Below are 45442 nucleotides of genomic sequence, written 5' to 3'. Positions count from 1 at the left end.
AGCTCGACGAAAGGATTCGCGTTACCAGACACGGATATATCCGTAACGCTCCCTTGCATCGGCCATCGACCGGGGAGGAGCCCGGACCACCGGCCCGCTCCCAGTCCCCAACCCCACTCCCATCAGGCAAAACACGCCTGACGGCCCGTCATACACTGGGTGATCTCGACGTCTCGGCTCCTGCGCCTGCCCCAGGACTTCAGTAACGATGGGGCTCCCCCGACCGGGGGACCGTGAACTTTCACCCGCCTTGACGGACACCACCCACGCGGGTCAGGCCGCGAGAAAGGTCTCGAAGCCGTCGACTCGGCTCGCCCGTGAGAACCAAACGGTCGTGATCGAGGACGTCACCGTCCGCAGAGACGGGAGCCTTCACGGACGGGGCGGTCGTCGCTGAAGCAGAAGCGCTGGCGGAAAACCGCGCGGAATCCTCCGTCCTTGAGGCGGGGAAGAAATCAGGAGGTTCGTTCCACGCCCGCCATCACCGCAGGCCTCCGGCTCGGCGATGAAGCAGGCCACGCAACATCGTCTATCGCGAGCCACGGCGCGACGGCCACGGCCGTGGGCGTGAGCCCGGTGAACGCCTTGACCTCGCGGTGGAGGTGGGACTGGTCGACGTAGCCGCTCGCGGCGGCAACGCCGGCGGCGGCTTGACCCGCCGCGAGAAGGTGGGCCGCGTGGTCGAACCGCACCAGCCTGGCGGCGCGTTTGGGTGTGATACCGAGGTGGGACCGGAAGCGGGCCGACAGGCGCTTGCGGCTCCAGCCGACCTCGTCCGCCAGGCGGTCGACCCTCACCCGCCCCCGGCTGGTGAGGGTCCGCCGACAGGTGTAGGCGACCTCCGGGTCGGTCGGCCGGCAAGTGCCCAGCCGTCGGCCGAGGATTTTCACCGCGATCGCGAACCGCTCATCCCACGACGCGGCGGCACGCAGCCTGTCCTCGGCTCGCCCGGCGTCGTGACCCCAGACATCCTCGAGGGAAACCACCGTCCCGCTGAGCTCGGTCGACGCGCCGAACACCGCAGCGGCCGCTACCGGCTCCAGCCGGATCTGGAGACACCCCACGTTCAGGGCGGTGCTGCGCCGGAACGCCGAGTACATCACCGAGCGGAGCGCGCCCGAGCGTCTCGCGGTTCTCGAAAAGCCCGTGCTGGTTGTACATATGTCTTTGTGGCGTTGACGATGCTGACTTCCTGAATTTCCAGGACCAGATGGGCAGCGGCCCGATGCGTTCGGGAGCCGGTAGGCCCCTCCCCGTCGCCCTGGAGGAGGCCGACGAAGTAACCCTCGCGGCCGGTTGGTGTCCCGGCATGACCACTGAGAACCGCCGCGACCCGCCTGCCGCTGCGACAACGGCAGGCACCGAGCTCGTCAAGCCCGGCTACATGATCCGGCCGGACACGGTCACGTCGGACTCGCTGATCTGGTGGCGTGTCCCGAACGAGTGGGCATGGTCGGCGAAGGCAGCGACGTTCGCCGACCTGCAAGCCCATGGAATCTGACGTTGGCCGAATGACTTCCGGACCTCGCTTGTGGAAAGCGGCTCGGGATGGGCTAGCGTGCGATCCTTCCTGACCAGAGCGGGGTGTCTGTGCTTTACGGAAGATCTGCGGAAATCAGCGCACTCGACGAGGTGATCGCGCGGGCCCGCGACGGCTCCGGCGGCGCGGTGGTGCTGCGGGGCGAGGCGGGTGTGGGCAAGACCGCTCTGCTCGACGCGGCGGCCGCGCGCGGTGGCGCGATGCGGGTCTTGCGGACCACTGGCGTCGAGTCCGAGTCCGACCTCGCGTTCGCGGCACTGCACCAGGTGCTGTGGCCGGTGACCGGCGCGCTCGACGCGTTGCCCGAGCCGCAGCGCGTCGCCGTGCGCGCGGCTCTGGGGCTGGCCGACGGCGGCGCCGGCGATCGGTTCCTGCTGAATGCGGGCGTGCTCTCCCTGCTGGCCGAGGCCGCCACGCCGGACGGACTGATCTGCGTGGTCGACGACTTCCAGTGGATCGACCGCGCCTCGGCCGATGCGCTGCTGTTCGCCGCCAGGCGGTTGCGGACGGAACGGATCGTGATGCTGTTCGCCGTGCGCGGGGACGCTCCTGTCAAGGGCGTGCCGTTGACGGTGGACGTGCGTGGTCTGCCCGAATCCGCCGCGGCCGAGTTGCTGGAGTCCCGCCACGGTGTGCTGCCCGCCCATGTGGAACGGGAGCTCGTCACGCTGACCGGCGCGAACCCGCTCGCCCTGGGCGAGATCACCGCCCGTCTGACGCGCGCTCAGCTCGACGGGCGGGAGCCGCTGCCCGACCCGTTGCCCGGTGGCGCCCGGCTCTTCGGCGACCGGGTATCCGGGTTGTCCGCCCCTGCCCGGCTGGTCGCACTGGTCGCCGCCGTCGAGGCTGACATCGAGCTGGTCCTCCGCGCCACCGACCGACTGCTTGACGAGCAACGAATACGGCCCGCCGCGAACGCGGCCCGATCGGCTTCATCCGGGCCCCGGGCGGGGGCCGCGGCTGGACAAGTCGCGTTGGCCGAGCTGGAGGAGACCGGGCTGGCCGAGGTGTCGGGCACGAGCGTGCGCTTCCGTCATCCGCTCATCCGATCCGCGATCCACGACGCGGCCGCCCCCGCCGAGGTGCGCCGTGTGCACGCCGTCCTGGCGGAGTTGACCGCGGACGACCGTCGCGCCTGGCACCTGGCCGGGGCCACCCTGGGGCAGGACGAGCAGGTCGCCGCCGGGCTGGTGGCCGCCGCGGAGCGGGCGCGTGACCGCGGCGGGTACGGCGCCGCAGCAACGGCCCTGGCCAGGGCCGCCGAGCTGACCCCCGAGCCGCGCGCCCGTGCCGTCCGTCTGAAGGACGCCGCGGTCGCGGCCTGGCTCGGCGGCCGCCCGGGACAGGCGGAGTCACTGCTGGCCGAGGCGCGTGAAAAGGCCGGCGAGGACGCCACCCTCGCCATGGAAATCACTCAGCTCCGGGGCCGGTTCGAGCTGAACTCGGGCAGCGCCGCCGAAGCCGTACGGATCCTGGCGGCGGGCGACAGCCTGGACATGCTCGCCGATGCCTCGGAGGCGGCCTCGTACGTCGGCGACACGGCGACCATCGTCGAACTCGGCCGGAGGGCGGTGGCGTACCCCGAGGGTTTCCTGCGGGACACGGTGGCCGGGATCGGCCTGACGCTGGACGGCGACGCCGCCGGACCGGGCTTGCTGCGGAGGGCGCTGGCGCGGGCAGACGGGTTGGAGGACGCGGCCAAGTACCTGTGGGCTGCGGCCGCGGCCAGCTACCTGGGCGAGTCCGACCTGGCCACCGAGATGGTCAGCCGGGCTGGGCGGGTGGCCAGGGTGTCGGGGATGACCGGACAACTGCCTGTCGTGCTGGAGTTCGTGGCGACGGCCGAGCGTATCGCCGGGCGGCTGGCGCGCAGCCGGGCCGTTTCCGAGGAGGGCCTGGAGCTGGCCCGTGAGGCCGGGTACGAGAACACGGTGGCCGCGCACCTGGCCAACCTGGCGGTACTGGCGGCGCTTCGCGGCGAGGAGGAGCCCTGCGAACGACAGGCTCGCGAGGCGCTGGCCATCGCCATTCCGCATCGGGTTGGGCTGCGGGCAGGAGTGGCCGCGTACGCGCTGGCGATGCTCGACCTGTGCCTGGGTCGCTACGCGGCGGCACACGACCGTTTCACGGCCATCGCCGTGGCGGGACCGGGCGCCGGACATCCGACCGTGGTGGGGCGGACCGCGCCGGACCGCGTCGAGGCCGCCGTGGGCGCGGGTGACGAGGCGGGCGCGCGGGCGGCGTTGGTCGCGTACGAGCGATGGTCGACGCACGCCGCGACGCCCGAGTCGCACGCCCTGCTGGCCCGTTGCCGGGGCCTGGTCAACTCGTCAGAGGACGCCTTTGGCGAGGCGCTGCGGCTGCACACCAACCCGTTCGAGGCGGCCAGGACAGCACTGCTGTTGGGCGAGCGCCTGCGCCGCGCGCAGCGGCCCGGCGAGGCGCGGGCGCATCTACGGATGGCGTGGGAGACGTTCGAGCAGGCGGGCGCACAGCCGTGGGCTCGGCGCGCGCAGGGCGAGTTGCGGGCCGCGGGCGAGAGCGGGCAGACCTCTCCCGTGGCCGTGCTCGACGCGCTGACCCCGCAGGAACTGCGCATCGCGGGTCTGGTCGCCGACGGATTGTCGAGCAAACAGATCGCCGCCCAGCTCTTCCTGAGTCCGCGCACGGTCGAGTACCACCTGTACAAGATCTATCCGAAGCTGGGCATCGGGTCCCGTACGGAACTGGCGCGGCTAGTAGTTCTACAGAAGGCGCCTGTAGCCGAAGACGACATGCTGTGAGGCATGCGAAACGTGAACATCTGGAGTGAAGAGTTCGGCGCCGAGACGGACACGCCGATCCTGTTGATCATGGGCTCGATGTCGCAGGGCATCCTGTGGCCGGACGAGTTCGTCGGCCGTCTGACCGCCGGAGGTCGCCGGGTGATCCGGTACGACCACCGTGACACCGGCATGTCGGGCACCGTCGACTTCGAGGCAGAGCCGTACACCTGGGAGGACATCAAGAACGACGTGTACCGCGTGATGGACGCCCACGGCCTGGAGAGCGCGCATCTGGTCTGCCACTCGGCGGGCGGGCTGCTCGGCCAGTTCATCGCCGTGGAGCGGCCGGAGCGGGTGCGCTCGCTGACCGTCATCGGCTCCTCTCCGCTAGGCGGTGGCGAAGGCCAGGTGATCATGCGGGCCCTGATGGGGCAGCCGCAGTCCGAGGGGAGCCTGCCGGAGCCGACGCCGGAGTTCGTGGCCTTCTACCGCGCATTGATGGCCGCCCCGCCGCCGGAGGACCGGCGCGTGCGGATCGACGGCATGATTGCCGAGCAGCGCCTGCTGCACGGCACCGGCTTGGCGTTCGACGAGGACGCGGCGCGGCGCCTGCAGGAACGGATCTACGACCGGGCCCGCGACCTGTCGGCGGTGGCCAACCACCGGTTGGCCGCGATGGCCAAGCCCGACTTCGAGCCGGTGGGCGTGCTGCACCAGGTGAAGGCGCCCACACTGGTCATCGAGGGCAGCCACGAGCCGGCCAAGCCGGGTCACAGTGCGATCATCGCCGAGCAGATCCCAGGGGCGCGGCTGATGATCGTGGCGGGCATGGGGCACACGTTGCCGCCCGAGGTGCACGAGGAACTGGCTGCCGCCATCCTCGTGCACACGGCCGAGTGAGGACGCCGCGGGCCACCATCGGCCGGCCGGCCGAGGCCGGGGCCGTCCATCGGGGCGCCCCGGCCCGGATCCGTACGTTGGTCGTCGGCAACGTAGTTGTCCACAAGCCGCCCGCATGAACGTCGTCGGCGACGACGGCGTTCATGCGGCCAGTGGGGCCGTTGCCGTGGCGGGCGGCTCTCACGTCTTCGTGCCTCGGGGTCACCCATGGTGGTCGCAGCGACGATGGAATTTCGCGCGGTACTCCCTCGGCCGCTCGCCCGTGTGCCTGGCAAAGATGTCGCTGAAGGCCCCGGGGTCGCGGTACCCGACGTCGGCGGCGATGCTCGCGACGGTCTTGTCGGTCGTCTCCAGCAGGTGTCCGGCCCGACGCACCCGGGCCGTCTGCAGGTACGCGAGTGGCGTCTCACCGGCTTCGTCGCGGAAACGACGGAGCATGGTTCTCGTGCTCACATGGAACTCCTGGGCGAGGGCCGGCAGGTCATAGCGAGCACTGAGATTCTGGTCGAGCCACCGCTTGACGCTGAGCGAGAACTCCCTGCCCACCGTGGGTATGAGACCCGAGTCGACGTAGGGAGCCTGGGTGGAACGTGCGTCATCGACAAGCGCGATACGTGCGGTGCTACGGGCGACGCGGGGGCCGTCGTGCTCGCGGATGAACTGGAGCGCGAAGTCGTACATGGCACTGAAGGCCGCTGTGGTCGTCACGCCCCCGTCGGTCACGACCAGGCTCTCCGGGCGGAGGCGCACGTCGGTGTACCGGCGGGCGAACCGATCCGCGAACAACCAGGACGTGGTCGCCGCGCGCCCGCTGAGCAGCCCGGCTTCAGCGACGAGGAAGGCGCCCACGCAGATCGACACAACGGCGGTCCCCGAGGCCGCCTGTGATCGAATCGACGCTACCTCCGGTCCGAGGTTTGCGAGTGTCGCGTCGAGATCGAGGGTGGGCGAAAGTTCGAAGCCCGGCACGATCAGGACGTCCACCGGGCGAACCGCCGAGACATCGAGGACCGAGCCGCCGGACGCGACCACACGCCGTCGGGGTGAGACGACCGACGCCTCGTAGGCCGGTTGCACCGACCCTTGCGCCGCGGCGACGTGCGTCGCCATTGCCAGGAGGTCGGGGACTCCGAACACCTCCGATGCGAAGCAGCCAGGGTAGGCCAGTACACCAACTCGCAGCGGACTCATGAGGCCCTCCGGCGCCTTCGAACGGGTGGCGATATTACCCGGATACATGGCGATGCCGCCGCTTCTCAGGAGGGCGGCCACTCATCATCATCTCGATCATGACAATCATGAGAGGGCAAAGAGACTCCCTGGACGACTTCTCGCGGAGAGCCGTCAGCGTCGATGACGTCGACAAGATCGTGTACGTTGCCGGGTCAGGACCGGCAGTCATCCTCATGCCCGAGATGCCGGGTATCAGCCCCGACGTCGCACGGTTCGCGCGTTGGGTGTGTGATGCCGGCTTCTCCGTGTACCTGCCCTCTCTTTTCGGTGTCGACGGCGCCTATCCGCTCGCCGAAACAGGAGAGGCCGTCGTTCGACGCGCATGCGTCAGCGCCGAGTTCCGAGCGTTTGCCGGTGGCGGCACCAGTCCCGTCGTCGCATGGCTCCGCGGCCTCGCTCGCCTGGCGCACGCCGAGCGTGGCGGGCCCGGTGTCGGCGCCGTCGGTCTGTGTTTCACCGGCAACTTCGCCTTGACCATGGCGCTCGAACCCGCTGTCATCGCACCAGTGCTCAACCATCCGTCGCTTCCACTCGACGACCCCGGCGGTCTGGAGATCAGCGAGAAGGACGCTGCTGCCGTGGCTGAACGCGTGGCGCGAGACCGGTTGAAGGTTCTCGCCTACCGCTTCGACAACGACAAGTGGTGCACCGGGCAGCGGTTCGCTGCTTACCGAGCGCTGCTCGGGGACGCCTTCGACGGCCGCGTACTCAAAGCGGAGACGGCGAACACGAGCCCTCCGCCCTTCTTCCGTGATGTCGTCGGTTGTGCCCACAGCGTCGTCACGGCACATCTCGTCGACCAGGACGGTCACCCCACCATGCAGGCCCGGAACGAGATCATCGCCTTCCTGGCCGAGAGGCTCGGGACGCGGGCCGAATGAGCCCTTGGCGCTCCGGCGCCTGGCGACGCGCCGGAGCGCGGGCTGGTCAGAGCCGGATCGGCAAGGGCGCACAGCAATGCCCAACGCCGTGCGAGGCCGCGGTCACGCACTGGCCGACCGTGTCGTGCCGCGCGGACCAGCGATCAACCTGGTCAGCACCTGTCGATCCCCAGTGGGTCAGGAGTCGCCCTCTGCCGCCCACATGGGAGCCCCCGCAGCGCGTCACACCTGCTGGGCGTCCAGGGCGGCTGCTTCCAGGTCGGCGATGCTGCCCGACATGATCGTCCGTACGTGCTCGGTGATGTGCTCCGCCGGCCAGTCCCACCAGGCCACCGCCAGCAGTCGGGCGATGTCCTGGTCGTTGTAGCGGGTGCGGATGAGGCGGGCCGGGTTACCGCCGACGATGCCGTAGTCGGGAACGTCGCTGGTCACCACTGCACCCGAGCCGATGATTGCGCCGTGCCCGATCCGTACGCCGGGCATGACCGTCGTGTTGTGGCCGAACCAGACGTCGTTGCCGACTACGGTGTCCCCTCGGTTCGGCAGCCCGGTGAGCAGGTCGAAGTGTTCTGACCACGAGCCGCCCATGGTGGGGAAGGGGAAGGTCGAGGGGCCGTCCATCCGGTGGTTGGCACCGTTCATGATGAACCGCACTCCCGTGCCCAGCGCACAGAACCTGCCGATGATCAGCTTCTCCGGCCCGTAGTGGTAGAGCACATTGCGGGTCTCGAACGCGGTCGCGTCGTCGGGGTCGTCGTAGTAGGAGTACTCCCCGACCTCGATCAGCGGAGACTTCACCAGCGGTTTGAGCAGTACCACCCGCGGCTGCTCAGGCATCGGATGAAGGATCGTCGGGTCGGCAGGCACGGGCATGGAAAGCGTTTCCTCATCGGTTGCTGGTCCGTATCCGCTTCATGATCGCAGGACCGCGCCGTCTCATGACATCGATTTACCGCCAGACTAGGCCAGTTGTTCGATCACGGTGGACTTGGTGTTCGTTGATCGACTCGGCGCGTTTGACGCTCCTGCCGACTCCGCGAACCGTGCGGCCGGTGTCTGCTCGGCGTACCGCGGGTGTTCGCGCCGGCCGCCTCAGCTGTAACGGCTACCGCGCTGCGTGGCTCTCCGAGCCGTTGGTCCGCAGAACGAAGTCGCGGACCGCATCACTGAAGGGCGCGGGTTCTTCGATGTGGCCCAGGTGACCGCTGTTCTCCAGGATGACCAGCCGGGAGTCGGGGATCAGTCGGTGCAGTTCCTTGGACCAGCGCGGTCCGCAGATCACGTCGTGCCGACCTACGATCACCAGGGCCGGTACGTCCAGTCCCTTGAGCGCGGCACGATCGTCGATGAGGTCCGGCGAGAGGTCCTCGTCCATTCCGGAGATGTACGCGGCCTGGATCGTGTTCCGGATCGGGGCGAACCGCTCTTCGTCGGCCCAGTAGTTCGCGAAGTAGGACGGCAGCGCTCCTCGGGCGACGGCGACGGTCGACTCGTCGTCGGAGATGCTGGACATCGCGCCGAACGCGGCGAGCACGTCGGCGAGTCCGGGGTGACCGGCGTACTTCGCCGCGAACTCCCGCAGCTTGCGGCCCGCCTCCTCGCCGTGCTTGGGTCCGGTGACCGGGGCGCCCTCGTACAGGACGACACCCGCCAGCCGCTCCGTGCGGTACAGGGCGTGGTAGGCCGCGACGAACGCACCGTGGGAGTGGCCCAGAAGGTGCACTTCGGGCACGCCGAGGTGGTTGATCAGCACTTCGAGGAAGCGGCTGTAGCGGTCCCGGGTGTAGCCGTGCGGGTGGGAGGGGAGGCGGCCGGAGTCGCCGGTGCCGATGGGCTCCACGTAGACCATGGTCAGGTGCTGTTCCAGGAGCGGCATGCGCATGTACTCCCAGAAGATGCCGGGTCCGCCGGAGTGGACCACACAGACCGGGCCACCGCCGTACACGTGGTAGCGCTGAGTGATGCCTCCGACCTCGAAGGAATGAGCGCCGGGGGAGAGGGGGCCGTCGGGACACCTGGGGGCGGCAGCGGGATTTGCGGCAGTGCTCATGTTGCTCTCCGTGTGGTGAGAAGGTTTCACTGTTTCACTGGCACCGTCATGGCACGGCGGGCGGCCTGAAAGTTCGGTTCGTTCCCGGCCGGCCGGGCCGCGGCGCCAGTGCCCTGGTCTCTCCCCCGTAGCGGGGAGCCCGTCATCCTGCGTGCTGATGTGCGGGTGTCTCCGCGTGAGCACGATGGAACTCGTGCTGAAGATCGACGCGCTGCCCGATGTGCCACGCTGGGCCGTCCTCGCCGCCCATATGGTGCCACTTGTCACCCTGCCGTCCGGCCTCTGGCGGATCGCCGAGGTTGCCGGGTTCCCGGTGGCCGACCAGTCAGGCCGGAATGGTCACGAGATGGTGGTGGCCGTGTCACTGACCTTGACAACCGAAGGTCTCGCCCTGCTCACACTCGGGTTGGTGCGGCCCTGGGGTGAGGTCGTGCCCCGCTGGCTCCCACTCGTAGGCGGACGGCGAGTGCGTACGCTCGCGGCGGTGATGCCGGCGCTGCTCGGGGCGGCGCTGCTGTGCACGCTGGTGGGCTGGTTCACCTGCACCCAGGCGGCAGACCTGATGGATCGTGTCACGCAGACGCGGGCCCAGCGGGTGCTTCTCGTGGTTTGCTACTCGCCACTGCTGGCCTGGGCGCCCCTCCTGGCGGCCACGACGGTCGCGTACTACAGACGTAGGACGCGACCGACGCCCGGCGCAGTCACAAGTGGTCCACGTCGATGACGGCCTGAGCGAAGGCCGTCGGCGCCTCCTGCGGGACGTTGTGGCCGATGTCGGGCAGTGTGCGGTGCTCGTACTTGCCGGTGAACTTGTCGGGGTAGCCGGACACGTTGCCGGGCGTCGTGAACGGGTCCCTCTCGGGGTTGATGGTGATGGTGGGCACCGTGATGGTCGGTGCGGTGGCCAGCTTGTCCTCGTAGCGATCGTAGCGGCGTTCGCCCTCGGTCAGGCCCAGCCGCCAGCGGTAGTTGTGGATGACGTCGCCTTGGTGGCCCGTACCTCCGACCTGGACTCCGACCAGCCGGTCCGCGCGCTCTTCCCCCGCTACATCGAGGCGGAGTCTGCCCGGGTCGGCTGCGGCACCAGCGGGTACGAGCGGGTGTGTCGCCAGGCGATTCTTGAACATCGGCGCCCGCAGTGGACAGCGACTTCCGGTCGCTGTCCCGACAGGCTGCACCGCCGTCAGGGCGCGGCCCCCCGCCGTCGTGGTGATGCCCGGCTTCTCGGCAGGTGTACGTTCAGGCGAGTCCTGCCATGAGTTCGGCGAAAGCGAGAGTGGAGGCACGGGAGTTGCACAGCCGATCCAGCCGTGCCAGCGCCAGTTTGCGGCGGAAGGGGCCCGTGCGGGAGTCGTCGCCGGCGTCGTGGAGCATCTCGGTCATCCAGCGTGAGAACTCCTGATAGTTCCATGTGCGGTGCAGGCAGGTGCGAGAGTAGGAATTCAGTCCTGACTCGTCTCCGTGTGCGATGAAGTCGCGTACGGCACGGGCGAACATCTCGGCGTCGTACAGGGCGAGGTTCATTCCCTTGCCACCCACGGGGGACACCACGTGGGCCGCGTCGCCGACCAGGTACAGCCTGCCGTAACGCATCGGCTCATGGACGACGCTCCGCAGCGGAAAGACAACCTTCTCGTTGATCGGGCCCGCCACCAGGCCGTCCTCGTCCAACCGGGTCTGCAGTTGCTGCCATACCCGGTCGTCCGGCCAGTCGTCCGCCTGGTCGCTGGACGGGCACTGCAGGTAGAAGCGGCTGGCGAGCGGACCGCGCGCGAAGTGTCCGGCGAAGCCATGGCGGCTTATCGCCATCAGCGGGTGGGGCGGGGGCGGTACTTCGGCGAGCACGGTCAACCAGGAGATGCCGTGATCGAACGGATAGGCGGTCAGTTCACCGTGGGGCACGGTGGCTCGGCTGACGCCGTGGTCGCCGTCGCACCCGGCCACGAAATCGCATGCGATCTCGTGCATGGTCCCGTCCGTACCACGGTAGCGGACAGTCGGACGCTGACCGGTGAGCTCGTCCAAGGTCACCTCGGACGATTCGAAGCGCAGGTCGCCGCCGTTGTCGAGGAACGTATCGATCAGGTTGGCAACGAGTACCTGTTGAGGGCACAGCAACGACTGAGGGCCACCGTCGTCGACGCTGAACCGCAGCAGGCGGTGCTGACCGTCCACCCGGACCTCCAGGATGTCGTCGGAGGGAGCACCGCCGAGGACACGAGCATCCAGCCCCCACTCCTGGAACATGCGCACGGCGCGTGTCTCGACGATGCCGGCGCGCTGCCGCTGCTCCGTGTATCCACGGCTCTGCCGTTCCAGCACCACGCATGGGATTCCGGCGCCGTGGAGCATGTTGGCCACGGTCAGGCCAGCCGGCCCCGCCCCCACGACCACTACACAGGTCGCCTCCTGTACCGGCTGCGTCACATCGGCTCCTCTGCCCGGTCAGCCCGTGAAAGGCCACCAACTTACGGTATTTAGAAGGTAGTTACCAGGGTGGCTGCCGTGCTGCGGTGCGTTCTCGGTTCCCTTGGCAAGGAGGCAACGGCGTCGCGCTCGGCCCCGAACCGACGGTGCCGCCCCGAGTTTTGAGACACGCTTTACGCGACGTGTGCAACTGCGTCCCGAGCCCGGCTGTCTGACAGGAAGTCGGGCCTGTCAGGGCCGAAAAGCGAGAGAGCGGGGCAGGTTGTGGGACGGCGCAAGGGCGGCATAAGGGTTGCACTCGTCACGGGTGCGGTGCTGGTGGGCGCGACTGCCTGCGGGGGCGGGGGAGGGAGTGACCAGGCGAGCGGGGACGACACGAAGCCGTCGGGCAACCCGGGTACGAGCGCCTCCGCTTCACCGACGAAGCCCGCGGGCCCGCCGATGCTGCTGGAGACGATCACCCCGCAGACGGGAACCACCGTCGGCGTGGCCATGCCGATATCGGTGGTCTTCACGAATCCGGTGGCGCCAAAGGCACGGGCCACGGTGGAGAAGCACATGAAGGTGAGCGCCTCGCAGCCGGTGGCGGGCGCCTGGCACTGGTTCGGTGACAAGCGCGCCGACTGGCGACCGAAGACGTACTGGCCCGCCGGCACGAAGGTGAAGATCGATGCCGACATGAAGGGCGTCAGCAACGGCAACGGACGCTACGGCGTACGCGGTTACACGCACACCTTCACCATCGGCGACGACGTGCGTGCGGATGTCTCGGTGACCGGCCACACCATGAAGGTGACCCGGAACGGCAAGATGGTGCGCACCTTGTCGATCAACGCGGGCAGCGCTCAGTACCCGACGTGGAACGGCACGATGGCCGTCATCGACAAGCAGGAGAAGGTCCATATGACCTCCTGCAGTGTTGGCATAAGCTGTGACAAGGGCAACCCCAACTTCTACGACCTGACGCTGCCCTGGGACGTACACCTCACCCAGTCCGGCACGTACGTGCACTACTCGACCGGTGACCCTTCCCCGGGGAGCGGCAGCGCGCGCGGCTCCCACGGCTGCGTCCACCTGTCCCTGTCGGACGCCAAGTGGTTCTACGGCCAGGTCAAGCAGGGCGACCCCGTCACCATCACGGGCTCCCCCCGCGCCAAGGCCCCGGCCGACAACGGCTACGCCGACTTCAACCTGGGATGGGACCAGTGGCTCGCGGGCAGCACGTCCGGAGAAGGGACTACCGCAGTGCTGTGATGCGTTGCGGTGACGGCGTCAGTCAGCACCCGATGATGCTGAGCCGAGGCCACCGTCATGGTCGACCTTCGGGCTGATCGGAAATGGCAGGCCTCCGGCACACCCTTCTCGCCCAACCGCCGCTCGAGTCGGGGCGGTTACCGCTCAGGGGGTTGCAAGGCGGTCGAGCAGGGAGCGGAGGATGGCATCGGCGTGCACGCAGCCCCCGGGCATGGGCAAGGTGCCGGACATCGGCGGCCCAACTGCGCAGTGTCCGGTCCGGGTCCGGGTCGGAGGCGCCGAGGCCAGGCCGGTCGATGCTGATCAGACGGATCCCTGCGTCCTCGACCAGGTCGCTGCCGAAGCCGAGTCATCTGCTGGTTGCCGCGCCCGGGCACAGCAGCACGGCCGTACCTTCCTCGGGCCCCCACTCTGCCCAGGCCAGACGCCGTCCGTCGGGAAGCAGGGTGTGCCCGAGCCGTGCGGGATCCGCCACGCCGTAGTTCATGACCTTCATCCTCCATGAGGAAGGCCCGGAGGGCCCAACGGTTTTTGTGCCGTCGCGGGCTGGGTCCGGGCCACGACTCAACGGCATGCGATCCCATCAGTCCCAAGGCGTTTCTACACCTTCTCGACACGTGTGGTGTCGGACGTGAGCACCTCGTCCGCCTCGCCTCGGGGAAGAAGGGGGGGCACGGTTCTGCCGTGCTCGTCGACGAGCAGCGAGTGGGCTTCGCCGGGGGAGAAGGTATGGCGTTCGCCCCACTGCCGGAGAGCGACGATCAGCGTGAACAGATCCCGTCCCGTTTCGGTGAGCACATAGATCCGCCGTTTGCCGGAAGCGGCGGTGTCCTGGGCGAGGATGCCCAGCTCGACCAGCCGGCGCAGCCGGTCGGTGAGGATGTTGCGGGCGATCCCGAGGCGCCGGTGGAAGTCGCTGAACGCGGAAGCGCCGTCCATGGCATCCCGGATGATCAGAAGACTCCAGCGATCACCGACGAGGTCGAGTGTGCGTGCCACCGGGCAGGTGGGATCAGTCCAGCCCGAGGAGGGCTTCGGTGTCTGTGCTGGCGTCGGCATCGGAGCTCCTAAGGAGTTGCGTATCGAAACCATTCTGGCCTACGGTTCAATCAGTTGCAATGTGCTACCGATTGGAGCTGTCGTGCCCGGAACCCTGACCGGAGGCCGAAGACTTCTGCTGGTGGTGGTGTGTGCGGTCGCCGTGGCGAACGTCTATGCCGTACAACCCGTACTGGCGGACATCGGCTCCGGACTGGGGGTGCGGCCGAGCGCCCTGGGGTGGTTGGTCGCGGTCGCGCAGGGCGGCTACCTGTTCGGCCTGATCGTGCTCGTCCCGCTGGGCGATGTGCTGAACCGGCGCCGCCTCATCGCCGGTCATCTGGCGCTGACCGCCGTCGGGACCGGCATCGTCTCCGTCTCGCACATCTGGGCGGTCGGGCTTGCCGGGCTCGGTGTCGCGGGTCTGTTCGCGGTCGTCGTGCAGACCACAGTCGCCTACACGGCAGCCATATCGCCGCCGCACGAGCGGGGGCGCAACATCGGTGTGGTCACCTCTGGTGTGACGGTGGGCATTCTTGGCGCCCGGGCGGCCGCAGGAGCGCTCACCGACTTGTGGGGTTGGAGGAGTGTCTACGTCACCCTGGCCGCGGTCTCCAACGTCCTTGCCCTGCTCGTCCTGGTCGCGCTTCCTCCCGACGCCCGGCGCGAGGGCGTCCCAGCCCGTTACGGACAGCTGATCCGCTCGATGGTCCGGCTCGCCCTGCGGGATCGACTGCTCCTGAGCCGGTCGGTGATCGCGTTCTTCCTGTTCGCATCGTTCGGGACTCTCTGGAGCGGCATCACGCTCCCGCTCGAAGCCGCCCCCTGGCATCTGAGTCCCGCGCAGGTGGGCCTCTTCGGGTTCGCCGGCCTCGCAGGAGCGCTCGGCGCCGGCCGAGCCGGGCGCTGGGCGGATCGAGGCCGCGCGAGCTCGGTGACCGGCTGGTCGCTGTTGGCCCTTGCCGCCTCATGGCTGCTCATCGGACAGACAGGACGTTCACTGTGGCTGCTGGGGGCCGGTGTGCTCCTGCTGGACTTCGCCGTGCAGGCCGTCCACGTCAGCAACCAGCACCTCCTCACCGGGGCGCATCCCGACCGGACCAGCAGCGCCATCGGCGCGTACATGGCCTTCTATTCTCTTGGCTCAGCCCTCGGCGCGGTCACGACGACCTGGGCCTACACGAACGCAGGCTGGCGAGCCGTCAGCCTTCTCGGCGCCTCCTATGCCGCGGTCGCATTCACCGCCTGGGTACTCTCCGTGCGCCTCGCCCCAGCGCGACCGACACGACTGCCGGAGGGAAGCGACGATGCGCCTCCCCGATTCTGCGGCCGGGCTTGATCTGCTCGAGAACGCCGAGGGTGGCACGGCTTCTCGCCGTTCGTCGAGCTGACATGCGCAGGTGCCGCAGACCGGGTCTGCGGTCAGATGCTGTGCCCGTCACCGAAGTCGGGAGGATGGCGGGGAGTCCACCACTCCAGAAGTCCCCACACCCCGAGGGAGAGTGCGGCCAGGGCGGTGAGTACCGCAACCCACGGCCGACCCACCCAGCGGCTGGTCAACGCCCAGGTCAGAAGCGGAACAAGAGCAACGCCGAGCAGGGTGAGCGGGAGATCGACGACGAGCAGCGCGACTGTGGAGCCTCCGGCCAACAGTGGTGTCTCGGGTCGGGGCACCGCGTCGAAGGCGGCATTGCTTACAAGGTCCCTCAGGTCCTGTAACGGCTCGTCATGCGCGCGCCCAGGACACCCCTGACGGTCGCACCCCGGTTGCGCACTCGACCTCAGGCCTCGAAACTGAGCATGCTCATATCTTGGGTGACCGTGGCTCGCAGTTCCCTCACCAGCGCCCGCACGACAGAGGATCCGGCCAGTTCTGAGGTGGTGACGTAGCCGACCTGGCGTGTCGGGCGGTTGGGGCCGAGATCGCTGATCTCGACCGAGTTCGGTGCTCCGGCCACGGAGAGCGCGGGCATGATCGCCATTCCGTGACCTCCGCTCACCAAGGAGAGCACCGCTCCGTCGTCCTCGGCCTCGACGGTCGCCTTCGGGATCCAGTCCTGTGCAGCCCACCAGGCGCGGGTGTACGAGCCACAGTTTTCGGCCCAGTCGACCAGCGGCAGCGAACGCGGGGCGGCGTGTCCCGCCACGTGCACCAGGGCATACGGCTCCTCGAAGAGTCCGCTCGCGACCAGACCCGGTGGTGGAGGCACAGAGCCGCCCAGCGTGGCCAGGGCGATATCAGCTTTCCCGTCGGCCACTTCACCAGCGGTACCGCGCCCGACTTCGCGTACGATCCGCACCTGCGGCTCGATCCCGGGATGCCGGACACGCAGCCGTTGAAGGACCGGCGGCAGCAGATGGAGAGCCGCACTGCGGAAGGCCGCGATCCGCAGCGGCCCCTCCGCCGCGTCGGACCCGGCCGCACCGCGCGCCTCAACGGTCAGGACGTCCAGCAGGCGCAGGATGCGGCGGGCGTGTGCGACGGCCTTCTCCCCGGCAGGCGTCGGGCGGGCACCGGTGCGGCCGCGTTCGAAGAGCACGGCACCGATCTTGCGCTCGCTGCCACGCACCGAGTGGGAGACCGCGGACTGAGTCAGACCGAGTACCTCGGCCGCGGATGAGAAGCCGCCGGTGTCCGCGACCGTCACCAGGACGCGCAGTTCGTGCGGGGCGAGATCGGAGTCGGTCGTGCGGGCCACGGGGCGCTCACCTCAAGGTATGAGAACTGCTCATGGAACGGGGTGTCGCATGAGCCCAACCCACTGCTCACCAGGGGCATTCCCGTCCTACGGTCAGGCCATGAACGAGACCGCTCTCACCGTGCACCAGACTGCCCGACCTCACGGCTTTCCCACCGCCGAGCACTTCGCCTTCGTTGAGTCCACGCTTCCCGCCCCCGTGGTCGGTAGCGCGCTGGTGGAAAACCTCTACTGGTCCGTCGACCCCTATCACCGCGAGATGATGGACGACGTGCCCGGCGGCTTCGCGCTCGACGCACCGCTTGAGGGCCGTACCATCGGGCGGGTCATAGCCTCGCGCACGCCCCGACTGACCGAGGGCGAAATCGTGTTCCACCGGCAGGGCTGGCGCACGCACGCAGTGGTCACGCCCCATGAGATCCGGCGGCTGCCGCGCTTCGACGGGGTACCACTGACCGCGTACTTGAGCATTCTCGGTGGCACCGGCCTGACCGCCTATGTGGGCCTGACCCGGATCGCCCGGCTCCAGGAGGGCGACGACCTGTTCGTGTCGGCGGCCGCAGGCGGGGTCGGCACGGCGACCGGACGGTTCGCCCGACTGCTCGGCGCCGGACGGCTCCTGGGCAGCGCGGGCTCGGCATCGAAGGCCGACCATCTCAGGCGGGAGGTCGGCTACGACGCCGTCTTCGACTACCACGACGGGCCCGCCGCCGACCTGCTCGGCAAGATCGCACCGGACGGCATCGACGTGTTCGTCGACAACGTCGGCGGCGAGCAGTTGGCCGCGGCAGTGGGAGCGCTGCGCGAGTTCGGGCGCATCGTCCGCATCGGCACGATCAGCCAGTACAACACCCCTGACGCGCCACCTCTGAGCCTCAACCACGCGGACATCGTGGAGAAGAGCATCCGCATGGAGGGCTTCCTGGTCAGCAACTACCGTGACGTCCAAGAGGAACTGTACGAATTCGCCGTACCGCATCTTCAGAGCGGCCGGCTGGCTCTGGACGAGACGGTTGTCGACGGGTTCGAGCGCATCGTGGACGCGTTTCTGGGAATGCTGCGCGGTCAGAACACCGGAAAGATCATTGTACGAGCTCGCACGCAATGACGGCCCGGATGCCGCGCAAACGCAGAGGGCCGCCAGGGCTGATGCGTTCTCATTCGGGGCGACGTGCTGATTGCGGGTGTCTGAGGCGGGACGGGCGGGTCGTCCGGGCCGGAGATGGCAAACGTGGCCTCTGATGATCAAGGTTCTCGAATGGATGGGCCTGGCCGTCGAGGGCAAGACCGTACGGCGGCAGCTGCAGTGGCGACCAGAAAGCCGTTCACCTCCTGGCCGCCGTCCTGCGCGAGTCCCAGGCAGTGATCTCCCGGCGGGATCAAACCTCAGAAGATCTGCACCCTCTTCAGATTACAGGAAAGCAGCATCCCACGTTCAGCACGTTCGACTTGCCTCGCGAAGTGGGAGGGCCAAGACTCGGTGTTGAGCGTGCGCATCACGCCTGGTCATAGATGTCTTTGGGTGACGCTACACCAGGACAAAGTGATGGCTCGCACTCCTCCGGCCTGCAGGAACGTGAACCTCCGGCTGTACTGCCAGTCAACTGATCGGGAACTCGAATGCAAGCCCCTCAAAGAAGGGTAAGGGCGTCAGAAAGTGAACAAGAAAAGAACCGCTAGGGTGGTCGCTGGTGCGGCATTTGCTTTGATAGGCGTGTCAGCCACCGTCTCGCCAGGAACAGCAGCCACCAAGGATGTCGGTACAGAGAAGCTGTACCTGACGGTCACTGGAACCGCGCAGTACGGGTATCCGTTCAAATCAAAGAAGCCGGGGGACGAATTCGGCGGTAGCGGGAAAGCCAGTGAGAGGAACAACAGAGTAGGCGACGGAAATTTCTCGTACTACTGCAAAATCACTGCGGTCGGCACCGCTCCCAACACGTTCACCAACATCTGTCACGCCGCGCTGGACCTGCCCAAAAAAGGCCAGATCATGCTGGAGGCGCTGGTCACCCCAAAGGCTGGCACTTCGGGTTTCCGGATGGCGGTCACGGGTGGAACAGGCGACTACGAATTTGTAAGGGGTCATGCCGACTTCACTGAAACACCACGACCCGCGAAAATCGTCGTCTCTCTGGTCCATCCAACAAAGACGCCGTCGGTAGCGCCCGGCGTGGCAACACCTCACTGACAACTCAGATGGCGTGTCGGGTGGCAGGGTTACGGCTATAGCCGTCGCTTTGTCTTTGTGGTGCTTGGGTGGAGGAGTCCGACTCGGATGTGAGCGGTTCGCGAGCGGTGGCTCTGGCCTCCGTTCTCAGGCCGGCCGCCGTCGGCTGCCGAGTGCAGTTCCTCGACGACTTCCACGGCCGCCCAGGCGTTCAACAGTCTGAACCTGATCGGCGGTTGGCCCGTCACCGGGATCTCCAGTTCGCCGTGGCTCGACGCCTTCACGGACCGCACCTGCGACCAGGCGAACTCCCCGCCCTGCCCGTACGGCGGCGTGTGGACCAGCCCGGCGCGCGTGACGACGAGCCGACCTCGATCGAACTGGACGCTTCCCTCGGCACGCAGCGTCTCGTCAAGGTCGACCTGGATGGCCGGAATGATCCGGTTGTCGATCGCCTCGAACAGCCGGGCCATCCGCCGCACGTGCAGCAAAGTGATCGGCCCGGCGGCCCCCGCGATCCAGATCATGCCCTGCTCGTAGGTGCGGGTGGCCCGGGGCTGGCCGGAACCCAGTCGCTCGTCCCGGTAGCTCTCACGGGGACCCGCTCCGCGTCGGACGTCGGCCGGGTGAGGCGCAGCACTGCCGGGGCCCAGGGACCGTTTGGTGGGACCGGGGGCCAGCGGAAGCGTCCGAGTGCTGTCGGGACAGCCCGTCCTGATCTTGTCCGGACGCTGTCCGACCCCTGTCCGTGCGGCCATCGACAGACTCGGATTCACGCTGGGCCGGGCCCGAACACAACCCCCGGGGACGGTGGGAGCAGTGGCGCGCTGTGGGGGCGGCGGAGGGCAGTGCAGTTGCACGGTGAAGGCCGGCCCGAACACGGCGGTGAGCTTCTCGGGTTCGGCGGCCTTTACCAGGCCCTCATTCGCATCGCCGCCGACGCGGCGGCCTTCCGGCCGGGTTTGGTCATGGAGCGGATCAGCTTCACCATCCTCCTCGACAGCGCCCGAGACCAGGTGCGATGCTGCGACGGGGCGGGGAAGCGGGGGAGCGGTAGCGTTACGGCATGACGTCAGCCCCGCCCCGGTTCCCCGCGTATCCGATCCGTGGCGTGCGCGTGCTGCATCAAAGGCAGAACTGCGCGCCACAGTTCGCCATGATCGTGGTGGATTTCGAACCCGCGGTGGAGGGCTTCGCCTTCGAGGTGGCCGAGGGGCTGACGGTGGAGTATGAACCCGCTGAGGACCTGCCGCGCTTCTTCGCCGCAGTTGCTGAGGGCATCAAGGAGCAGTTGAACCTGCCCGAGCACGGTGTCGCAGCCGCCATCAAGGTTGTTCTGCGGCAGGCTCATGCCGAGAGGATCGGCTCCCATGAACTGGCGTTCAGGATTGCGGGCTATCTCGCCGCCCGCAAGGCTTTGGAGCACACACGGCCGGTGCCGCGCGTCTGAAGATCGCCCGCTGCCACGGCGTCCGGCGGCGTACCTTCCTCCCGTACGGCAGCAGGGCTTTGCCGACGAGGCCCGTGGTGACAAGTAGCGTGTCGCCGCATTTGCGGCACTTGAAGCAGCATCGGTCGTCCAACTCCATGAAGCCGACCCCGACACAAGTCGGTTGGGCCGCCTTCCTGTACTGCGAACCACAGTGATCGGAACTTGCGGCTGACACACAGGGGCTCATGAGGCGTCGCTGGAAGCAGGTTTTTGAAAAAGGTTTGCGGGTGGGGTCGCGGTTGGATAGAAGTTACGGCGGAACCCCTGCCGCGAGGGTGGGGGGGCCACGACAGTGAGAGGAGGGATAAGCCCATGATCCCCATGATCACCGCGCTTGTGTCCTCCCGGGGTGCGGACCGCCTCTGACCTCGGAGCGGACGGGCGCCTTCCCCGGAGCGTGCCTTGACCGTGAAAACGAACGACCTGACCATGCGTCCGATCACCGGACGCGAAGAACTCGGCCTCTTCTCTCAGCTGCCTTACGTTCTCAATGAGGAATTGGCCGACGACCTTGCCGCCGACCGCCGACGTCCGGAATGGATGTGGGTTGCTTTGCGCGGTGACCGTCTGCTGGCGAGGGCGGCCTGGTGGAGCCGAGCGGGCAGTGACGTGCCACTCATCCTGGATATCCTCGACATCGACGACAGCACCTCGACTCCCGATCGCGTGGGCACCGGGGTGCGGCTTCTGCACACCGCGATGGCCGCCACCCTCCCGAACGGGTCGCACCCCCCTGAATACAGCCGTTTCATCCCCCCGGACTGGCGTGAGAACGCGGTGACCAGGCAAGTTGTCGAGGGTCGCATGACGGTGCTGGAGCGGGCCGGTGCTCGGTTCTTCGTCGAACGACTGCGTTTGGAATGGCGTCCGGAATCGCCAGTTCCGGTGCCCAGCAGGCGCCTCGTGTTCCGGCCGGTGCACGATGGGCAGGAACTCATGTCGCTGATGGCTTCAGTTCTGGACGGGACGCTGGACGCACACGGGCGTGACGACCTGACCCGGATGTCCGCCCAAGAAGCGGCCGTCAAGCACTACGAGGGCGAACGAGCGCGCTACAGCAGCCCGCGAACCTGGTGGCGCATCGCAACCCTGCCCAATGGAGAGCCAGTGGGGTTCGTCATCCCAGCCCACAACGGCTACAACCCCATCATCGCCTATGTTGCGGTCCTTCCCGCGCACCGCGGTAACGGCTACATCGACGAAATTCTCGCCGAGGGCACCCGCGTCCTTGCCGAGCAGGACGTCCCCCGCATTCGCGCGTCCACGGACCTTGGCAACGTCCCGATGGCGAGCGCCTTCCGGCGCGCTGGGTACGTCAACTTCGAACGCGAGATCAATATGACCTGGAGCTGAACGAGGCGCGGGGGTTCCCGCACATGGTGCCCCCGCCCACTGGCCCGGCGGTCAAAAAGTGAACTGCTTTGTCCGTAGCCGGTCCTCGTCTGCCCGAGCTGCGGCCGCATCGCACCCGGCGCCCCCTTCCCGCCTGACCAGCCTGCCGCGCGAGCAACGCATGGGCTCTGCCTCAGCGGGTCGAGTGGACTATTGCCCCACCCGGCCGTCGAGGCATTCGCGCAGCAGGTCGGCGTGGCCGCAGTGGCGGGCGTACTCCTCGATGCGGTGAACCCACAGTTCCCGGACCGAGTCGCCGTCTTTACCCACCCGCGTGCCCAGATCCGCATACTCGGCAAACGCCGCATCCGTTGCCGCCTGTTCGCGGGCCAGATCGGCGAAAGCGCCCTCGACCAACGCCTGTTCCGCGACGGCTCCGTCGAAGTCGGTGTCGCGCGCTCCGTACAACTTCGGTGCCGGCTCTCCTGACGCGATCCAGTTGCGCCAGTCCCGCTCCACCTCGGCAAGATGGCGGACCAAGCCCAGCAAGGACATCGTCGACGGCGGTACCGAACGGCGCGCCATCTGCTCCGGATTCAACCCCTCGCACTTCATCTGCAGGGTCAGTCGATAGCCGCGCAGGAAGTCCTGCAGCGTCGCCAACTCACCGTCCGGGCTGACTCCGTCGAGGTGGCGGGGATCCTCGTCTGGGTCCGCCCACATATCGGGGTAGACGTTGGCCTGGGTCCATCGCTCGGGTATGTCGCTCATCGTGGGCATGATTGTGAGCGGCGGTCCGACAGGCAAGTGATTATTCAGGTGCGGCAGGCGACGCCGGTGCGGGCGGTCGTCGAGGCACCCGACAGCTCTCACGGTGCTTTGTGTCTGCTCCACGACGCTCTGGCCGCCGAAACACCTGCGGCTACCAGGAGGTCATCAGGCGGGCCCACGCCCGCGGCCTGAAGACCTACGGTGGCACGCTGGTGCCCTTCATGGGCTCCAACAGGTTCGGCGGCGACTACGGCACCGCCTACGGCGAACAACAGCGCCAGGCCGTCAACCAGTGGATCCGCACCAGCGGTGCCTTCGACGGAGTCATCGACTTCGACAAGGCCGTCCGCGACCCCGCAAACCCCGCGTACATGCTCCCGGCCTACGACTCGGGCGACCACCTGCACCCGGGCGACCTGGGCTACAAGGTGATGGCCGACGCCATCGACCTCGGCATGATCCTGACCAAGTAACGCCGGCGCGGACCTGCTCCCCTGCACCCCGGAAACACTCGACCGCCTGCTCGGCACCGACGACCGGCGGACCAATCCCGCCGCGATGACGGACCCGGCCCAGCCTGTAGGGCAGTCGGCCGAGGCGAGGGAACTGCGGCTGCCGGCCGAGGCGTGCAGCGGAATCGCCACTCCCGGTCTGGACACACGTCCCAGCCCGGACGCCCTTACTTCAGATCGGCGAGGAGGCCATCCAGGGCCCTTGCGAGGGCTGCCGCGTTGCCCGGATCGAACCAGGTGGTGCGGATGCGCTCGTTGTTCCCTTCGGGCGTCTCATGATCGGCGGCGAGTTGGTGCAGAGGACGGGTCTCGTCGCTCAGGGAGCGGCCGACGTGCTGGAAGAGGCCGCGCACATACCGGTCGGCGTCGTCGGAGGCGATGCCATGGCCGGTGGCCCACGAGGTGAGCGTGGCGAGATAGGCGTAGTGGGCGGTGAGCGTCCCGGTCAGTGCGGAGAAGACGTTGAAGGCCCCCTCGTCCGCGACGGGGAGCGCTCCACCCAACTGTTCAAAGAGAGAGTCCACCACCGGGTGCGAGGGGCAGGTCACGGTGACGGAGCGGCGCTCGCGCGCGACGGGCAGCGGGATAGCGCGGACGATCGGGGCGCCGGTGGCAAGGGTTCGGCGCAGGTCGTCGGTGGCGATGCCGGCCATCAGGTTGACCACGGTCTTGTCGTCGTCGATCTTCAGCCCGACGAGTGCCTCATGGTGGTCCTGGCGGCGCACGGCGATGATCACCACCTCGGAGCGGTCCACCACCCCCTGGTTGTCGGCGCACACATGGACGCCCTCGAAGCGCTCGGACAGTTCGGCGGCAGTGCGCGCCCCCCGGGGAGAGAGGAAGACGTCTGGCGACGCACCGCCCCCCTTGCGTAGGCCCTCGACGATGGCCCGGCCGATCTCACCCACTCCGATGATGCCGATGCGCTGCACTGTGTTCCTCCCTGATGCGCGGTGGTCGTGACCTGTGTTGGTGCGGATCTGCGCGGTCGCGATGGTTCTCGTCGGCCCTCGGCGGTGCGGCGGACCCCGGTCTTGGTGGCCAGCACGGCGCGGTCGCGGTGCGGTTCGAGGGTCCGGCCGAGGAGTTCCTCGTTTGCTCCGGCGCCGTAGAAGTCGCCGGTGTCGAACATGGTGACGCCCGAATCGAAGGTCTCCAGCAGAGTGGCCGCGGCCTCGTGCGCGTCGGTGGGGCCGTAGATGCCGGTCATGCTCATGCAGCCGAGGCCGAGTCGGCAGACCGCTGGGCCGTCGGGTCCAAGGGTGGGGTGCATCGTTCCTCCGTCACTTTGCCAGGGCCGCGCGGAGGAACGCGAGGATCTCCGCCTGGGCGGGCTCGGCCTGTGGTTCCACGCCGGGCAGGGTGAGGAACGCATGCTTCGCTTCCGGATACTCGGAAAGCCGCACCGGGGTCCCTGCCTCGCTCAGCCGCTCGGCGTAGCGGCGGCCGTGGTCGGCGACCGCGTCCTGGGTGGGCACCACCACGAGCGTCGGGGCGAGCCCGCTCAGGTCGTCCGCGTACAGCGGCGAGACTGCGCTGGCGTCGGCTCCCGGTGGGACGGCGAGCCGCTGGAACAGCCGCAGTAGCGGCAGGGCCCGAGTCGGGCTGTACGCGTACTCGGCCATCGAGGGATAGTCGGACATCGTCTCGGTCACCTCGACTACGGGGTTGACCAGCACCTGCCCCTTGAGTCCCAGGCCGGCCTCCCTTGCCCGGACAGCCGTCAGCGCGCTGATCAGCGCGCCGCAGCTCTCACCGAAGACGGCCGCGCGCGCCGGGTCGACGCCCCACTGCGCGGCGTGCCGCACCACGTGCTCGAGCACGTCCCAGCCGTCTTCGGCGGCGTTCGCGAGCGGGCTGCCGGGGGCGAGGAGGCGGTGCTCGACCGAGACGACGAGGGCAGGCAGCTCCACGGCGAGGTGGCTGTTGGTCCAGTCGCACTGCACCGCCGTGCCCACGAAGCCGCCTCCGTGGACATGGACCACGAGTGGCAGGTCGGTTCGGGCCGCAGCTTCGTCGTCACCTGTCGGCGCCGGCCGGTAGACCCGGACCGGTAGGTCGCGGCCGGGTAGCGCGATCTCCTGCCAGTCGATCGCGGCGCGTGTGTCCGGCTCTCCGAGGATCGCCCGCGCCGCGCTGGAGGCCCGGAAGCGGTTCTCCGCGTCGCGGTAGGCGCGCAGTTCCTCGGTCGTGATCACCGAGAAGTCCGGCTCCGGCGGCCGTGTCGCGGTAGTGGTCTCGCTCATGTGTCCTTCTCCCCTCCCGGCCGGATGCCGGGTGTGTCGTTGTGGCCGGACAGTGCGTTGTCCTCATTATGCACGCAGTGCGTGCATCAGCAAGTGCATGGGTTAGTCTGAGTACGGACGAGAGGGGCGAGATGACTGGCCGAAGGCGATGGTCGACCGAGGAGATCCTGGACACGGCGGCGGAACTGCTGCGCACGAGCGACGCCGAGTCGTTCAGCGTGCGCAAACTCGCCGCAGCGCTAGGGACCGACTCCTCCAGCCTCTACCGGCACTTCCGCAACAAGACCGAACTGCTGCGCGCGGTCGCCGACCGGATCTTGCTGGCCGCCATGGACGGCTACCGCCCCGAGGGCGACTGGAAGCAGCGTGTCACCGCCCTTGCGCTGCACCTGCGCGAGGCCTTCGGCGAGCAACCCCAACTCGCCACGGTGTGGGGACGCTACGGGTCCGGCGGCACCGGATCCCGATTGGTCATGGAGGAGCTGCTGGAGGCCCTGCGCGCGTCCGCCCTGCCCGACGAGGAGGTTCCGGTGCGATACCACCGCATCGTGATCCTCCTCGCCTCCCTGATCGCCTCCGAGGCCGGTATCAGCACCATCACCCCCAAGGAGTACGAACAGGGCATGGAGCAATTCCGCGTCGCGGTGCTCGGCGCCGACCCCGAACGCTTCCCCGTCCTGGCCCACTTCGCCCGCGACATCCGCCCCCTCGGAGCAGATCGCCGCGCCGCATTCGAGGAAATCCTCGCCGCCCACCTCGCCCACATCGAGGCCGAGATCCCCTGACGTGCCGGATCACGAGTGCGATGCGGTCTGGTCGCCACTGCCGCTGGCCCAGTGCCGGAGGCCGGGTAGGAGTAGCGGCCGCGGAAGTTGGCGTGGTCGTACCGGAGAGAGGAGAGCCGGGCGGTCGTTCAGGCCGAGCCTGACCAGCCGCCCGCCGACGGGGCAGGGGGCACTCCGGGCGCGGGGCGGGGCCGGGCACCCTGGCCGCCGCCGCGGCGGCGGCCAATTCGAGGTGGGATTCATGTCCGGCTCGAACCGGCCGTAGAACAATGGCTGTTACCAGCGCATCGCGGTGAAGTCGACGGGGCGGGGCTGGAGTTCTCGGGTCCGCGCGGTCAGCCGCCGCATCCGCTGGGCCATGTCGTCGCTGGGGAGGCGTTGGCGGTCGCCATGGCCCGGCAGCAGCCACTCGAAGCACAGCCGGTCGGCGGTCCGGGCCAGGGAGGCGGCCAGTTCCCCGATGGAGTACCAGGTGACGCTGTGGGCCACCTCGATGTCTGCTGTCGTGCGGGACCAGTAGAAGCTGTCGCCGCTGAAGCAGTACCGCTCGTCCGCGAGGTAGAGCACGCTACCTCGCGTGTGGCCGGGAAGGGGGAAGGCGACCACCCCTTCGGCAATCCTCGCCGGGTCGGTGCCACGGAGGACACGGTCAGCGTCCGGGGCGGCATCGAGGTCACCTTCGTGGATCCACAGCTGGGCGCCGAAGCGGTCGGCGTAGCGGCGGCCGTGTGCGGCGTGGTCGCGGTGGGTCAGCAGAACATCGGTGACGGGGCCCAGCGCCTCGTAGCGCGCGGCCAGCGAAGTGCTCCAGCGCGGTGTGTCCACCATCATCGCGGTGCCGTCGGGGCGGCGTAGCAGGTAGGAGTTGGCGCCTGCGGTGTGCGTGGAGTTGTGCCCGCACAGGTGCACGGTGTCGTCCAGCGCCATCGGGAACGGGTCCAGTGCTTCGTCCAGCCGCCCGGTCGGGGGACGGATCGACCGGGTGGGGCAGGCGTGCGCAGCGGCATGGAGCTGCCGGATCTCGGATTGGCCGTGCGGCTGGTGCAGGATGACCGAGCGGCCGCCGACCTCACCGATCAGGCCGGGGGCAAGCTGCCGGGCGACGTCGCAGTTCATGCAGCGCCCGTCCACCTGCCAGTCGCCCTCAAACCGTTCTTCGTCCATGACCCACTCCGTTTCGCACCGCGCCCGCTGACCGGCCGCTCACTATCAGGGGTATCCCGCGCCCTGCGGATACAGGAAGAGGGCTTGGATCTTGTACTTGCGGTATCGCCCTGCTCTGAGAGGAGGTTCTTTGCCCTTCGCCCGGAGACAGCGGTCCTATCTGAAAGCGGCGATGTAACGCTGAGCCCAGTCGGCAAAGGTGCGGGGCGCGCGGCCCAGGACCTGCTCGACGTGGGGGCTGATGCGCCGTTCGGCGGGGGTGGGCTCGCCGAGGATGGTCAGCGTGGTCTCGACCACGGGCTCGGGCATGAACTGCAGCATCTGCGTGCGGGCCTCGTCGCGGGTCTGCTCGATGAACCGGACAGGTTCGCCGAGTGCGTCGGCAATCGCCTCGGCCCGCTGGCGGGGCGTGTTGATTGCGGGCCCGGTCAGCTCGTAGATCTGTCCGGCGTGGCCGTCCTCCCGCAGGGTTGCGGCGGCGACCTCGGCGATGTCGTCCGGGTCGACGGTAGGCAGGCCGATGTCGGCGAACGGCGCGGCGACGGTCCTTCGGGTGCGGACCGACTCGGCCCAGGCGTACGCGTTGGAGTTGAAGCCTCCGGGACGCAGGATGGTCCACGCCATGCCTGATCGCTGGACGGCTTCCTCGATGGAGCGCGCCGTGTCCCCGTGAGAGGCCGACCGGGGTCGGGTGGCGACTCCTTGGGAAGACAACAGGACGACTCGCTCGACACCGCCGGCCTTGGCGACGTCGAGAATGTCCTGTGGACTCAGCAGGTGCGCGCTGGGGCCCCCGTTCTGCAGGAACAGAGCGTCGGCTCCGTCGAATACGGGCCGAAGGCTCTCAGGGTCGACCAGGTCCGCCCGCGTGTGCTCGACGCGCTCCGGCACATCCGCCGCCGCGATCCCCCGGGATGTCGCGGTCACCTGCGCACCGGTTGCCGCGAGGGCCTGTACGAGCGATCGGCCGACGTTGCCGGTCGCCCCCGTCACTACGAACATGAACAACTCCCTTGTCGATTCAGCATGGTTGTCGCCGCCCGAGTGGGCGGGAACGTCGCGGAGAGCTGCTCTCCGGGCGACACGGGGACGCTAACACCGTGGATATAGTAGGTACCTAGAGGAAAGTGACTATCCGAGGAGTGTGCGTGACCGGCAACACTGACTGGGTGGCAGCCGCTGGGACCGATCCGGAACTCGCCTGTCCGACCAGTTCGGTCGTGGACATCGTGTTCAGCCGGTGGACCACGCCGATCCTGTGGACTCTCAACACGCACGGCCGACAGCGGTTCGTCGAACTGGAACGACGGATCGGCACGATCACACCGAAGGTACTGACCCAGCGGCTGCGGCAGTTGGAGCGCGACGGCATGGTCGTGCGTACGTACCACCCGGAGGTCCCCCCTCGGGTCGAGTACGAGATCAGCGAGCTGGGCCGCAGCCTGGCGCCACTCTTCGCGCACCTCGCCGAATGGGCTGCCGCCAACCTGGACAGGGTCGAGCAGGCCCGGCACGACTACGACACCGATCCACGTCAGTAGCGCGTCGGCGGGGTCGTCGAGGACGGAGGGCGGGAGGCCGGTACCTGGCCTCCCGCCCTTCCGGCCGACGATTCATGCCCAGTTGAGTCCGGGGCCGGCCTTGGCAGGTCTGTTCTTGGTGTTCGCCGTCCGGGGTTCAGGTTGTGCGCAGTACCTTCCAGGAGCCGGTTCCCGTGCCGCGGTCTGTGTAAGGGCCGGTGGTGACGTCGTACTTGGCGCCGTGTTGGCTGGCGTGTCCGTTGGTGTCGAGGAAGCCGCCGTTGGCGGAGCCGTAGTCGTTGAGCAGGCGCACGATGTCGTTGGTGCGGATGTGGCCGTCGGTGGGGGAGGACGTCTTGCCGAAGATGTGCCACTTGCCGGTGCCCGGGCCGCGGTCCTTGGTCGCGGTCGTGGACACGCCATATTTGGCGCCTTGCCGGGTGGAGTATCCGTTGGTGTCCAGGTAGGTGCCGCTGGAGAACTGGTTGATGAGGTAGACAACGTCGCCGCTGGTGACAGTGGTACTGCGGTGTGGAGCCTGGCCGGCTGTGAGGCCGTCGCAGCGCACTACGACATCGACGTCCTCGAGCTTTTGGCGGGACCGACTCGGGCTGTGGAATCGCTGCCCGTGAGGCGACGCCGCGCTCGGGACCGCCATGCGGGCGCCGTGCGTCCTGTGGTCGCGGGCGATGGGGCAGAGCGATGACCCCGATGCTGTGAGTGCGACGCAAGTCAGGACAACACCCTGTCGAAGCCGAAAAGGGGAGGCGACCAGCAGCCGGTCTCCTCCCCTTTTCGGTCGCATGGTGCTCAGCGCAGGCGAAGTGCTTCGCGGATGGTGGTGAACAGGTCGGTCTGGTTGGTGAGGCCGAGGACGCGGTAGGCCTCCGGGCCCTGGGCGGCGATGCGGACCTGGGTGCCGGTGTGTTCCTGGGACTGGCCCGGGGTGTTGGTGGAGTAGTTGACCTTCAGCTGCTGGCCTTCGTCGGTGACGAGCGTGGAGGACAGACCGGGAGGGGTGGCTTCCAGGGGGACGATCTGGCTGGTGTGGCCGTGGTCGGCGGTGGTGACGACAAGGGTGTCGGGGTGCTTGGCCGCGTAGTCGCGGGCCACCTTGACCGCCTGGTCGAAGGCGGCGGTCTCACCGATCTGGCCGCAGGGGTCGGCGGCGTGGTCCTGCTTGTCGATCGAGGCGCCCTCGATCTGCAGGAAGAAGCCCTGCTTGGAGTGCTTCTGCTTGGCCTCGAGCAGCCGGATCGCCGTGCCGGCGGAGTCGGCCAGGCTCGGGGTCGTGGACGGGCGGTTGGGGTTGGAGGTGATGCAGCGCTGAGGGTTCGTGCCGCCGACTGCGGCTGCCTTGCCGGTCCATTCGGTGGGCACGTTGCCCGGGGCGAACAGGCCGAGCACGGGCTGTTTCGCTGTCACGCTCTTCAGGCCGGCGTTGTCGGTGACGACCTGGTAGCCGAGCTTGTGGGCCTGTTCGGTGACGGTCAGGCCCTTGTAGGCGCCGTCGGTGACCTTCTGGTCGAAGCGCTGCTTGCCGCCACCCAACAGGACATCGACCTTGTGGTTGACGGACTGTTCGGCGATCGAGCCGGGGCCGCCGGCAGCGAGGGTGTCGGTGGGGCACTTGGCCATGTCGGCCGGGCCCTGGCAGGAACGGTCGGTGACATGGGAGGCCAGGACGGCCGGGGTGGCGTCGGTGAGTTCGGCGGTGGTGACGCTGCCGGTGGCGTAACCGTTCTTCTGGGCGAGTTCCAGCAGCGTGGGGACGGCGTTGTCGGTGCCGGGGGTCTTGGAGATGCGGCCGTTGACCGTCTTCATGCCGGTGGCCCAGCCGGTGCCGCTGGCGGCGGAGTCGGTGACGTAGTCCGGCGTGCCGTCGGCGTGGACCGCATAGGTGGTGTAGGCACCGGTGAGCGGGAACTTGTCCATGTTCAGGCGGCCGCCCGCGCCGACCGTGTAGTCACGGGCGAGGGTGATCTCCGAGTCGCCCATGCCGTCGCCGATGAGCAGGATGACGTTCTTCGCCTTCCCGCTCTGGATCGCGTCCTTCGCCTGCTTCTTGCTGTCGAAGGCACCGGCGGTGGTGGTGACTGCCACAGCAGCCGTAGTCGCGGCGATGAGCGCGGTGGCGACCGTGAGGCGACGGCGGGTGGGACTGTGCATGGAAATGACTCCTTGAAGCGTTGGACGAACGGATACGGGGACCAACGAGGGCCAGATCATCAGGCATGCGCGAAGCGGAGGTGAACGCATGGTCGAGAAGACGTATCCCGGACATGACATGCCGGGCATGTGCACAGCGACAGGAGCTGCTCGTTGGACCTGAGTCGCGTTCCGCAGGTAAGACGGCCGGGATATCAGGGGCTACGAGGCCGTGGCCCGCCAACTCGACGCGCTCGCCACCTTCATCGCCGCCCCGGCTACGACACGGGGCGGGCGGCTCGCCCTCCACCGACCCCGCCACAAGACGAAGTAGTCGGAAATAAGCTGCCTCTATGTTGCTGGACCTTGAACTCGGTGGCTGGAAAGTACGGATCAGAGACTTGGAGCCGGATGACGAGCAGGATGTGCTCGCACTGTTCGACGCGGCTGGAGACTGGTTCACGGCCGCCACGGGCCAGCCCGCGGCGCCCGGCGATGTCCAGAGCCTGTACTACGCCTTGCCTGAAGGGGCGGCCTTCGAGGACAAGGCTCTCATCGCGGTCACAGTCGACGGACAGATCGTCGGCGTGATCGACGCCGTACTCCGGTATCCAACGGCAGATGCCTGCTCGCTCGGCCTGTTCCTCATCCACCCTGCACATCGAGGCCAGGGGTTGGGCCGTCTGGTGGCCTCCGCTCTCCTCCGCGAACTCGCCGCACAGGATTACACCCAAGTGGCCGCGTCGGTGGCCGAAGGCCGGCAACCAGGCATGAGGTTCCTGGCCGACCTCGGCTTCTCCTTCGAAGCGCCCCAGATTCCGGGGAATGCCAATCGCAACCTCGGCCCGGGCGAACGACCCGTCATCCGAGCACGACTTCACCTGTTGTGAAGCTCGCGCTCTTCCAGCGGTGTGTGCGCCGGCAGGGATTGTGTCAAGTGCCCCAGCAGGCGCTTCTCCGTGCAATGCAACTCCTTGTCTTATACACCCTGTTGAATCGGCTGCACCACGCCAAGGGACACGGTCAACGTAGCAACGGCTGCCGGTGACCGGCCCAGTATTCGGCAGCGGTGATGCCGAGCAGTACGACGTCGTGGTAGCTGCCGGCGAAGAATTCGTGCTGGCGAAGCCGTCCTTCCTCGACGAAGCCCAGTTTGTGGTAGAGGGCGAGGGAGGCGTCGTTGAACGCGTAGACCTCTACTTCGCACTTGTTGTAGCGCTGCTCGGCGAACATGTAGGTGAGGACCAGTTCGGTGGCTTCAGCCGCAAAGCCCTGGCGGCGGTGATCGCGGGCGATCTCGATACCCGTTCTGAACCGCCCGGCACGGCTGTCGGTCTCTCCGACTGTCACAGATCCGGCGAAAGCGCGGTCGGCCAGCGCCTCGATCACCAGCCTGAACGCCTCGCCTCCTGGCGGGCGCCCAGCACGCTCAGCAGTCCAGGAACGAAAACTCTCGTCCGAGCGGGGAGGCTCGACCAGGTCAGCGTTGCGGACATCGACGGTGTTCCGAGTCAGGTCTCGAAAGCCTTCCCAGTCCTTGGGCTCGACACCCCGCAGACGTACCTTCTCACCGATCCACATGTCGCTCATCTTGCCCCCGCTTCGCTCGGTTGAAGGCGCTGTCGGTCATTGAACGTCAGGCAGCGAACGCTATCGGCGGAAGATCTCCTGTGCGAGCTGTTTACCACCCTGAACAAGTGGCCTCGACGGGCAGCTGGACGCCGGCTGTGGGTGAGGTTCGAAACGGCCTCCCCCTGAGGGGGACCACCGCTGTGTGGCAGCGCGGTGCAGATGGCGGCTCACGTCCCCGACCAGATTGATGCGGGTCCGTCGCTCAGTGAAGCGCCACTGCCCGTCCCGGCGCTCGAAGCGGTCATGGTACCGACCGCCGGCGATGGGTTGCGGCGGCAGGCACGGGCAGCGCCTGGAACACGGTGACGTACGAACGTGAGACGGCCGTGCCCGCCTGTTCGTCGACCTCGATGGCGACATTGGTGGTGACGTGCTGGGTTCGCGGCGTGCCGTCGGCGTAGACGATCACAGTGTCCTTGAACATCTTCTCGATCGCGTCGCGCCCACTCACCGGCTCGCCACTGCCTGTGAAGGTGGCGTCAGCGAGAAGGACGCCGAGTCCTGCGAAATCGCCGTCGTCCACGAGCTCGGCGTAACGCGCGATCAGGTTCTCCACAGCCCGGTAGCTCGACGGGTGCAGCTGGATTGTGCCTCAGGCAACGTGAACGGCCAGGTCCCTGCGCGTAGAGCCCCTCCATACTGCGAGCCCGAACGCGGTGATCACGTTCCGGTGACGGCGCGGGGAGGGTCTTGTATCGCAGATCACATCAGCGTACGGTCCGTGTCATCCCAGCGAACAAGATGTTCGCTGACAACGCGTCAGGTGTTCGCTCATGACTGATCGTTCATTGCCGAATGCTGCCGACGGTCTCACCGACGGCGCCGCCGACGCGGCTCTGGGGGCCCGTATCCGGGAGTACCGGATGATGCGGCGGATGTCGCTGCGGGCCCTGGGGGAGGGGGCCCAGGCGAGCCCCGGGTTCCTCAGCCAGCTGGAACGCGGGCAGGTGAACTGCTCCATCGGCATGCTGCGGCGGATCGCCGTGGCGCTCGGCGTCACCGTGGCCGACCTGTTCGATCAGGACAGCGAGCCCGGTCCGAGGGTGGTGCGGCGGGCCGACCGGCCGATGCTGCACACCGCTCCCGGTAGCCGCAAGTTACTCATCTCCCAGCGCCCGCTCAGCCATCTGGAGGTGTACGCAGGCGAGTTCGACCCAGGGGCCTCCACCGGCGAGGACGCCTACACTCATGGCGACTCCCAGGAGATCCTCCTTGTGATCAGTGGTGCCGTGCGGGTCGAACTCGACGGCCGTGCCCACGACCTGGAAGCCGGCGACAGCATCGAATACCGCTCCTCGGTGCCGCACCGCGTGGTCAACAGTCACGCAACACCTGCCGAAATCCTCTGGATCATCAGCCCGCCAACCCCGGACTGACCCCTTTCGCGCCGCGCCCGTGGCAACTTTGCCGCGTTGGGCGCCCCGTCCGCCATGCCCTTCACGGTGCGCGCCAGGCGCCTTGGCCGCCGTGCGCCGCGCGCCGTGTTCTCTCGGTACCCGTGTGTCTTCACCGTCCTCCTTGGAGACAGTAATGCCCGGAATATCACGCAAAGTCATTGGGTGCGCTGCCGCTGCCAGCGCCCTGCTGCTGACTCTCACCGGTTGCGCCGGTACAGGTCCCGCCGCGGCCGACGTCGACCTCGGCCCCGGCCCGGCTGCGGCCGGCAAGGTGAAGAAGGGTGCCCTTGACGGTGTCACCCTCACCTTCGCCTCTTACGGCGGCATCTACCAGGACGGCCAGGAGTCGGCCGCTGTCAAGCCGTTCGCCACTGACTCCGGCGCGCGGATGCTGTCCGACGGGCCTACCGATTACACCAAGCTCAAGGCCCAGGTCGACGCGAAGAACGTCACGTGGGACGTGGTGGACACCGACTCCATCTGGGCCGAACGCCAATGCGGCAAGCTGCTGATGCCGCTGGACACCGCCGTCGTCGACACCTCGAAGCTGCCCAAGGAGATGGTGGGCAAGTGCTCGGTGCCGGCTATGACGTACGGCATGGTGCTGATGTACGACAAGTCCAAGTTCGGTGACAACCCGCCGAAGGGCTGGGCGGACTTCTTCGACACCGCCAAGTTCCCCGGCAAGCGTGCCGTTCCCGGTGTGCCCTCGGACGCGTCCCCGGGCCCACTGGAAGGGGCACTGATCGCGGACGGGGTCGCCCCCGACAAGCTCTTCCCGCTCGATGTCGACCGGGCTCTGAAGAAGCTCACCAGTGTGCGTTCCTCGCTGGTCTTCTGGGACACCGGTGCCCGCTCCCAGCAGCTGCTGGAGTCGGGTGAGGTCTCCATGGCGATGGTGTGGACCGGTCGCGCCTACTCGGCCGTGAAGAACGGTGCCAAGTTCGCCCCGCAGTGGAACCAGTTCATGCCGATCGCGGACTCGCTCGCCGTGCCCAAGGGCGCGAAGAACCCCAAGGCCGCCATGGCATTGATCAACTACTACCTGGGTGCCGACCAGCAGGCCAAGCTCACCGAGCTGACCTCGTACTCGCCGATCAACTCCGATGCCAAGCCCAAGGTCGACGCAGGCGCGGCGGAGTACCTCACCTCCACCCCCCAGCGCCAGGCGCACGCCCTCAAGCTCGACAACACCTGGTGGGCGAAGAACCAGGAGCAGGTCATCCCGAAGTGGTCCGACTGGCTGGCGCGGTAACCCATGACAGCCCTGATCGAGATCGCCTCCCCGGCCACCGGGGGCCGGCCCCGCAACAGTGCCGGCACCCGGTGGGGATGGCTGCTGCTGCCCGCGCTGATCCTGCTGGCCGTGCTGTTCCTGGTGCCGCTGGGTCTGATGGCCTGGCGCAGCGTCAGCGACCCGACGCCCGGCGCGGGCAACTACTCCTGGTTCTTCACCAGCGACGTCGCCCTCGCAGCGCTGGTGCGCACGGTGGCCGTCGGCGCCGTCGTCACCCTGGTGACCCTGGTCCTGTCCTACCCGTACGCCTACCTGATGACCGTCGTCGGAGCCCGCGCGCGGATCTGGCTCACCCTGCTGGTGCTCCTGCCGTTCTGGACCAGCCTGATGGTGCGGACCTTCGCCTGGGTGGTACTGCTTCAGGACAGCGGCGTGGTCAACCAACTCCTTGGCACCGTGGGGCTGGGCCCGTTGCAGCTGATCCGCACCACCACCGGGGTGGTGATCGGGATGTCCCAGGTGCTGATGCCGTTCATGGTGCTGCCGCTGTACGCGGTGATGAGCGGCATCGACCGTCGGCTCCTCGACGCCGCACAGGGCATGGGGGCCCGCCCGGCCACCGCGTTCTGGCGCATCTTCGTGCCGCTGTCGCTGCCCGGGGTGGGCGCCGGCGCGCTGACCGTGTTCATCACCTCGCTCGGGTTCTACGTGACCCCGGCTCTGCTGGGATCACCCGACCAGGCGCTGATCTCGCAGCAGATCTTCACCCAGGTCAACGGGCTGCTCGCCTGGGGCCGCGGCGGAGCGATGGGCGTGGTGCTGCTGGCGGTGACGCTGGTCCTGCTCGGGCTGATCGGTGTCGTCCTGCGATTCACCCGTACCCGGAAAGGTGCCTGATGAGGACCCAACCCGCGCGGCTCGCGCTGTGGGCGTTCAGCGCGCTGGTGGGCCTGTGGCTCATCGCGCCGACACTCGTGGTGATCCCGCTCAGCTTCACCGACAAGGCGTCCTTGGTGTTCCCGCCCAGCGGCTGGTCCACCCGCTGGTACGCCAACTTCTTCACCGATACCCGGTGGACCGACGCGCTGCTCTCCTCGCTCCAGGTCGGCGCCCTGGTCGCGGTGGTGGCCACCGTCCTGGGTACCGCCGCCGCGATCGCGCTCACCCGGTCCGGCTCACGCTGGGTGAAGGCGTCGTACGGGCTGCTGCTGGCACCCATGATCGTGCCGACCGTGGTGGTCGCCATCGGCGTGTACGCGCTCTTCCTCCAGTACAACCTGCTCGGCACCCTGCTCGGCTTCGTCACCGCCCACACCGTGCTGGCCCTGCCGTTCGTGATCATTCCGGTCACGGCGAGCCTGCGCGGCTTCGACCGGAGGCTGGAGGACGCCGCACTGATCTGCGGCGCCACCAGGTGGGGCGCCATCCGGCAGGTGACGCTTCCGCAGATCGCCCCCGGTGTCGTCTCCGGTGCCCTGTTCGCCTTCGTCACCAGCTTCGACGAAGTCGTCACCTCGCTGTTCATCCAGAGTCCCTATCTGCAGACCCTCCCGGTCAAGATGTTCGCCAGCGTCACCCGGGACACCGACCCCACCATCGCCGCGGCCGCCACCCTGATCATCGTCCTCACCACGGTGCTCGTGCTGGCCGCCACCTTCGCCACCGCCAGGAGGAACCGTGTCCGCTGAGACCAGCCTCATCAAGGCACGCGGAGCCCGCATCGAACTGGCGCAGGTGCGCAAACAGTACGCGGACTCCGTCGCCGTCGACGACGTCAACCTGGTCATTGAACCGGGCGAGTTCATGACCCTGCTGGGCCCCAGCGGCTCCGGCAAGACCACCACCCTCAACATCATCGCCGGGTTCACCACCGCCACCTCCGGCACGCTGACCATCGACGGCAAACAGATGCAGGACCTGCCGCCGCACCGACGCGACATCGGAATGGTCTTCCAGCACTACGCGCTCTTCCCGCACATGACCGTCGCGGAGAACATTGCCTTCCCGCTCAAACAGCGCAAGGTACCCAAGGCCCGCCGCACCGAGATGGTCGAAGCGGCCCTCGAGACCGTGCGGCTCGGCGGCTACGGCCACCGCAGACCGCGCGAACTCTCCGGCGGCCAGCAGCAGCGCGTCGCCCTGGCCCGAGCCGTGGTGTACGAGCCGAGCGTGCTGCTGATGGACGAGCCGCTCGGCGCGCTCGACAAGAAGCTGCGCGAATCACTCCAGTTGGAGATCAAGCGGGTACACAAAGAGGTCGGCTCCACCTTCGTCTTCGTCACCCACGACCAGGAGGAGGCGCTGGTGCTGTCGGACCGCATCGCCGTCTTCAACGACGGAGGCATCCAGCAGGTCGGCACCGCGAGCGAACTCTACGAAAAGCCCCGCAGCCTCTTCGTGGCGGAGTTCCTCGGCGAGTCCTCCGTCATCCGTGGACGCATCGAGCCGGACGGTGACGACTCCTGCCTGCGCATGGGCGACCGCACCGTAGGTGTCACCGGCCGGCCCAGCGAAAACAGCGCGGCCGCCGTCGTCATCCGACCCGAGCACCTGAGGGTGCAACCGGCCGCGTCGCCGGTTGCCCCCGGGGCCAACGCGCTTCCCGCCCGGGTCACCCAGGAGATCTACCTGGGCTCCGGCCGCAAGCTCGAACTCGTCCTGCCCGACGGCACAGTGCTGCTCGCCCGAGAGCAGGCCGACCGGCTGTCCGGCGTCCGCCACGGCGACGAGGTCACCGTGGTCTGGGACGTCGAACGAGGTGTCCTGCTCGACGACACCACCAGCACTACCCAACCACCCACTTCCAGTGACCGGATCCCGGTCGCCGCCGCGGAAAAGAGCGGACGATGAGCACGACCAGCCCGAGCAACACTCTCGCCACCAGCCCCACCTTCGTCAACGGCGACGTCTCCTTCTGGTTCCGGGAGGACGGCGTCCCCGCCCGCCGCCCGGCCCTGCCCGGCGACCTGGACGTCGACGTCGCACTCGTCGGCGGCGGCTACACCTCTCTGTGGACCGCCTACTACCTCAAGCAAGCCCAGCCCGACCTGAGAATCGCCGTCCTGGAGAAGGAGTTCGCCGGCTTCGGCGCCTCCGGCCGCAACGGCGGCTGGCTCAGCGCCGAGCCGCCCGGCCAGATGCGCCGCTACGCCAAGTCGCACGGCCCGGAGTCGGCTGTCGCCCTGCAGCGCGAGATGTTCTCCTCCGTCGACGAGGTCATCCGCGTCGCCGCCGCGGAGGGCATCGAGGCCGACATCCAGAAGGACGGTCTCCTGCACGTCGCCACCAACGCCGCGCAGGAGCGGCGACTGCGCGAAGGGCTGCCGACACTGCGCGCCGAGGGCTGGGGCGAGGACGACCTGGTCCAACTCGACGCGGACCAGCTCGCCCAGCGGGTCCGCGTCGCCGACGCCCGCTACGCCCACTGGAGCCCGCACTGCGCCCGCATCCAGCCCGCCAAGCTGGTGCGCGGCCTGGCCGACGTGGTCGAGCGGATGGGCGTCACCATCTACGAGGGCACCGAGGTCACCGAGATCCGCCCGCACGAGGCCATCACCCCGCATGGCACCGTCAAGGCGACGTACGTCATCCGGGCGCTGGAGGGGTTCACCGCCGGGCTGCGCGGCCACCGCCGGTCCTGGCTGCCTATGAACAGCAGCATGATCGTCACCGAACCGCTGCCCGCCTCCGCATGGGACGAGATCGGCTGGCGCGGCGCCGAACTGCTCGGCGACGAGGCCAACTCCTACTGCTACGTCCAGCGCACCACCGACGGTCGCATCGCCATTGGCGGGCGCGGCATCCCGTACATGTTCGGCTCCCACGTCGACCAGCGCGGCGAGACCAAGGCCGCCACCCAGTTGCAGTTGCAGGCCATCCTGCGGCAGCTCTTCCCGGCCACCGAAGGCGTCGCCATCGACCACACCTGGTCCGGTGTGCTGGGCGTGCCGCGCGACTGGTGCGCCACCGTTCACCTGGACGAGAAGACCGGGCTCGGCTGGGCCGGCGGCTACGTCGGGCACGGCGTGACCACCACCAACCTCGCCGGACGCACCCTGCGCGACCTCATTCTGCGTCAGGACACCGACCTCACCCGGCTTCCCTGGGTCGGCCGCAAGGTGCGCGGTTGGGAGCCGGAGCCTCTGCGCTGGCTGGGCGTGCGCAGCCTCTACGTCGCCTACCGCGCCGCCGACCGCCACGAGAACTCGGGCCTCGAGCGCACCTCCGTCATCGCACGCATCGCCAACGTCATCAGCGGCCGCTGAAAGGAGCGACCCACACCATGGACACCACCGCCCTCGGCCCCGCCGTCGCCTTCCTCGCCGACGCGGCGAGCGCCGACCTGCCCCCTGCAACGCCCAAGCCGACCAGCACCACCGGCCAGCAGGAGACCACCCGCATCCTGTGGCAGTCCCCCGACCGCGTGGTGGAGGTCGGCGTGTGGGAGTGCGACGCCGGCCACTTCACCGCCGTGCGCGACGGCTACGACGAGGTCTGCCAGGTGCTGACCGGGTCCGCCACCGTGCACACCGACGGCGGCGAGGCCGTCGAGTTGCGTCCCGGTTCCACCCTGACGATGCCGGCCGGCTGGCGCGGCACCTGGCAGATCCACGAGACGCTCCGCAAGGTGTACGTGGTACGCACCCACGGAGCCGACGCATGACTCTCGTCCTGCACGGCGGCCGGATATGGACCGGTGATGCGCGGCGCCCGCACGCGACAGCCGTCGCCGTGGCCGGCGGCCGGATCACGGCCGTCGGCACCGACGCCGAGGTACGCCGGGCCGTCGGCCAGGCGGCCGAAACCATCGACCTGGCCGGCCGGACCGTGGTGCCCGGCCTCCAGGACGCCCACATCCACCCCGTCTGGGGCGCCTTGGAGGCGCTGCGCTGCGACCTCACCGGCGCCACCGACACCGACAGTTGCCAGGCGGCCGTTCGTACGTACGCGGCCGCCCACCCGGACCGGCCGTGGGTCCTGGGCGGTGGCTGGAGCATGGACTGTTTCCCCGGCGGGTGGCCCACCCGGGAGCTGCTGGACGTGGTTGTCGCGGACCGGCCGGTCTTTCTGCCCAATGCCGACCATCACTCGGCGTGGGTCAACTCGGTGGCGCTGGAGCGGGCTGGCATCGATGCGGCCACCTGCGACCCGCCGGCTGGACGGATCGAGCGCGACGTGACCGGCCGGCCCACCGGGGTGCTGCATGAGAGCGCCATGGACCTGGTGGCCCGGCTTGTCCCGCCGGACACTGTCGAGGACCAGATCGCGGCGCTGAGTCATGCGCAGGCCCGCCTCTTCCGTTATGGCATCACCGGCTGGCAGGACGCCATTGTCGGCGCCTACGGCGGAGCTGGCGACACACTCGCCGCCTACCGCCGGGCCGACGCCGAAGGACTGCTGAAGGCCCGCGTCACCGGCGCCCTGTGGTGGGACCGCGACCGCGGCCTGGAGCAGCTGGACGGCCTCATCGCGCGCCGCGGTGTGCCCGGCCGCCGTTTTCGGGCCGGTGCGGTGAAGGTGATGCAGGACGGCGTGCTGGAGAACGGTACCGGTGCGTTGCTGGAGCCGTATCTGGATTCCTGCGGGTGTGTCACGGGTAACGTCGGCCACTCCAACGTGCCCGCGCAGCTGCTTGTCGAGGCGGTGACCCGTCTGGATGCCGCCGGTTTCCAGGTGCACTTCCACGCGATCGGTGACCGGGCCGTGCGTGAGTGTCTGGACGCGGTCCAGGCCGCTGTCAACGCGAACGGGGCAGGTGAGCGACGCCACCATATTGCCCATGTGCAGTTGGTCGATGACACGGACATCGACCGTTTCGCCGAGCTGGGGGTGACAGCCAACGTCCAGTCGCTGTGGGCGACCCACCATCAGCAGACCGATGAGTTGACCACCCCGATACTGGGTGAGGAACGGGCGGGCCGGCAGTACCCCTTCCGCCGGCTGCTCGACAGCGGTGCCCGCCTCGCGGCGGGCAGTGACTGGCCCGTCACCACGGCCGACCCGTGGCAGGCCATGTATGTGGCCGTGCACCGCACCGAGCCGCCCGGGTCGGCGCACGCAGAGTGGCCGGATGCCGACCGGCCGTTCGCCCCCGACGAGCGGCTTGAGCTCTCCGACATCCTGCGCGCCTACACCGCGGGATCGGCATGGGTGAACGGCAACGACGACGAGGTCGGCCTGGTACGTGAGGGTATGGCGGCGGACCTTGCCGTCCTCGACCGGGACCTCTTCGCCCCTGACGCGGAGGTGGCCGACGCCCGTTCGGTGCTCACTCTTGTGGCGGGGGAGGTGGTCCACGCCGAGTGAGCGGCCGGACGGCGCTGCCGGGGATGGTGCCGGTGTACCGGCCGGCGGCCTCGCCCGCGCGCAGGCCGCCGGACGTCGCGACCGTCCGACCTCGACGATCACGCGGGGAGGTGCCGGCTGCCGGGGTCAGCGGGTGGACGTCGTCTGCCGACTGTCCGCCGGGGTCGCGGCGGCCGGTGGGGGGGCGGGGGCGCAGCGGCGTTTCGGAAGTGCCCGCCGACGACAGGAAAGACCAGGACCCACTGCAGTCACCTGTCATCGGCACCCTCCGGATCGACGGCCGGCGGAAAGCCGAGTCCGTCGAGCAGGGTGAAGAAGAGATCTTCAGCGAACGTCTCATGGCCCCGGAAGATCTGTTCGACGACGGACGGGTCGACACCTTGGCCGAAGCCGGCGGCGCGAGCCCACAGCACGGCCCTGGAAGCGTCGGAGGAAACGGACGCTTCCATCTCGGCTCGCTTGCGGGTGATCGCCGCTTGAAAGGCGGGATCCTCGGGAAGGGACTCCTCGGCATCCTCGGGCATCTGCGTCAGTTCGGCGGCAGCGGTCTCGAGGTCGAGCCACCCCTGCCAGAAGCTGCCGTCGGGTGCTGCTCCCATGACAACACCGAAGTCACTGTCGCAGATCGTGGCGACACAGGCCGGAGCCCCCGTCCACCGAACCATGGAGAGCAGAGCATCCTCCATCTCGCCCGGAAGCCCGTGATGGACCTGCACCGTCTGCCACCATCCGTCTCGAGGCCAGCACGTCGACACACAACTCTCGTGCCCCTCACGGCAGGTAGGCGGCGGTCCCGGGAACACCGGCGCACGTGACAGCGGCTCCTTGCTGCGGAAGACAAGGAAATCGCCCCAGAATCCCACTTCTTCGCCCCTCATGAGGTTCGTCCGTCAGAGCAAATGCAGCCTAGCGACGGGTACTGACAAGCACGCCGGCCTCCTCGAGCGGCGTCTCATCCCACGAAGCGGGCTGGTCGCCATGGCCACCTTGAAAGGGCTCGTGAGGTGCCGCCTCCCAGCGGTGACTTCGGCAACGTCCGAGCGCTGGCCAGTTCAGGCCTGGTCCGGTGTCCGCACCGCCCGCCCTACCTCGGTGCGCAGCGTCACGAACTCGGGCAGGCCCCGCGTCGTGATCTGGTCGCGTCGCGAGGGGAGTTCGACCGGCAGGTCACGGACGATGCGGGAGTCCGGGCCTGCGGACAGGACGATGACGCGGTCGCCGACGTAGACGCTCTCGTCGATGTCGTGCGTGACGAACACGATCGTGGTGCCGTCAGCGTGGTGCACCTCCAGGAGCAGGTCTTCCAGATCCTCGCGGGTCTGGGCGTCCAGAGAGCCGAAGGGCTCGTCCATGAGCAGCAGCGAGGGGCGGACGACCAGGGCGCGGGCAATGGCGACCCGCTGCTGCATGCCGCCGGAGAGCTGCCATGGGTAGCGGCGGGCCGAGGCCTTGAGGCCGACGCGCTCCAGGATGTGTTCGGCCTCGGCCCGCCGCTCAGCCCGGCGAAGACCCCGACGGCGCAGAGGCAGGGCCACGTTGTCGCGGACCGTGAGCCATGGCAACAGCGAGCGGCCGTAGTCCTGGAAGACGACCGCGAGCCGGTCCGGCACACCGGTGACCGGCGTGCCGTCGATCGTGACTGTCCCCTCGGATGCGGGCAGCAGCCCGGCGATCGTCCGCAGCAGCGTCGACTTGCCACAGCCCGACGGGCCGACTACGCACAGGAGTTGACCGTCCGGCACGCTCAGAGACACGTCGTACAGGACACGGCGCTCTCCGTAGGACTGGCTCAGGGAGTCGATTCGGAGCATCCGGGCCCTCACCCGGCCCATGGTTCGTAAAGCACGCCCTCGGTGCCGGTGACGCGCAGATGAAGGAGGTGAGGGCCGTCGTCGTCGCCGAGCGAGGTCACCGCGCGGTCCAAGGCCTTGCCGAGGTCTCCCGGACGGTCCGCGTAGTCGGCCCGGCAACCGAACGACGCGGCGAGCTCGGCGAAGTCGATACCGCCGATCTCCGTGCCGGGCACCGGCGCGATGCCGATCCGACGGCCGAGCGCGCTCACGGCCCCGTAGCCGCCGTTGTCGAGCACGACGAAGGTGACCGGCGCCCGGTACCGGGCGGCCGTCCACAGTGCCTGCACCGAGTACAGCGCCGAACCATCGCCCAGCACACACACCACCCGCCGCCGGTCGGCGAGCGCGCGGCCGACGGCGAGCGGCAGGCCCCAGCCGAGCGCACCGCTGCCTGTGGTGAGGAAACCGCCCGACAGATCGATTGGCACGTATGCGTGCAGCGCGTCCCGGTGGCTGGGGGTCTCCTCGACGAGCACCCGATCGCGAGGAAGGCGCCGGTGCAACTGGTCCATGACCAGTTCGGGTGTGAGGTCCGCGCCCGGGCTCACCGGCGCCGGCTGCCTGCGTGCCGGTGGCGGTTCGCGGTCCGACCGGCCGACCAGCGCGGTGAGTTGGGTAAGGGCGGGGCGCAGCGTGGTGACCAGGCTGGTGCCGGTGGGCAGCCACGCCGCCTGAGCCGGGTCGCAGTCCAGGTGGAAGAGCTCGGTGCCCGGTGCCAGCGGGGGGCTGTCGTCCGCCACGTGGTATGTGAACACCGGTGCCCCGAGCGCGACCACCACGTCGTACGGCTTGAGACGCGCTGCCAACTGGCCGGCGACCGGTGGCAGGAAACCCTGGAAGAACGGATGCGACTCCGGAAATCCGGAGCGGCCGGACAACGGGCTGATCCAGACAGCCGCGCGGATCCGCTCGGCCAGTGCGACAGCCTCGGGCATCGCGGCTTCGTCGTCCACGCCGGGGCCGACGACCAGCGCAGGCCGCGCACAGGTGTCGAGGCGGACGGCGAGCGCGGCGAGCGCCTCCGGGGCGGCGGTGACTCCACTGTGCACCGCCCGGGGCTCGACCCATTCGGCCGCCTGGTCCCAGTCGTCCTCCGGAACGGACACGAACACCGGCCCGCGCGGACGCGTCATCGCGATGCGGTGCATCTCGGCGAGGACGGCCGGCACATCGGCGGCACGTTCGGGCTGACGGGCCGACTTCACGTACGGGCGCGGGAATCGATCCGGTTCGTCGGCGCCGAGGAACGGGCGCAGCCGGATCAGGGAGCGAGCTTGCTGACCGGCGACGATCACCAACGGCACCCGGTCGCGGTACGCGTTGAAGACGGCGCCCAGCGAGTGACCGACACCTCCCGCGGAGTGCAGGCTGACGAACGCGGCGCGCCCCGTACCCAGGGCATGGCCCGCGGCCATCGCCACGGCCGAGGACTCCTGCAGCCCCAGAACATACGTGAAGTCGTCGGGCCAGTTGCGGAACATGCGCAGTTCGGTAGAGCCCGGGTTGCCGAACACGGTGGTCATGCCGGTGTCGCGCAGCAGCCCGACGACCGCGTCCAGGACCGTTGTCCTCATGGCTGCCTCCCTGTGCCGAGCAGTCGTTTCTCGATGGCCAACAAGCCGGTGTTGAACAGATAGCCCAAGGCGCCGAGCAGCACCAGCACCGCCCAGACGGTGAGCAGATCGGAACGTGACTGGGCGTCGGTGAGCATGAAACCGATGCCGTTCTCGGTACCCGGTAGCAGCTCTGAGAACACCATGAGGATCAGCGCGAGCGACAGGCTCAGCCGCAGCCCGGCGAAGATGCGGGGGAGAGCGGAGGGCAGGATCACGTACCAGAGCCGTTCGGCCCAGGCGAGCCGCAGCACGGCTGCGACCTGAAGACGCAGCGGATCGGTGTTGCGGACGCCCTCCGCCGTGTTGATGAGGACCGGCCACACGGCGCTGAACACGATCGACGCGACCTGCATCTGCGTACCGAAGTCGAGGACCACGACGAAGACCGGAACCAGGGCGGGCGGCGGGACGGCTCGCGCGAACTGCAGCACCGGATCGCACAGTGCGTAGACCGGCCGCACGCGGCCGATCGCC

At 68.5% G+C, this 45442-nt stretch carries 46 protein-coding genes and 4 pseudogenes (1 of these 50 only partly in view); 25 read left to right on the top strand and 25 right to left on the bottom strand.

The features are described from left to right. Positions 1 to 455: 455 nt before the first annotated feature. Complete coding sequence (locus ACWDEX_RS26620) at positions 456 to 1163, bottom strand: helix-turn-helix domain-containing protein (RefSeq protein WP_450466631.1); 708 nt, start codon at positions 1161 to 1163, stop codon at positions 456 to 458. A 146-nt stretch (positions 1164 to 1309) separates the two neighbouring features. Here ACWDEX_RS26620 and ACWDEX_RS26615 point away from each other — a divergent pair, with 146 nt between their 5' ends. From ACWDEX_RS26615 to ACWDEX_RS26605, 3 genes are all read left to right on the top strand, one after another. Beyond that, a complete protein-coding gene (locus ACWDEX_RS26615) occupies positions 1310 to 1501 on the top strand; it encodes a hypothetical protein (RefSeq protein WP_450466632.1) in 192 nt (63 codons plus the stop codon). An 89-nt stretch (positions 1502 to 1590) separates the two neighbouring features. Then, positions 1591 to 4323, top strand: a complete 2733-nt coding sequence (locus tag ACWDEX_RS26610; RefSeq protein WP_450466627.1) for an AAA family ATPase — start codon at positions 1591 to 1593, stop codon at positions 4321 to 4323. A 3-nt stretch (positions 4324 to 4326) separates the two neighbouring features. Further along, entirely contained in the window at positions 4327 to 5205 is an 879-nt protein-coding gene (locus ACWDEX_RS26605) for an alpha/beta fold hydrolase (protein WP_450466625.1), read from the top strand. A 201-nt stretch (positions 5206 to 5406) separates the two neighbouring features. On the opposite strand, the gene ACWDEX_RS26600 is transcribed toward ACWDEX_RS26605, so the two are convergent. Continuing rightward, complete coding sequence (locus tag ACWDEX_RS26600) at positions 5407 to 6477, bottom strand: GlxA family transcriptional regulator (protein WP_450466623.1); 1071 nt, start codon at positions 6475 to 6477, stop codon at positions 5407 to 5409. Positions 6478 to 6494: 17 nt separating this feature from the next. On the opposite strand from ACWDEX_RS26600, the gene ACWDEX_RS26595 reads away from it, so the two are divergent. Then, positions 6495 to 7319, top strand: a complete 825-nt coding sequence (locus ACWDEX_RS26595) for a dienelactone hydrolase family protein (RefSeq protein ID WP_450466622.1) — start codon at positions 6495 to 6497, stop codon at positions 7317 to 7319. A 222-nt stretch (positions 7320 to 7541) separates the two neighbouring features. On the opposite strand, the gene ACWDEX_RS26590 is transcribed toward ACWDEX_RS26595, so the two are convergent. Continuing rightward, positions 7542 to 8192, bottom strand: coding sequence for a CatB-related O-acetyltransferase (locus ACWDEX_RS26590; RefSeq protein WP_450466621.1), 651 nt, complete (start codon positions 8190 to 8192; stop codon positions 7542 to 7544). A gap of 232 nt (positions 8193 to 8424) precedes the next feature. After that, on the bottom strand, positions 8425 to 9369 hold the full coding sequence (locus ACWDEX_RS26585) for an alpha/beta fold hydrolase (RefSeq protein WP_450466620.1): 945 nt from the start codon (positions 9367 to 9369) through the stop codon (positions 8425 to 8427). 184 nt (positions 9370 to 9553) lie between these two features. Between ACWDEX_RS26585 and ACWDEX_RS26580 the strand changes: the two genes are divergently transcribed. After that, on the top strand, positions 9554 to 10093 hold the full coding sequence (locus ACWDEX_RS26580) for a hypothetical protein (protein WP_450466630.1): 540 nt from the start codon (positions 9554 to 9556) through the stop codon (positions 10091 to 10093). Here ACWDEX_RS26580 and ACWDEX_RS26575 read toward each other — a convergent pair. Together ACWDEX_RS26575 and ACWDEX_RS26570 are read right to left on the bottom strand one after the other, a co-directional pair. Then, positions 10071 to 10349 (bottom strand): annotated as a pseudogene (locus tag ACWDEX_RS26575) (alpha/beta fold hydrolase); the annotation flags it as partial. The gene ACWDEX_RS26580 and the pseudogene ACWDEX_RS26575 sit on opposite strands and share 23 nt — an antisense overlap. Positions 10350 to 10608: 259 nt before the next feature. Then, on the bottom strand, positions 10609 to 11796 hold the full coding sequence (locus tag ACWDEX_RS26570; protein WP_450466619.1) for a 4-hydroxybenzoate 3-monooxygenase: 1188 nt from the start codon (positions 11794 to 11796) through the stop codon (positions 10609 to 10611). A 264-nt stretch (positions 11797 to 12060) separates the two neighbouring features. On the opposite strand from ACWDEX_RS26570, the gene ACWDEX_RS26565 reads away from it, so the two are divergent. Further along, the gene (locus ACWDEX_RS26565; protein WP_450466618.1) at positions 12061 to 13050 is read left to right on the top strand and encodes a L,D-transpeptidase; all 990 of its coding nucleotides are present in this window, start codon (positions 12061 to 12063) and stop codon (positions 13048 to 13050) included. Between the two features lie 349 nt (positions 13051 to 13399). On the opposite strand, the gene ACWDEX_RS26560 is transcribed toward ACWDEX_RS26565, so the two are convergent. Then, positions 13400 to 13537, bottom strand: coding sequence for a hypothetical protein (locus tag ACWDEX_RS26560; RefSeq protein ID WP_450466616.1), 138 nt, complete (start codon positions 13535 to 13537; stop codon positions 13400 to 13402). Between the two features lie 113 nt (positions 13538 to 13650). Next, positions 13651 to 14109, bottom strand: coding sequence for a winged helix-turn-helix transcriptional regulator (locus ACWDEX_RS26555; RefSeq protein ID WP_450466615.1), 459 nt, complete (start codon positions 14107 to 14109; stop codon positions 13651 to 13653). Positions 14110 to 14191: 82 nt separating this feature from the next. Here ACWDEX_RS26555 and ACWDEX_RS26550 point away from each other — a divergent pair, with 82 nt between their 5' ends. Next, a complete protein-coding gene (locus tag ACWDEX_RS26550; protein WP_450466614.1) occupies positions 14192 to 15427 on the top strand; it encodes an MFS transporter in 1236 nt (411 codons plus the stop codon). Positions 15428 to 15510: 83 nt separating this feature from the next. Here ACWDEX_RS26550 and ACWDEX_RS26545 read toward each other — a convergent pair whose 3' ends face one another. Together ACWDEX_RS26545 and ACWDEX_RS26540 are read right to left on the bottom strand one after the other, a co-directional pair. After that, positions 15511 to 15762, bottom strand: coding sequence for a hypothetical protein (locus tag ACWDEX_RS26545; protein ID WP_450466612.1), 252 nt, complete (start codon positions 15760 to 15762; stop codon positions 15511 to 15513). Between the two features lie 107 nt (positions 15763 to 15869). Continuing rightward, a complete protein-coding gene (locus ACWDEX_RS26540) occupies positions 15870 to 16787 on the bottom strand; it encodes a LysR family transcriptional regulator (protein ID WP_450466611.1) in 918 nt (305 codons plus the stop codon). Between the two features lie 100 nt (positions 16788 to 16887). On the opposite strand from ACWDEX_RS26540, the gene ACWDEX_RS26535 reads away from it, so the two are divergent. Then, positions 16888 to 17895, top strand: a complete 1008-nt coding sequence (locus ACWDEX_RS26535; protein WP_450466610.1) for an NADP-dependent oxidoreductase — start codon at positions 16888 to 16890, stop codon at positions 17893 to 17895. Between the two features lie 549 nt (positions 17896 to 18444). Then, positions 18445 to 18978, top strand: coding sequence for a hypothetical protein (locus ACWDEX_RS26530; RefSeq protein WP_450466608.1), 534 nt, complete (start codon positions 18445 to 18447; stop codon positions 18976 to 18978). Between the two features lie 35 nt (positions 18979 to 19013). Here the strand turns inward: ACWDEX_RS26530 and ACWDEX_RS26525 are convergent, their stop codons facing one another. Then, a complete protein-coding gene (locus tag ACWDEX_RS26525) occupies positions 19014 to 19484 on the bottom strand; it encodes a hypothetical protein (protein ID WP_450466607.1) in 471 nt (156 codons plus the stop codon). Between the two features lie 539 nt (positions 19485 to 20023). Here ACWDEX_RS26525 and ACWDEX_RS26520 point away from each other — a divergent pair. Together ACWDEX_RS26520 and ACWDEX_RS26515 are read left to right on the top strand one after the other, a co-directional pair. Beyond that, complete coding sequence (locus tag ACWDEX_RS26520) at positions 20024 to 20407, top strand: hypothetical protein (protein WP_450466606.1); 384 nt, start codon at positions 20024 to 20026, stop codon at positions 20405 to 20407. A 471-nt stretch (positions 20408 to 20878) separates the two neighbouring features. Beyond that, on the top strand, positions 20879 to 21802 hold the full coding sequence (locus ACWDEX_RS26515) for a GNAT family N-acetyltransferase (RefSeq protein ID WP_450466629.1): 924 nt from the start codon (positions 20879 to 20881) through the stop codon (positions 21800 to 21802). A gap of 189 nt (positions 21803 to 21991) precedes the next feature. Here ACWDEX_RS26515 and ACWDEX_RS26510 read toward each other — a convergent pair whose 3' ends face one another. Further along, the gene (locus tag ACWDEX_RS26510) at positions 21992 to 22552 is read right to left on the bottom strand and encodes a DinB family protein (RefSeq protein ID WP_450466604.1); all 561 of its coding nucleotides are present in this window, start codon (positions 22550 to 22552) and stop codon (positions 21992 to 21994) included. A gap of 110 nt (positions 22553 to 22662) precedes the next feature. Between ACWDEX_RS26510 and ACWDEX_RS26505 the strand changes: the two genes are divergently transcribed. Then, complete coding sequence (locus ACWDEX_RS26505; protein ID WP_450466602.1) at positions 22663 to 23025, top strand: GDSL-type esterase/lipase family protein; 363 nt, start codon at positions 22663 to 22665, stop codon at positions 23023 to 23025. 7 nt (positions 23026 to 23032) lie between these two features. Beyond that, positions 23033 to 23176 (top strand): annotated as a pseudogene (locus tag ACWDEX_RS26500) (erythromycin esterase family protein); the annotation flags it as partial. A gap of 55 nt (positions 23177 to 23231) precedes the next feature. On the opposite strand, the gene ACWDEX_RS26495 reads toward ACWDEX_RS26500, so the two are convergent. From ACWDEX_RS26495 to ACWDEX_RS26485, 3 genes and pseudogenes are all read right to left on the bottom strand, one after another. Then, entirely contained in the window at positions 23232 to 23996 is a 765-nt protein-coding gene (locus tag ACWDEX_RS26495) for an NAD(P)-binding domain-containing protein (protein WP_450466600.1), read from the bottom strand. Positions 23997 to 24091: 95 nt separating this feature from the next. Then, a pseudogene (locus ACWDEX_RS26490) lies at positions 24092 to 24337 on the bottom strand (aldo/keto reductase); the annotation flags it as partial. Between the two features lie 10 nt (positions 24338 to 24347). Then, the gene (locus ACWDEX_RS26485; RefSeq protein WP_450466598.1) at positions 24348 to 25310 is read right to left on the bottom strand and encodes an alpha/beta hydrolase; all 963 of its coding nucleotides are present in this window, start codon (positions 25308 to 25310) and stop codon (positions 24348 to 24350) included. A 131-nt stretch (positions 25311 to 25441) separates the two neighbouring features. On the opposite strand from ACWDEX_RS26485, the gene ACWDEX_RS26480 reads away from it, so the two are divergent. Beyond that, positions 25442 to 26095: a TetR/AcrR family transcriptional regulator gene (locus ACWDEX_RS26480; protein WP_450466596.1), complete on the top strand. Its 654-nt coding sequence runs from the start codon at positions 25442 to 25444 to the stop codon at positions 26093 to 26095. Positions 26096 to 26371: 276 nt separating this feature from the next. On the opposite strand, the gene ACWDEX_RS26475 is transcribed toward ACWDEX_RS26480, so the two are convergent. Together ACWDEX_RS26475 and ACWDEX_RS26470 are read right to left on the bottom strand one after the other, a co-directional pair. Beyond that, positions 26372 to 27259: a 4Fe-4S domain-containing protein gene (locus ACWDEX_RS26475; RefSeq protein ID WP_450466594.1), complete on the bottom strand. Its 888-nt coding sequence runs from the start codon at positions 27257 to 27259 to the stop codon at positions 26372 to 26374. Positions 27260 to 27415: 156 nt separating this feature from the next. Beyond that, entirely contained in the window at positions 27416 to 28261 is an 846-nt protein-coding gene (locus tag ACWDEX_RS26470; protein ID WP_450466592.1) for an SDR family oxidoreductase, read from the bottom strand. Between the two features lie 146 nt (positions 28262 to 28407). On the opposite strand from ACWDEX_RS26470, the gene ACWDEX_RS26465 reads away from it, so the two are divergent. Next, positions 28408 to 28800: a winged helix-turn-helix transcriptional regulator gene (locus ACWDEX_RS26465; RefSeq protein ID WP_450466590.1), complete on the top strand. Its 393-nt coding sequence runs from the start codon at positions 28408 to 28410 to the stop codon at positions 28798 to 28800. Positions 28801 to 28936: 136 nt separating this feature from the next. Here ACWDEX_RS26465 and ACWDEX_RS26460 read toward each other — a convergent pair whose 3' ends face one another. Then, a complete protein-coding gene (locus tag ACWDEX_RS26460; RefSeq protein ID WP_450466588.1) occupies positions 28937 to 29437 on the bottom strand; it encodes a hypothetical protein in 501 nt (166 codons plus the stop codon). A 152-nt stretch (positions 29438 to 29589) separates the two neighbouring features. Beyond that, positions 29590 to 30948 (bottom strand): alkaline phosphatase, encoded by a 1359-nt coding sequence (locus ACWDEX_RS26455; protein WP_450466586.1) that lies wholly within the window; start codon positions 30946 to 30948, stop codon positions 29590 to 29592. A gap of 193 nt (positions 30949 to 31141) precedes the next feature. Here ACWDEX_RS26455 and ACWDEX_RS26450 point away from each other — a divergent pair. Next, a pseudogene (locus ACWDEX_RS26450) lies at positions 31142 to 31231 on the top strand (transcriptional regulator); the annotation flags it as partial. A gap of 49 nt (positions 31232 to 31280) precedes the next feature. Next, complete coding sequence (locus ACWDEX_RS26445) at positions 31281 to 31817, top strand: N-acetyltransferase family protein (RefSeq protein WP_450466584.1); 537 nt, start codon at positions 31281 to 31283, stop codon at positions 31815 to 31817. 133 nt (positions 31818 to 31950) lie between these two features. Here ACWDEX_RS26445 and ACWDEX_RS26440 read toward each other — a convergent pair whose 3' ends face one another. Together ACWDEX_RS26440 and ACWDEX_RS26435 are read right to left on the bottom strand one after the other, a co-directional pair. Then, positions 31951 to 32517 (bottom strand): GNAT family N-acetyltransferase, encoded by a 567-nt coding sequence (locus tag ACWDEX_RS26440; protein ID WP_450466582.1) that lies wholly within the window; start codon positions 32515 to 32517, stop codon positions 31951 to 31953. Between the two features lie 283 nt (positions 32518 to 32800). After that, positions 32801 to 33115, bottom strand: a complete 315-nt coding sequence (locus ACWDEX_RS26435; RefSeq protein ID WP_450466580.1) for a nuclear transport factor 2 family protein — start codon at positions 33113 to 33115, stop codon at positions 32801 to 32803. Between the two features lie 217 nt (positions 33116 to 33332). On the opposite strand from ACWDEX_RS26435, the gene ACWDEX_RS26430 reads away from it, so the two are divergent. From ACWDEX_RS26430 to ACWDEX_RS26395, 8 genes are all read left to right on the top strand, one after another. Then, a complete protein-coding gene (locus ACWDEX_RS26430) occupies positions 33333 to 33935 on the top strand; it encodes a helix-turn-helix domain-containing protein (protein WP_450466578.1) in 603 nt (200 codons plus the stop codon). A gap of 154 nt (positions 33936 to 34089) precedes the next feature. Then, the gene (locus ACWDEX_RS26425) at positions 34090 to 35211 is read left to right on the top strand and encodes an ABC transporter substrate-binding protein (RefSeq protein WP_450466576.1); all 1122 of its coding nucleotides are present in this window, start codon (positions 34090 to 34092) and stop codon (positions 35209 to 35211) included. Between the two features lie 3 nt (positions 35212 to 35214). Next, positions 35215 to 36090 (top strand): ABC transporter permease, encoded by an 876-nt coding sequence (locus ACWDEX_RS26420; RefSeq protein ID WP_450466574.1) that lies wholly within the window; start codon positions 35215 to 35217, stop codon positions 36088 to 36090. Then, a complete protein-coding gene (locus tag ACWDEX_RS26415; protein ID WP_450466572.1) occupies positions 36090 to 36881 on the top strand; it encodes an ABC transporter permease in 792 nt (263 codons plus the stop codon). The genes ACWDEX_RS26420 and ACWDEX_RS26415 overlap by 1 nt, the downstream gene beginning before the upstream one ends. Further along, positions 36871 to 38043, top strand: coding sequence for an ABC transporter ATP-binding protein (locus ACWDEX_RS26410; RefSeq protein WP_450466570.1), 1173 nt, complete (start codon positions 36871 to 36873; stop codon positions 38041 to 38043). Before ACWDEX_RS26415 ends, ACWDEX_RS26410 begins: the two co-directional genes overlap by 11 nt. After that, positions 38040 to 39458, top strand: coding sequence for an NAD(P)/FAD-dependent oxidoreductase (locus tag ACWDEX_RS26405; RefSeq protein WP_450466568.1), 1419 nt, complete (start codon positions 38040 to 38042; stop codon positions 39456 to 39458). The genes ACWDEX_RS26410 and ACWDEX_RS26405 overlap by 4 nt, the downstream gene beginning before the upstream one ends. A gap of 17 nt (positions 39459 to 39475) precedes the next feature. After that, positions 39476 to 39856 (top strand): cupin domain-containing protein, encoded by a 381-nt coding sequence (locus tag ACWDEX_RS26400; RefSeq protein ID WP_450466566.1) that lies wholly within the window; start codon positions 39476 to 39478, stop codon positions 39854 to 39856. Further along, on the top strand, positions 39853 to 41499 hold the full coding sequence (locus ACWDEX_RS26395; protein ID WP_450466564.1) for an amidohydrolase: 1647 nt from the start codon (positions 39853 to 39855) through the stop codon (positions 41497 to 41499). Before ACWDEX_RS26400 ends, ACWDEX_RS26395 begins: the two co-directional genes overlap by 4 nt. A 248-nt stretch (positions 41500 to 41747) precedes the next feature. Here ACWDEX_RS26395 and ACWDEX_RS26390 read toward each other — a convergent pair whose 3' ends face one another. The 4 genes from ACWDEX_RS26390 to ACWDEX_RS26375 form a co-directional block, all read right to left on the bottom strand. Further along, positions 41748 to 42098 (bottom strand): hypothetical protein, encoded by a 351-nt coding sequence (locus ACWDEX_RS26390; protein ID WP_450466562.1) that lies wholly within the window; start codon positions 42096 to 42098, stop codon positions 41748 to 41750. 453 nt (positions 42099 to 42551) lie between these two features. Then, a complete protein-coding gene (locus ACWDEX_RS26385) occupies positions 42552 to 43310 on the bottom strand; it encodes an ABC transporter ATP-binding protein (RefSeq protein WP_450466560.1) in 759 nt (252 codons plus the stop codon). A gap of 8 nt (positions 43311 to 43318) precedes the next feature. Beyond that, positions 43319 to 44926 (bottom strand): benzoylformate decarboxylase, encoded by a 1608-nt coding sequence (gene mdlC, locus ACWDEX_RS26380; RefSeq protein WP_450466558.1) that lies wholly within the window; start codon positions 44924 to 44926, stop codon positions 43319 to 43321. After that, positions 44923 to 45442, bottom strand: partial view of an ABC transporter permease gene (locus ACWDEX_RS26375; protein WP_450466556.1) — the 3' portion only. 290 nt of this gene lie beyond the right edge of the window; 520 of the gene's 810 nt are visible here — the last part of the coding sequence; the start codon falls outside the window, past its right edge; its stop codon occupies positions 44923 to 44925. Before ACWDEX_RS26375 ends, mdlC begins: the two co-directional genes overlap by 4 nt.

The sequence above is a fragment of the Streptomyces sp. NPDC001020 genome (assembly GCF_053599115.1).
This window is presented reverse-complemented; position numbering and strand designations above follow the sequence as displayed.

Coding starts and splice junctions, on each gene's coding strand:
- ACWDEX_RS26485 (WP_450466598.1), bottom strand. CDS start 25,310: ATGAGCGAGACCACTACCGCGACACGGCCGCCGGAGCCGGACTTCTCG.
- ACWDEX_RS26470 (WP_450466592.1), bottom strand. CDS start 28,261: ATGTTCGTAGTGACGGGGGCGACCGGCAACGTCGGCCGATCGCTCGTA.
- ACWDEX_RS26595 (WP_450466622.1), top strand. CDS start 6,495: ATGACAATCATGAGAGGGCAAAGAGACTCCCTGGACGACTTCTCGCGG.
- ACWDEX_RS26590 (WP_450466621.1), bottom strand. CDS start 8,192: ATGCCCGTGCCTGCCGACCCGACGATCCTTCATCCGATGCCTGAGCAG.
- ACWDEX_RS26425 (WP_450466576.1), top strand. CDS start 34,090: ATGCCCGGAATATCACGCAAAGTCATTGGGTGCGCTGCCGCTGCCAGC.
- ACWDEX_RS26400 (WP_450466566.1), top strand. CDS start 39,476: ATGGACACCACCGCCCTCGGCCCCGCCGTCGCCTTCCTCGCCGACGCG.
- ACWDEX_RS26510 (WP_450466604.1), bottom strand. CDS start 22,552: ATGAGCGACATACCCGAGCGATGGACCCAGGCCAACGTCTACCCCGAT.
- ACWDEX_RS26455 (WP_450466586.1), bottom strand. CDS start 30,948: ATGCACAGTCCCACCCGCCGTCGCCTCACGGTCGCCACCGCGCTCATC.
- ACWDEX_RS26390 (WP_450466562.1), bottom strand. CDS start 42,098: ATGGGAGCAGCACCCGACGGCAGCTTCTGGCAGGGGTGGCTCGACCTC.
- ACWDEX_RS26385 (WP_450466560.1), bottom strand. CDS start 43,310: ATGCTCCGAATCGACTCCCTGAGCCAGTCCTACGGAGAGCGCCGTGTC.
- ACWDEX_RS26460 (WP_450466588.1), bottom strand. CDS start 29,437: ATGGCGGTCCCGAGCGCGGCGTCGCCTCACGGGCAGCGATTCCACAGC.
- ACWDEX_RS26440 (WP_450466582.1), bottom strand. CDS start 32,517: ATGAGCGACATGTGGATCGGTGAGAAGGTACGTCTGCGGGGTGTCGAG.
- ACWDEX_RS26480 (WP_450466596.1), top strand. CDS start 25,442: ATGACTGGCCGAAGGCGATGGTCGACCGAGGAGATCCTGGACACGGCG.
- ACWDEX_RS26520 (WP_450466606.1), top strand. CDS start 20,024: ATGACGTCAGCCCCGCCCCGGTTCCCCGCGTATCCGATCCGTGGCGTG.
- ACWDEX_RS26560 (WP_450466616.1), bottom strand. CDS start 13,537: ATGAACTACGGCGTGGCGGATCCCGCACGGCTCGGGCACACCCTGCTT.
- ACWDEX_RS26525 (WP_450466607.1), bottom strand. CDS start 19,484: ATGATCTGGATCGCGGGGGCCGCCGGGCCGATCACTTTGCTGCACGTG.
- ACWDEX_RS26605 (WP_450466625.1), top strand. CDS start 4,327: ATGCGAAACGTGAACATCTGGAGTGAAGAGTTCGGCGCCGAGACGGAC.
- ACWDEX_RS26475 (WP_450466594.1), bottom strand. CDS start 27,259: ATGGACGAAGAACGGTTTGAGGGCGACTGGCAGGTGGACGGGCGCTGC.
- ACWDEX_RS26535 (WP_450466610.1), top strand. CDS start 16,888: ATGAACGAGACCGCTCTCACCGTGCACCAGACTGCCCGACCTCACGGC.
- ACWDEX_RS26405 (WP_450466568.1), top strand. CDS start 38,040: ATGAGCACGACCAGCCCGAGCAACACTCTCGCCACCAGCCCCACCTTC.
- ACWDEX_RS26420 (WP_450466574.1), top strand. CDS start 35,215: ATGACAGCCCTGATCGAGATCGCCTCCCCGGCCACCGGGGGCCGGCCC.
- ACWDEX_RS26555 (WP_450466615.1), bottom strand. CDS start 14,109: ATGCCGACGCCAGCACAGACACCGAAGCCCTCCTCGGGCTGGACTGAT.
- ACWDEX_RS26585 (WP_450466620.1), bottom strand. CDS start 9,369: ATGAGCACTGCCGCAAATCCCGCTGCCGCCCCCAGGTGTCCCGACGGC.
- ACWDEX_RS26415 (WP_450466572.1), top strand. CDS start 36,090: ATGAGGACCCAACCCGCGCGGCTCGCGCTGTGGGCGTTCAGCGCGCTG.
- ACWDEX_RS26430 (WP_450466578.1), top strand. CDS start 33,333: ATGACTGATCGTTCATTGCCGAATGCTGCCGACGGTCTCACCGACGGC.
- mdlC (WP_450466558.1), bottom strand. CDS start 44,926: ATGAGGACAACGGTCCTGGACGCGGTCGTCGGGCTGCTGCGCGACACC.
- ACWDEX_RS26395 (WP_450466564.1), top strand. CDS start 39,853: ATGACTCTCGTCCTGCACGGCGGCCGGATATGGACCGGTGATGCGCGG.
- ACWDEX_RS26615 (WP_450466632.1), top strand. CDS start 1,310: ATGACCACTGAGAACCGCCGCGACCCGCCTGCCGCTGCGACAACGGCA.
- ACWDEX_RS26580 (WP_450466630.1), top strand. CDS start 9,554: ATGGAACTCGTGCTGAAGATCGACGCGCTGCCCGATGTGCCACGCTGG.
- ACWDEX_RS26515 (WP_450466629.1), top strand. CDS start 20,879: ATGCGTCCGATCACCGGACGCGAAGAACTCGGCCTCTTCTCTCAGCTG.
- ACWDEX_RS26445 (WP_450466584.1), top strand. CDS start 31,281: ATGTTGCTGGACCTTGAACTCGGTGGCTGGAAAGTACGGATCAGAGAC.